General features: G+C 45.4%; 55 protein-coding genes (2 of these 55 cut by a window edge). 32 read left to right on the top strand and 23 right to left on the bottom strand.

Annotation, left to right across the window (positions count from 1 at the left end):
- The 3 genes from hisB to hisF form a co-directional block, all read left to right on the top strand.
- Positions 1-198 carry the final stretch of an imidazoleglycerol-phosphate dehydratase HisB gene (hisB, locus tag QQL66_RS20255; RefSeq protein WP_284383992.1) on the top strand. 396 nt of this gene lie to the left of the window's left edge, so only the last 198 of its 594 coding nucleotides appear in the window; its start codon lies off the left edge, out of view; the stop codon is at positions 196-198.
- 76 nt (positions 199-274) lie between these two features.
- Complete coding sequence (gene hisH / locus QQL66_RS20250) at positions 275-913, top strand: imidazole glycerol phosphate synthase subunit HisH (RefSeq protein WP_284383991.1); 639 nt, start codon at positions 275-277, stop codon at positions 911-913.
- 141 nt (positions 914-1,054) lie between these two features.
- Positions 1,055-1,816: an imidazole glycerol phosphate synthase subunit HisF gene (gene hisF, locus QQL66_RS20245; protein ID WP_284383990.1), complete on the top strand. Its 762-nt coding sequence runs from the start codon at positions 1,055-1,057 to the stop codon at positions 1,814-1,816.
- Positions 1,817-1,828: 12 nt separating this feature from the next.
- Here hisF and QQL66_RS20240 read toward each other — a convergent pair whose 3' ends face one another.
- From QQL66_RS20240 to gpmI, 4 genes are all read right to left on the bottom strand, one after another.
- Positions 1,829-2,710 (bottom strand): divergent polysaccharide deacetylase family protein, encoded by an 882-nt coding sequence (locus QQL66_RS20240; protein WP_284383989.1) that lies wholly within the window; start codon positions 2,708-2,710, stop codon positions 1,829-1,831.
- 21 nt (positions 2,711-2,731) lie between these two features.
- On the bottom strand, positions 2,732-4,162 hold the full coding sequence (locus QQL66_RS20235) for a S41 family peptidase (RefSeq protein WP_284383988.1): 1,431 nt from the start codon (positions 4,160-4,162) through the stop codon (positions 2,732-2,734).
- Positions 4,163-4,326: 164 nt separating this feature from the next.
- The gene (locus tag QQL66_RS20230; RefSeq protein ID WP_284383987.1) at positions 4,327-5,484 is read right to left on the bottom strand and encodes a murein hydrolase activator EnvC family protein; all 1,158 of its coding nucleotides are present in this window, start codon (positions 5,482-5,484) and stop codon (positions 4,327-4,329) included.
- Between the two features lie 247 nt (positions 5,485-5,731).
- Positions 5,732-7,273, bottom strand: coding sequence for a 2,3-bisphosphoglycerate-independent phosphoglycerate mutase (gene gpmI, locus QQL66_RS20225; RefSeq protein WP_284383986.1), 1,542 nt, complete (start codon positions 7,271-7,273; stop codon positions 5,732-5,734).
- 255 nt (positions 7,274-7,528) lie between these two features.
- On the opposite strand from gpmI, the gene QQL66_RS20220 reads away from it, so the two are divergent.
- The 3 genes from QQL66_RS20220 (at position 7,529) to secB (ending at position 9,119) form a co-directional block, all read left to right on the top strand.
- Positions 7,529-7,939: a rhodanese-like domain-containing protein gene (locus tag QQL66_RS20220; RefSeq protein WP_284383984.1), complete on the top strand. Its 411-nt coding sequence runs from the start codon at positions 7,529-7,531 to the stop codon at positions 7,937-7,939.
- Between the two features lie 72 nt (positions 7,940-8,011).
- A complete protein-coding gene (gene grxC, locus QQL66_RS20215; RefSeq protein ID WP_284383982.1) occupies positions 8,012-8,269 on the top strand; it encodes a glutaredoxin 3 in 258 nt (85 codons plus the stop codon).
- 361 nt (positions 8,270-8,630) lie between these two features.
- Positions 8,631-9,119 (top strand): protein-export chaperone SecB, encoded by a 489-nt coding sequence (gene secB, locus QQL66_RS20210; RefSeq protein ID WP_284383981.1) that lies wholly within the window; start codon positions 8,631-8,633, stop codon positions 9,117-9,119.
- A gap of 111 nt (positions 9,120-9,230) precedes the next feature.
- Here secB and QQL66_RS20205 read toward each other — a convergent pair whose 3' ends face one another.
- Together QQL66_RS20205 and trmL are read right to left on the bottom strand one after the other, a co-directional pair.
- Positions 9,231-11,033 carry a PglL family O-oligosaccharyltransferase gene (locus QQL66_RS20205; protein WP_284383980.1) on the bottom strand — a complete coding sequence of 601 codons (1,803 nt, stop codon included), beginning with the start codon at positions 11,031-11,033 and terminating at the stop codon, positions 9,231-9,233.
- 81 nt (positions 11,034-11,114) lie between these two features.
- Entirely contained in the window at positions 11,115-11,585 is a 471-nt protein-coding gene (gene trmL, locus QQL66_RS20200; protein ID WP_284383979.1) for a tRNA (uridine(34)/cytosine(34)/5-carboxymethylaminomethyluridine(34)-2'-O)-methyltransferase TrmL, read from the bottom strand.
- A 130-nt stretch (positions 11,586-11,715) separates the two neighbouring features.
- On the opposite strand from trmL, the gene QQL66_RS20195 reads away from it, so the two are divergent.
- The 17 genes from QQL66_RS20195 to QQL66_RS20115 all read left to right on the top strand — a co-directional run bounded on the left by QQL66_RS20195 (position 11,716) and on the right by QQL66_RS20115 (position 30,161).
- Positions 11,716-12,669, top strand: coding sequence for a type IV pilus biogenesis protein PilM (locus tag QQL66_RS20195; RefSeq protein ID WP_284383978.1), 954 nt, complete (start codon positions 11,716-11,718; stop codon positions 12,667-12,669).
- Positions 12,659-13,297, top strand: a complete 639-nt coding sequence (locus QQL66_RS20190) for a hypothetical protein (RefSeq protein ID WP_284383977.1) — start codon at positions 12,659-12,661, stop codon at positions 13,295-13,297. The genes QQL66_RS20195 and QQL66_RS20190 overlap by 11 nt, the downstream gene beginning before the upstream one ends.
- On the top strand, positions 13,287-13,943 hold the full coding sequence (locus QQL66_RS20185; protein ID WP_284383976.1) for a hypothetical protein: 657 nt from the start codon (positions 13,287-13,289) through the stop codon (positions 13,941-13,943). The genes QQL66_RS20190 and QQL66_RS20185 overlap by 11 nt, the downstream gene beginning before the upstream one ends.
- Positions 13,944-13,998: 55 nt before the next feature.
- Positions 13,999-14,355, top strand: coding sequence for a hypothetical protein (locus QQL66_RS20180; protein ID WP_284383973.1), 357 nt, complete (start codon positions 13,999-14,001; stop codon positions 14,353-14,355).
- 5 nt (positions 14,356-14,360) lie between these two features.
- Positions 14,361-16,007 (top strand): pilus (MSHA type) biogenesis protein MshL, encoded by a 1,647-nt coding sequence (mshL, locus tag QQL66_RS20175; protein WP_284383971.1) that lies wholly within the window; start codon positions 14,361-14,363, stop codon positions 16,005-16,007.
- 49 nt (positions 16,008-16,056) lie between these two features.
- Positions 16,057-16,923, top strand: a complete 867-nt coding sequence (locus QQL66_RS20170) for an ExeA family protein (protein ID WP_284383969.1) — start codon at positions 16,057-16,059, stop codon at positions 16,921-16,923.
- The gene (locus QQL66_RS20165; RefSeq protein ID WP_284383968.1) at positions 16,920-18,140 is read left to right on the top strand and encodes a tetratricopeptide repeat protein; all 1,221 of its coding nucleotides are present in this window, start codon (positions 16,920-16,922) and stop codon (positions 18,138-18,140) included. Before QQL66_RS20170 ends, QQL66_RS20165 begins: the two co-directional genes overlap by 4 nt.
- A 1-nt stretch (position 18,141) precedes the next feature.
- Positions 18,142-20,058 carry a GspE/PulE family protein gene (locus QQL66_RS20160; protein ID WP_284383967.1) on the top strand — a complete coding sequence of 639 codons (1,917 nt, stop codon included), beginning with the start codon at positions 18,142-18,144 and terminating at the stop codon, positions 20,056-20,058.
- A 3-nt stretch (positions 20,059-20,061) separates the two neighbouring features.
- A complete protein-coding gene (locus QQL66_RS20155) occupies positions 20,062-21,285 on the top strand; it encodes a type II secretion system F family protein (RefSeq protein WP_284383963.1) in 1,224 nt (407 codons plus the stop codon).
- A 205-nt stretch (positions 21,286-21,490) separates the two neighbouring features.
- Positions 21,491-22,006, top strand: a complete 516-nt coding sequence (locus QQL66_RS20150; RefSeq protein ID WP_284383962.1) for a prepilin-type N-terminal cleavage/methylation domain-containing protein — start codon at positions 21,491-21,493, stop codon at positions 22,004-22,006.
- A 74-nt stretch (positions 22,007-22,080) separates the two neighbouring features.
- Positions 22,081-22,566 (top strand): type II secretion system protein, encoded by a 486-nt coding sequence (locus QQL66_RS20145; protein ID WP_284383960.1) that lies wholly within the window; start codon positions 22,081-22,083, stop codon positions 22,564-22,566.
- A gap of 13 nt (positions 22,567-22,579) precedes the next feature.
- A complete protein-coding gene (locus tag QQL66_RS20140) occupies positions 22,580-23,056 on the top strand; it encodes a pilus assembly FimT family protein (RefSeq protein ID WP_284383958.1) in 477 nt (158 codons plus the stop codon).
- Positions 23,057-23,061: 5 nt separating this feature from the next.
- Positions 23,062-23,523, top strand: a complete 462-nt coding sequence (locus QQL66_RS20135) for a prepilin-type N-terminal cleavage/methylation domain-containing protein (protein WP_284383956.1) — start codon at positions 23,062-23,064, stop codon at positions 23,521-23,523.
- Positions 23,524-23,537: 14 nt separating this feature from the next.
- On the top strand, positions 23,538-24,449 hold the full coding sequence (locus tag QQL66_RS20130) for a type II secretion system protein (protein ID WP_284383955.1): 912 nt from the start codon (positions 23,538-23,540) through the stop codon (positions 24,447-24,449).
- Positions 24,446-24,865, top strand: coding sequence for a hypothetical protein (locus QQL66_RS20125; protein WP_284383954.1), 420 nt, complete (start codon positions 24,446-24,448; stop codon positions 24,863-24,865). The genes QQL66_RS20130 and QQL66_RS20125 overlap by 4 nt, the downstream gene beginning before the upstream one ends.
- Positions 24,866-29,443, top strand: coding sequence for a LamG domain-containing protein (locus QQL66_RS20120; protein ID WP_284383953.1), 4,578 nt, complete (start codon positions 24,866-24,868; stop codon positions 29,441-29,443).
- 118 nt (positions 29,444-29,561) lie between these two features.
- Positions 29,562-30,161: a TatD family nuclease-associated radical SAM protein gene (locus QQL66_RS20115; RefSeq protein WP_284383951.1), complete on the top strand. Its 600-nt coding sequence runs from the start codon at positions 29,562-29,564 to the stop codon at positions 30,159-30,161.
- Positions 30,162-30,190: 29 nt separating this feature from the next.
- On the opposite strand, the gene ntrC is transcribed toward QQL66_RS20115, so the two are convergent.
- The 4 genes from ntrC to glnA form a co-directional block, all read right to left on the bottom strand.
- Positions 30,191-31,624: a nitrogen regulation protein NR(I) gene (gene ntrC, locus QQL66_RS20110; RefSeq protein ID WP_284383948.1), complete on the bottom strand. Its 1,434-nt coding sequence runs from the start codon at positions 31,622-31,624 to the stop codon at positions 30,191-30,193.
- The gene (gene glnL, locus QQL66_RS20105) at positions 31,621-32,694 is read right to left on the bottom strand and encodes a nitrogen regulation protein NR(II) (RefSeq protein ID WP_284383947.1); all 1,074 of its coding nucleotides are present in this window, start codon (positions 32,692-32,694) and stop codon (positions 31,621-31,623) included. The genes ntrC and glnL overlap by 4 nt, the downstream gene beginning before the upstream one ends.
- Positions 32,695-32,900: 206 nt before the next feature.
- The gene (locus QQL66_RS20100; RefSeq protein WP_284383946.1) at positions 32,901-33,449 is read right to left on the bottom strand and encodes a DUF4124 domain-containing protein; all 549 of its coding nucleotides are present in this window, start codon (positions 33,447-33,449) and stop codon (positions 32,901-32,903) included.
- 123 nt (positions 33,450-33,572) lie between these two features.
- Positions 33,573-34,979, bottom strand: a complete 1,407-nt coding sequence (glnA, locus tag QQL66_RS20095) for a glutamate--ammonia ligase (protein ID WP_284383945.1) — start codon at positions 34,977-34,979, stop codon at positions 33,573-33,575.
- A 391-nt stretch (positions 34,980-35,370) separates the two neighbouring features.
- Here glnA and thiI point away from each other — a divergent pair, with 391 nt between their 5' ends.
- From thiI to QQL66_RS20075, 4 genes are all read left to right on the top strand, one after another.
- Positions 35,371-36,843: a tRNA uracil 4-sulfurtransferase ThiI gene (thiI, locus tag QQL66_RS20090; RefSeq protein ID WP_284383944.1), complete on the top strand. Its 1,473-nt coding sequence runs from the start codon at positions 35,371-35,373 to the stop codon at positions 36,841-36,843.
- A 266-nt stretch (positions 36,844-37,109) separates the two neighbouring features.
- Complete coding sequence (gene typA, locus QQL66_RS20085; protein WP_284383942.1) at positions 37,110-38,927, top strand: translational GTPase TypA; 1,818 nt, start codon at positions 37,110-37,112, stop codon at positions 38,925-38,927.
- 308 nt (positions 38,928-39,235) lie between these two features.
- A complete protein-coding gene (gene pip / locus QQL66_RS20080; RefSeq protein WP_284383941.1) occupies positions 39,236-40,198 on the top strand; it encodes a prolyl aminopeptidase in 963 nt (320 codons plus the stop codon).
- Between the two features lie 133 nt (positions 40,199-40,331).
- Positions 40,332-41,966: a methyl-accepting chemotaxis protein gene (locus tag QQL66_RS20075; RefSeq protein WP_284383939.1), complete on the top strand. Its 1,635-nt coding sequence runs from the start codon at positions 40,332-40,334 to the stop codon at positions 41,964-41,966.
- Positions 41,967-42,090: 124 nt separating this feature from the next.
- Here the strand turns inward: QQL66_RS20075 and QQL66_RS20070 are convergent, their stop codons facing one another.
- Entirely contained in the window at positions 42,091-44,919 is a 2,829-nt protein-coding gene (locus QQL66_RS20070) for a S8 family serine peptidase (protein WP_284383938.1), read from the bottom strand.
- Between the two features lie 142 nt (positions 44,920-45,061).
- Here QQL66_RS20070 and dtd point away from each other — a divergent pair, with 142 nt between their 5' ends.
- Together dtd and QQL66_RS20060 are read left to right on the top strand one after the other, a co-directional pair.
- Positions 45,062-45,499: a D-aminoacyl-tRNA deacylase gene (gene dtd, locus QQL66_RS20065; protein ID WP_284383937.1), complete on the top strand. Its 438-nt coding sequence runs from the start codon at positions 45,062-45,064 to the stop codon at positions 45,497-45,499.
- 180 nt (positions 45,500-45,679) lie between these two features.
- Positions 45,680-45,862, top strand: coding sequence for a hypothetical protein (locus tag QQL66_RS20060; protein ID WP_284383936.1), 183 nt, complete (start codon positions 45,680-45,682; stop codon positions 45,860-45,862).
- Between the two features lie 158 nt (positions 45,863-46,020).
- On the opposite strand, the gene tatC is transcribed toward QQL66_RS20060, so the two are convergent.
- The 7 genes from tatC to ubiE form a co-directional block, all read right to left on the bottom strand.
- The gene (gene tatC / locus QQL66_RS20055) at positions 46,021-46,791 is read right to left on the bottom strand and encodes a twin-arginine translocase subunit TatC (protein ID WP_284383935.1); all 771 of its coding nucleotides are present in this window, start codon (positions 46,789-46,791) and stop codon (positions 46,021-46,023) included.
- Positions 46,788-47,234, bottom strand: coding sequence for a Sec-independent protein translocase protein TatB (gene tatB / locus QQL66_RS20050; RefSeq protein ID WP_284383934.1), 447 nt, complete (start codon positions 47,232-47,234; stop codon positions 46,788-46,790). Before tatB ends, tatC begins: the two co-directional genes overlap by 4 nt.
- Before the next feature lie 41 nt (positions 47,235-47,275).
- Positions 47,276-47,500, bottom strand: a complete 225-nt coding sequence (gene tatA / locus QQL66_RS20045; RefSeq protein WP_284384278.1) for a Sec-independent protein translocase subunit TatA — start codon at positions 47,498-47,500, stop codon at positions 47,276-47,278.
- 14 nt (positions 47,501-47,514) lie between these two features.
- Positions 47,515-47,844: a phosphoribosyl-ATP diphosphatase gene (locus QQL66_RS20040; protein ID WP_284383933.1), complete on the bottom strand. Its 330-nt coding sequence runs from the start codon at positions 47,842-47,844 to the stop codon at positions 47,515-47,517.
- A 124-nt stretch (positions 47,845-47,968) separates the two neighbouring features.
- On the bottom strand, positions 47,969-49,615 hold the full coding sequence (gene ubiB / locus QQL66_RS20035; protein WP_284383932.1) for a ubiquinone biosynthesis regulatory protein kinase UbiB: 1,647 nt from the start codon (positions 49,613-49,615) through the stop codon (positions 47,969-47,971).
- Complete coding sequence (locus tag QQL66_RS20030) at positions 49,602-50,336, bottom strand: ubiquinone biosynthesis accessory factor UbiJ (RefSeq protein ID WP_284383931.1); 735 nt, start codon at positions 50,334-50,336, stop codon at positions 49,602-49,604. Before QQL66_RS20030 ends, ubiB begins: the two co-directional genes overlap by 14 nt.
- Positions 50,337-50,348: 12 nt before the next feature.
- The gene (ubiE, locus tag QQL66_RS20025) at positions 50,349-51,101 is read right to left on the bottom strand and encodes a bifunctional demethylmenaquinone methyltransferase/2-methoxy-6-polyprenyl-1,4-benzoquinol methylase UbiE (RefSeq protein ID WP_284383930.1); all 753 of its coding nucleotides are present in this window, start codon (positions 51,099-51,101) and stop codon (positions 50,349-50,351) included.
- A gap of 162 nt (positions 51,102-51,263) precedes the next feature.
- Between ubiE and QQL66_RS20020 the strand changes: the two genes are divergently transcribed.
- Positions 51,264-51,539 carry a polyhydroxyalkanoic acid system family protein gene (locus tag QQL66_RS20020; protein WP_284383928.1) on the top strand — a complete coding sequence of 92 codons (276 nt, stop codon included), beginning with the start codon at positions 51,264-51,266 and terminating at the stop codon, positions 51,537-51,539.
- Positions 51,540-51,564: 25 nt separating this feature from the next.
- On the opposite strand, the gene QQL66_RS20015 is transcribed toward QQL66_RS20020, so the two are convergent.
- The 3 genes from QQL66_RS20015 to QQL66_RS20005 form a co-directional block, all read right to left on the bottom strand.
- Positions 51,565-52,320, bottom strand: a complete 756-nt coding sequence (locus QQL66_RS20015) for a DUF8198 family protein (protein ID WP_284383926.1) — start codon at positions 52,318-52,320, stop codon at positions 51,565-51,567.
- A 44-nt stretch (positions 52,321-52,364) separates the two neighbouring features.
- Positions 52,365-53,267, bottom strand: coding sequence for an alpha/beta hydrolase (locus QQL66_RS20010; RefSeq protein ID WP_284383924.1), 903 nt, complete (start codon positions 53,265-53,267; stop codon positions 52,365-52,367).
- A 254-nt stretch (positions 53,268-53,521) separates the two neighbouring features.
- Positions 53,522-54,394 (bottom strand): tetratricopeptide repeat protein, encoded by an 873-nt coding sequence (locus tag QQL66_RS20005; protein WP_284383923.1) that lies wholly within the window; start codon positions 54,392-54,394, stop codon positions 53,522-53,524.
- Between the two features lie 312 nt (positions 54,395-54,706).
- Here QQL66_RS20005 and QQL66_RS20000 point away from each other — a divergent pair, with 312 nt between their 5' ends.
- Positions 54,707-55,306, top strand: coding sequence for a phasin family protein (locus QQL66_RS20000; protein WP_284383922.1), 600 nt, complete (start codon positions 54,707-54,709; stop codon positions 55,304-55,306).
- 44 nt (positions 55,307-55,350) lie between these two features.
- Entirely contained in the window at positions 55,351-56,556 is a 1,206-nt protein-coding gene (locus QQL66_RS19995) for a patatin-like phospholipase family protein (protein ID WP_284383921.1), read from the top strand.
- Between the two features lie 10 nt (positions 56,557-56,566).
- Here QQL66_RS19995 and QQL66_RS19990 read toward each other — a convergent pair whose 3' ends face one another.
- Together QQL66_RS19990 and hslU are read right to left on the bottom strand one after the other, a co-directional pair.
- Positions 56,567-56,935: a gamma-butyrobetaine hydroxylase family protein gene (locus QQL66_RS19990; protein ID WP_284383920.1), complete on the bottom strand. Its 369-nt coding sequence runs from the start codon at positions 56,933-56,935 to the stop codon at positions 56,567-56,569.
- Between the two features lie 54 nt (positions 56,936-56,989).
- Positions 56,990-57,671, bottom strand: partial view of an ATP-dependent protease ATPase subunit HslU gene (hslU, locus tag QQL66_RS19985; RefSeq protein WP_284383919.1) — the 3' portion only. 668 nt of this gene lie beyond the right edge of the window; 682 of the gene's 1,350 nt are visible here — the last part of the coding sequence; its start codon lies off the right edge, out of view; the stop codon is at positions 56,990-56,992.

The following is a 57,671-nucleotide window of genomic DNA, read 5'->3' as shown; positions in this document are numbered from 1 at the left end:
GTGGATTTGTTCTCTGAGTTCTTCCACGGTTTTGTTAACCACGCTCAGGTGACGTTGCACATCGATAACCTTCGTGGAAAAAACACCCACCACCAGGCAGAAACCATTTTTAAAGCCTTTGGTCGTGCATTACGCATGGCATTGTCTGTGGATGAGCGTATGGCGGGCATCATGCCTTCCACCAAAGGTTGCTTGTAATCGGCGGCTCTGAAACGAGTTTAAATGAGGGTCAACCCGGTTGGTCCGTTAAAAAATGCGGTAGAGAGACTTATTGATGTCGACCATTGCGATTATTGATTATGGCATGGGTAATCTTCACTCGGTTGCGAGTGCATTTGAACATGTATGTGACAGCAAAATCATTGTGACCTCTGATGTAGCGGAAATTGAAGCAGCCGATCGGGTTGTGTTTCCGGGGGTAGGCGCAATTCGTGATTGTATGGCTGAAATCCGTCGATTGGGGATGGATGAGGTTGTTAAAAAAGCGGTTGCAGAGAAACCCGTGCTGGCCATTTGTGTTGGTATGCAGGCGTTGATGGAACACAGTGAAGAAAACGGCGGTGTTGACTGCATCGGTTTGTTGCCGGGTAAGGTGAAGTTTTTTGGGGATAAGCTGAAAGACGAAGCGGGTGAGAAACTGAAAGTACCTCACATGGGGTGGAATCAGGTGAAACAGCTTGATCACCCGTTATGGAACGGAATTGAAGACAACAGGCGTTTTTATTTTGTTCATAGCTTTTATGTAAAAGCCGAACGTTCAGACGAAGTGAAAGCGACCTGTCATTACGGGCTGGATTTTGATGTGGCTCTTTCACACGGCAACTTGTTTGCGGTGCAGTTCCACCCTGAGAAAAGCCACACGGCTGGCTTGCAGTTGTTGAAGAACTTCGCCTCTTGGGATGGCAAGGCATAGTTTTATCGTGTCTTCTTAGTTATAAGAGGTCTCTTGGTTTTTAGAGAATCTTCTTGGTTAAGTCCTGGCTTCGAGCGAATAAGTAATTGCTTTGGAGCTAATAGAGTTTTAAGTGACTAGGTCACGAAAGAGGAAACAGACATGGCATTGGCCAAACGCATTATTCCTTGTTTAGATGTGGATAACGGGCGCGTAGTGAAAGGCGTTCAGTTTGTGGATATCCGTGATGCGGGTGATCCGGTTGAAGTCGCCAAACGTTATAACGAACAAGGCGCCGATGAAATTACCTTCTTGGACATTACCGCGACTCATGAAGGGCGTGAAACCACTGTGCATACGGTTGAAGCCATTGCCAGTGAAGTGTTTATCCCGTTGACTGTGGGCGGGGGAATTCGCGAATTGTCTGATATCCGAACCATGCTGAATGCAGGTGCAGATAAAGTCAGCATCAACAGTGCGGCGGTGAAGCGTCCCGAGTTTGTTCGTGAAGCGGCTGAACGTTTTGGTTCTCAATGCATCGTGGTCGCCATCGACTGTAAACAAGTGGGTGAAAATAAGTGGGAAATCTTTACCCACGGTGGCCGTAATCCAACAGGCATTGATGCCGTTGAGTGGGCTAAGAAAATGGCTGAATACGGTGCCGGTGAGATTCTGCTGACCAGTATGGATCAGGACGGCGTGAAACAAGGCTTCGACTTGGGGGTTACCCGTGCAATCAGTGAAGCGGTATCGATTCCGGTGATTGCGTCAGGCGGTGTCGGCAATCTTCAACATTTAGTGGACGGCGTAGTAGAAGGCAAAGCGGATGCGGTATTGGCTGCGAGTATTTTCCACTTCGGTGAGTACTCTGTGCCCGAGGCTAAAGAGTATATGGCAAAGCAAGGCGTTGAAGTTCGTCTTTAACACTTCACCCCTCTAAGGGGTATGCTTCGTCTTCATGGAAAGCTCAACACTTGGTGTTGGGCTTTTTTTCGTTCTGGGGTGCGCTTGTCGTGCCAGAGTTTTCTTTTCAATCAGTGCGGATAGAGGCAATTGCTTGAAGCCGCGCTGTTCAAGTTCCGGTAGTACCTTTTCAAGATAATCCAGTGTTTCCGGGTACGGATGACCGATCATCAAGCAGTTGCCTTTCTTTTCCGCAATCGTTAGGCACTTTTCGTATTGCTTGTTAATGAAGGCGGTGGTGCGAACGTGATCCAGAAAAATGTCGCGAGACACGGTAGGCACGTCGTACATTACGGCTACATCATTGGCGACACTCTTGGGGTTGGTTTTACTGTCGACAAATAACAGATTCTTTTCTTTCAGAATCTTCATTGTCCAATTCATTTGTAGATGCTTAGTGGTCAGTAAACTGCCCATATGATTATTAATGCCCATTAAATGGGGGATGGCATCGATGTTTTGTATCAGCTGGTGTTGATACTCGGCCGCATTCATGGCACTGGTCAGAGCTCCAAGCCCTAATGGCATGTCTCGTAGATTTTCCATCGGCGCATGCAATAACAGTTCTTTGCCTAGTTGGTGGCCTTTTTTTGCAAGCGCTTCTGAATAGGGGCGATTAGGTAAAATCGCCAGAGTCACCGGCCCCAGAAGATTGACTGTCCGAAGCCCTCTCGATTCATTATTACCTATGTCATCAATAATAATGGTGACTTTGGGTGTTTGAACCGGCGTGGTTGCAGGAGAGTTAGCAGGAGTAGAATCCGTTGCCGCTGAACTGAACGATGAAAAGCACAAGAGTGAAAAACACAAAAGCCCTGTACGAAACAGGGCTTTTGGAGATGGAGCATCAAACATAGGTAATAACGAAAGAAGCTATTACTGGTTTGCAGAAAGGATGTTGAAACCTTTCAGTACGTTCAATGCTTCGGATAATTGATAGTCGCGTTCAGCCAATTGTTCTTTGGCTTCTTTTACCTTGCCGTCACCGTTTTCATTTTCCAAGTGACCTGCCAGATCCGCTTCTTTGTATTGAACCTGAGGCTTAATGGTTTCTACCTTGGCGCGTTCAATGGTGATGTCTGGTTCAATGCCTTGAGCCTGAATTGAACGACCGTTTGGTGTGTAGTAACGCGCGGTGGTTAACTTAATACCGTTTTCCGCATCCACAGGAATGACGGTTTGAACAGAGCCTTTACCAAAGCTTTGTGTGCCCATGATGATCGCGCGTCGGTGGTCTTGCAGCGCACCCGCTACAATTTCAGAAGCAGAGGCTGAACCGCCATTGATCAAGACCACCAGAGGCGCTCCGTTGATCAAATCTTTTGGCGTTGCATGGAACTGAGATTTAGAGCTGCCAATACGGCCTTCTGTGTACACCACCAAACCATTGGTTAGGAAGGTATCGACAACATCTACAGCGGCTTGTAATACCCCACCAGGGTTGTTGCGTAGATCTAGAACCAAGCCTTTAAGATCCTGGTTATCTGCCTGAAGCTTGCCGATGGCCTTATTTAGATCATCGCCGGTTTGAACCTGGAATTGAGAAATACGAACGTAGCCGTAACCGTCTTCCAACCAGCGGTGACGAACGCTGGTTACTTTAATAACGTCGCGGGTTAGGGTGAACTCAAGCGGTTGCTCTTCACCTTCACGAAGTACGGTTAAGACGATGTCTGATCCTGGCTCACCACGCATTAGATTAATCGCGTTATCCAGAGTCATACCTTTCACTGGCTTGTCGTCCAGCTTCATGATCAGGTCGCCTGCTTTTAAACCAGCGCGTGATGCAGGTGTGTCATCAATTGGGGTGACGACACGGACAAAACCATTATCCATCTGGACTTCAATGCCTAGGCCACCAAATTCACCTGAGGTGTTGATTTGAAGTTCTTCAAAGATTTTTGAATCCAGATACGCAGAATGAGGGTCAAGGCCCGAGAGCATTCCACGAATGGCGTTTTGCAGAAGTGTTTTATCGTCAACATCTTCCACGTATGACGTGCGAATGCTGTTAAAAATTTCAGCAAACAGGCGCAGATCTTTCAGCGGAAGTCTTGCGTCTTCCGGGATCTTATCCGTTTGCTCAGTCGCATCTGTGATCTGGTCGTTAACGTCGGTGTTTGTTTCGTCAGTTGAAGCGTCTTGCATCGCCTCAACTTCATCCGCCGCCATTATATAGGGCGCTATTTCCGAACTGGGTAAAAGGGGAGTGACTGGTTGGGAGGAATCTGCACCGGCTGAGTTCACATTCATCAACAAGGCTGTTGATAATAAAAATGCCAAGCTGCTTTTAGCAGTCAAGTTCATTTATACACCTACAATTCGGAAAATTAATATTCAGGTCAAATTGACCTTAATCGAGTTCTTATTTAATTCGTGCTACCAGAGCATAGCGTATTGAACTGGCTGGCACGCAATTTACACCTATTTACATAGGTTAGTTATTGATAAAACTGATTAATGCTATACCGTTATGGGCGGCCTGTACACCATCTTTTCGGGTTGATTGGTGTACCTTGTTGGCGAATTTCAAAATATATCCCTTCAATGTCCGTATCGGAAGTATTACCTGTATAAGCTATGACATCGCCACGGTTAATCCATTCCCCTGGTTCACGAATTACTGATTCGGCTTGTCCGTAAAGTGACATATAGCCACCACCATGATCAATAATGGTTAATAATCCAAAGCCACTGAACCAATCCGCAAAGACAACCCGACCACTGTGGATGGCGGTTACCGGCTTACCAGACGGAGCGCCAATCAAAATACCGTTGGACTTGAGCTTGCCACCTGCAATGGCACTGCCAAATGAACGCATGATTTTACCGCGTGTTGGCCAGGGCATTTTTCCTTTGTCTGATCCGAATGGTCGGCTGTCCCCCAAAGCATTGATGTCTTCCAGGGCCTTTTTCATTTCTGCCAGTAGTTTGTTGAGTTGCGCCTGATCTTTCTGTTTTTTATTTAATCTTGCTGATTCGGTTTTGAGTGATTGACGTAGTTTGTTCAACTGCTTTTGCTGCGAGGTTTTAGCCGCAGCAAGTTTGTTTTGCTCTTGTTGCTGAGCCTTCTTTAAGTCTTGAAGCGTGACTAATTCAGCGGTCAGTTGTTGCTCGTTTTTCTTGAAGGTCTCTAATGTTTTTAAATGTGACTCAATTTGAGTCATCTGTTCCGCTTGAAAGTGTTCATGGTATTTCAGTAAACGAGCGAATTTCTGAGGAGATTCCTGACTCAACAACAGTTTGAGCTGATTATTATCCTGGTTTTTATAGACGGCAATCAGGAGCTTTCTGATTTGTTGCTTACTTTTATTCAGCTCAAGCTTAATGCTTCTGTTTTGTTCCCGTAACTTTGACAGTTTGTTTTGTGTTGCGTCCAAGTCACGTTTTGTTTGCTGAAGTTTCTTTCGAGCTGAGCTTACTTTTTTACTGGTTGCCTGGAGGTCTTTGTTCTTCTGGTTTTGTTCAACTTTCAGTTGGCTTAATTTTTTCTTGAGTCGTGCAATGTCTGATTTCTGCTGGGAAAGATTCTTCTCAACGTCTGAAATACTTTCAGCGGTGGCTTCTGCGGCAGAGATACCCAGAGCAAGAATCAGCAAACAAGAAAAGAACAATTTAAGTGCAGGCATGAATAGAATCTGATGAGTGTGTTTTGTATAACGGCTAAGCCGTTTCTGGTTGTATTGTTGCTTCCGATTATATTGTTTTTAGCTGTTATGTCGTTTCGGATTTGCATTAACGCAGCAGAGATTCTAGGGGATGTGACGTAAATAAAAAAGCGGCAGTCCAATGGACGCCGCTTTTTCATTTGATCTGGGACCTATTTTATTTGGTCTGTGACCTGTCCAGGATCGGAATAAAATCCAACCGTAGAAATTAACGCTTGATTAGTGAATGCCCGGTCATCTCTTCTGGTTGTTCCTGACCCATAAGGTTCAACAGGCTTGGTGCGATATCACACAGTGCGCCGTCGTTTTCCAGTTGTACGGATGGATCACTGCCAACATACACCAACGGAACCGGGCCGGTTGTATGTTGTGTGTGTGCTTGACCACTGTCGTAGTCCAGCATTTGTTCACAGTTACCGTGGTCGGCTGTGATCAGACAGTGTCCGCCGGTTTCTTTAATGGCATCCGTTACGCGACCCAGGCTTTCGTCCAGCGCTTCCACAGCTTTGATGGCTGCATCGAATTTACCTGTATGGCCGACCATGTCGCCATTTGCGTAGTTACATACAACCAGGTCATATTGACCGCTCTTGATGGCATCAACCAATTTATCGGTTACTTCAGGAGCACTCATTTCTGGCTTCAGGTCGTAAGTAGCAACGTCTGGTGATTGGATCAGGATACGCGTTTCTCCATCAAACTCGGCTTCTTGGCCGCCAGAGAAGAAGAAAGTTACGTGCGCGTATTTCTCGGTTTCTGCGATGCGAAGTTGAGTCATGCCTTGTTTGGCAACGAATTCACCCAGTGAATTTTTTAATTCGGACGGCGGATAGGCACAGCTGGCAGGAATACTTGCAGCGAACTCGGTAAGCATCACAAAGTCAGCCAGAGCTGGACGTTTGTTACGTTCGAAGCCTTTGAAGTCGTCTTCCACAAAAGCACGGGTTAATTCACGGGCACGGTCGGCACGGAAGTTCATGAAAATGATCGCGTCACCGTCGTTGATGGTGGCCGCGCTTTGACCTTCTGAAGCACATACTGTGGTTTTAACGAATTCGTCGTCTTCGCCTCGTTCGTAAGCTGCCGCCAGACCTTCAACACCATTGGTCGCTGTAAAGTCAGATTGGCCTTCGGTCAGCATCTTGTACGCTGATTCGATACGATCCCAGCGGTTGTCACGATCCATTGCATAGTAACGGCCAACTAATGTAGCAACTCGGCCTTTGCCTGTTGCTGCTAGAACTTCATCCATTGCTTTAATTGAAGGCTCAGCACTGCGTGGTGGCATGTCTCGACCATCAAGGAAGGCGTGGACATAGATTTCTTTCACGCCGCGTTGGTCAGCCAGTTCAACCATCGCTTTAATGTGATCTTCGTGGCTGTGAATGCCGCCAGGAGAAAGTAATCCAAGGATGTGAATGGCACCGTCATTGGCTTTCGCTTCGTCTACTGCCTGACAAAGTACCTGATTTTCGAAGAAGGCTTTGTCTTCAATGGCTTTGGTGATCAATGTGAAGTTTTGATAAACAATGCGTCCTGCACCCAGGTTCATGTGGCCAACTTCGGAATTCCCCATTTGACCTTCTGGTAGACCAACGGCCATGCCCGAGGTGTTGATTAAGGTGTGTGGTTGTTCCTCAATCAGACGATCCCAAACCGGAGTTTTAGCATTAAGAATGGCATTTTGATCTTTGTCAGTACGGTGGCCGAAGCCATCAAGGATAATCAGTGCAGTAGTTTGTTTAGTCATGCTTTCTCTGGCTGTTTTGTCAGCGATTAAAAAAGGCTCAATTTTACGCAAATTTCAGAAGTCTGTCATCTGATCATCATGACTGTGTTCTATTGAGGCGTGGGTGCTTCAATCTTTGACTGGAAATCGGCTGAATGTTCATGGGGGACATGCTTTCTGGCACGTTGGTGGTGGAAAAATGTGCTCCTTGATTTTCAAATAAGCCGTGAGGCTGTATCATTACGCGCCACACGATATTGATGATGAGATTTTTTCATGGAACAGTTTTTTGAATTTGCAACGAACAACGCGATGTTGGTAGGTGCTTGGGTTGTTTTGTTGGTGTTGTTTATTATTTCTGAAACTCGCAAGGGTGGGAAAACGTTATCGGCTCAACAGGTCATTATGCGTATGAACAAAGAAGAAGCGCTAATCCTGGATGTTCGTGATAAAGCGGATTACAAAAAAGGCCACATCATCAACTCGATCAATATTCCGTATGCATCGCTTGATTCTCGTGTTACTGAAATCGAGTCGCATAAAGAGAAGCCGGTTGTGGTGGTTTGTAAAATGGGACAAACCTCAAATGCTGCGGGTTCTATTTTGAGAAAACATGGTTTTACTGATGTGACTCGTTTGGCGGGTGGCATGGCTGAGTGGACTAGCCTGAATCTACCGGTTGAGTAATCGGTTACATTATTTATCTAAGTTTGGATGGCCAGACAGTTCTGGTGCGTTTAACTAAATGAGAGGTGGTCTATGGCTGATATTATTATCTACAGCAGCAACTATTGTCCGTATTGTGTTCGAGCAAAACAATTGTTGAAATCTAAGTCTGTGGACTTTGATGAAATTGTTGTGGATGGTCAGCCAGAATTGCGTCGGGAAATGATGCTGAAAAGTAATCAGCGCACAGTGCCTCAGATCTGGATTGGTGAGTCACATGTGGGCGGTTGTGACGACCTTTATGCGCTAGAGCGTGCAGGTAAACTCGATGAGTTACTTGTTACGGCCTAATACGTTCTTGCTGAGTAATTTCTTGTCTGCGTAACGTTCGTCATGTGACTGTTGATAAGTCACTTTCTTATCGGGCGATCCTTGGTCACGCAGTTTCTCTTTCGAATTGTTTTCGATTCTTTGATTTGATCCCTTTGGGGATCAATCTTCTCTTTTCAACGGTTGTTTTTGACAGATTCGTTGTGTAGTGTAAAGGCACTTTCACTTCTGTGCTGTCTCAAGATACTGTCATCAGCAAATAGTTTGTAAGATAGAGTGGCTAATGCCGGGCACCACGATTTTTTCGAGCGCTTTTCTGTTTTCGCATCGATGAATATCTCCGGTAGCAGTACAGAATAATAATAAAATGATAGGTATCGATATGGCTGAAGAAAATCAGGCAGCTCAAAACTCTGAGCAACAAAATGCAGGTTTTGCATTACAAAGAATTTATCTAAAAGACTTCTCTTTTGAATCTCCGCGTTCACCACAGATATTCCAGAGCCAGTGGAAACCTCAAGTTCATATGGACTTGAACACCGGTAATGCAAAAGTGGGCGATGATTTGTATGAAGTGGTATTAACGATCACGCTGACTGCGAAACAAGACGACGAAGTTGCTTTGTTGGTTGAGATCAAACAAGCCGGTATTTTTTCTATCCAAGGTTTGGAAGGTCCTCGTCTTGCTCATGCGTTAGGTGCGTTCTGCCCGAACATTCTTTTCCCGTATGCTCGTGAAACCATCGATAGCATGGTTACTAAGGGCAGCTTGCCACCATTCATGTTGCAGCCTGTTAACTTCGACGCGATTTTCGCTGAAGCGATGCAGCGTAAGCAACAAGAAGCGGGTCAGGCAGAAGCGACTCACTAAGGCCTGTTCTTACGGCCAAAAAAAGCAGCTCATGATCTTTGATCTGAGCTGCTTTTTTTATGCGCATTTTTTTATCTGCTCTTATCGTTTAGCAATCAATTCGTCAGATGGTTAGTGGGGCAGAGGTACTTCACTCATTGCCTGACTACTCTCTTTAGTTTGCTTGATCGCTGTTTTGAGCTTTTTATCGGTGGGATAAAAGTACGCCGCCGTTTCCAGGATCTGAATGGCCTGATCATATTCCTTCAGCGCCCAGTGGGCATTCGCCAGATTGAAGTAAATGGCTAGTCTCGGCGTGTGTTTCAGAAACTCTTCTGCCCAACTTATATAGGCTTTTATCTGATCGGGTTTATTTTGACTCAGACCTTGAGAAAGTCGATAGGTCATCACATCGAAAAAGAAACGTTTCCAGATACCGCTGGGGTGAATAACATCACTCAGGTATTCAATATGTTGTTGCTTAGAGGCGTGGTATTTAGTGACCTGATAGGTCGCCTGAATACAAAGCATCATCACGGGGATGGTGATCAGAGGAATAACTACCGCGAAGCAGCGAGCAAAGAAGTCCAGTTTAAAGCATTTAATGCTAGATGTGCTGGTTATCCAAAGCAGCCAGGCAGTAAGTAAACTGAGTATCAGCCAGTGCACAATGGACTGGTAAAACGGGTATTCTGTATTCGCATGAAAAGATATGGGGACAAGTACCGACAACGCTGCCAGGCCGTAAACGATGCCTAAATGACGTATTGCCCGAAAGATTAAAATGACAGTCAGGGCGAGCAGTAATAATGGCGGTATGACGCCACCTTCTACGGCCCATAACAGAAGTTCATTGTGTGGATGATCGAGATTGGCAATGATCTGGTGAGTGTACTCTCCCGAGTGATATTTCTCTGCATAATAATCCAGAAAATTGCGTTCAAAGTTACCATAACCCCAGCCAGACAAAGGCTTGTCTTTGATCATGTCCAGTGCTTGTAAGTAGATCCCTGTTCGGTTTGCCGTGGACTGAAAGGCTTCCAGGTTACGTCCGCCAGATTCCATTTGTTGAATGCTGATGATTGCGAACAGTACGCCAAACGAGGCTGAAATAAGCCAGCCCCAAAATAATCGAGGTTTGTATGGGGTTGAAAGCTCACTTTGGGTGGTTACATATTTATAAATCAGAGGCAGACATAAAACGATGGCGAGCACGGTGCCAAAGATACCGGTACGTGAACCTAGTAAAATCAGTGCGGCGGAACCCAGTGTCGCGCAAGACAGCAACAACGAGATTTTAGCTTTCGTGGTGTTTTCGTCGTGCGGTTTAAGTATCAAATACAAACTGGTGATAATGCCTGTTGCGATAAAGCTGGCGCTAACATTGGGTTGTTGGAACGATCCGAATGGTCTTCCGTAGTCTTCTTTATAAACCCCAAGAGCAGCGATACTCGGAAAATATTGTTGAACCAAGCACAACAAAGCTTCAATTAGGCTGGCGGCAACTAACAGGTAGAACACGTTTTGCCAACTCTTGTGTGCCTGGATGCTTTGAAAAAAAAGTACCGTCAGCAGCAAACCTGCCAGAATAGCGAGAACCCGAGTGCCCGCTTGTGTGGTTTCTGTAATTTCCTGAAATGCAATTGGGATGACCAGCGCCAGCATAATCAAGCCAAGGAGCTTGAGTGCGGAGTCGTCTATCCACTGTCGTGTCTTGGCAAGGCGAAACAGCATGGAAGAGAAGAGTAAGCTGATGACGCTCCACACGGCAGCGTTATACGGCATTTCCAATCCCGTACCGCCGGTATTCTCAATGTTAAAGTGGACGCTGAACAGCAGACAAAAACCAAGTAGAAATAAGGTTATCTTAGAGTCAGGTACGGGCGACTGGGTGTGATAAGGCTCGTTTAACTCTACTTGGGTTGGCTCATCCATGAGGCTATATCTGTCCTTTCTTATGAATTAAACGCAATGCTGTCTGATCTGGATTCAAGTACTTCCGCGCCATTACCTGAATTAGAGTGCTTCCGCACCTTGGAAATCTAACTGTCGCCATGCTTCGTAAATCATAATCGCTGCGCTGTTGGACAGATTCAGGCTTCGGCTGTCTTTCAGCATAGGAATGCGTAGACGTTGGTTTTCTGGTAGCGATTCGATGAACTCGATAGGAAGCCCTCGGGATTCCGGCCCAAAAATTAACGCGTCACCGGCTTGAAACTCAACGGCTGTGTGTCGCGTTCTGCCCTTGGTGGTGATAGCCATCACACGGTTAGGTTGACGACTAGCCAGATAATCATCCAACGAATCGTGCATCTCCACATTAGCCAGTTCGTGGTAATCCAGACCTGCTCGTCGGAGCTTTTTATCGTCCATAACAAACCCAAAAGGACGAATCAGATGTAAATGGAATCCGGTGTTGGCGCACAAGCGGATGATGTTACCCGTATTGGGTGGAATTTCAGGTTGGTAGAGCACTATATCAAGCATTTTGTCAATAAATTCTGGTGGTTAGAGTTTAATCTTAGTAATAAGGTTTAAAAATGTTGCTAAACTAATACAATCGTTTATTAATGTATTTGATTTTTAGCCCCATTTTATTAGTGAGTAAAGAAACGGAATGATACGCCTGCCGAGATTGAAAAAGAAGCCAAAGACCAGCGTCTTGAATGGTATCTCGATTGAGGCGGATGGTATCGCTTTTGCCAGAGTCTCTACCAAGAACGGCTTACACGTGAAATCGGCCGCGTTCTTTCCTTATGAAGACAATGAATGGCAGAAAGCACTTTCCAAAACCATATCCAAGCAGCGGATGTATGGAAATGTTTATATTTCCTTATCGGAGAAGTTTTATAACTTACTGCTGGTGGATGCCCCAGAAGTTCCCGAGGCTGAGCTCGCTGATGCGATTAAGTGGAAAGTGAAAGACCTGATCAATGAGCCTCTGGATTCCGTTACCATTCAATATTTCAAGTTGCCTGAAGATGCCTACCGTGGCCGCTTGAGCATGGTCTACGTTGCGGTGGTCAATAAGTCTCTGGTTCGAGAGATTATTGAACTGTGTGAAGACAAAGGGCTTGAAATTAAAGGCATCACCATCGAAGAACTTTCCCTGAGTAATTTGTTATTTGCCTCGGGCGTCACAGAGGGCGACAGCACGGGCATGGTGTCGCTGGGTGCCTACGAAGGCCAGATGCGACTGTTGGAAAGTGGCAATTTATATCTGGCGCGGAATTTAGGCATTGGTGTTGACCGACTGAATGGTTTGAACGAAGACGAATTGTCTGAATACGATTTGGCGCAATGTGATGAGTTGATGTTCGATATTAAGCGCTCAATGGATTATTACGAAAGTCAGCTTGGCAAAGGGGTGGTACATAGAGTAATTCTCATGCCGGCCGATACAAACTTAGTGCGTTTAGCCAGTGTGTTAAATGAAAAGATGGAAATCATGGTTCAGCCTTGGCATTGGCAATTCACAGAAAATATTTCTCATGAGTCGGAGTCTCCGGAAGTGCTTGATCGATGCATTTCAGCCATTGGTGCCGTGACGGGAGGTTGGCTTGAGAATTAATCAAAAGATCAATTTCTACAGTGATGAGTTCCGACCACCGGTTATTCAGCTGCCAACTGCCAAGATGGTTCAGTATCTTGGGCTGTCTTTGGGTGTATTAATTGCGGTTGCTTTGATGTTGTATTACCCGATTCCAACTCTGGATGAGGAAATCACTGCGCTGAATACTCGTTTGGCAGATAAACAAGCCGAGTTAAAAGAGGCCAAGCGGAAGTATCCCAAGCTGGTAAAGAGCAAAGCATTGGAAACTCAGCTTGCTGCGCTGAGAGAGCAGAACAACAACAAGATTCGTTTATTAAATTATCTCAAGTCCGATACCTTGAAAGATGCACAAGCCTATTCAGGGGTATTCGAGGATTTAACCCAGTTTGATCATCGTCAGGTTTGGTTAACACGAATTGATGTATTGTCGGAAGGGCAATCAATGCGCTTGACCGGATTAGTGTCTCAACCGGATGTGCTGCCTGGGTATATTGACGGGTTGAAACAAGCCGCTTCATTCAAAGGTCGGGCGTTCAATCTGTTCAACCTTGAGCGGGATGAAGATAACAAAAATTATCTGCACTTTATTTTAAGCACCGACATCAATACGCAGAAGAAAGCAGGAGGGCCGAACAGTGAAGGCTAAATGGCTGCTTCTCTCTGAAAAGTTAAATGCGCTAACTTCCCGTGAACGAGGCATTATTTTTGTTACCTTGTTGATTGCTGTTTATATGTTGTTCCAGTTGTTTGTGTTTGATCCGCTAATGGATAAACGGACACGAATGGTTCAGCAAGAGCGGGACATCAAACAGCAAGTGGATAAGGTACGAGTCGAAATTGCTGAAGTCATTGCTGCTTCTAAATTTGACCCGAATAAAGAAATTCGCAAGAAGATCGAGCAGGCAGAGCAGAGTGCTCTTCAATACCAGCATGATATTCAAACCATTACAGACAAATTGATTGAGCCATCACAAATGTCGGATGTGCTGGCTTCCTTGTTGAATAAGGATTCAGGCCTGAAATTGACTTCGGTGAAAAGTGTTCAAGCGAAGCCGGTAGCCATTGGTTCCGGGAAACCGGGGGAAGCTGATCTTTACCAGCATACGCTGCATCTGGAGATGGAAGGCAAATACAGTCAGGTCAAAGACTATCTAACACGGGTAGAAGCACTGCCGGAAAGAGTGTTTTGGCGAAATCTGGCCTTTCAGATGGATGATTATCCTGTAGGGCGTTTAACGCTGGAAGTGTACACCCTGAGTACCAGTAAGGATTTGATTGGTGTTTATCGATAGAAAATTAGCTCGTAGCGTATTGTTTAACCGCTCGATTATCCGACGGAATCTATTCATGAGATTAAGCACGGCTGCATGTCTGAAGCTGGTTATGAGTGTAAGTCTGCTGTTTTCGGGGCTGGCATTTTCTGATCATGCGGTGTCGGACCCTATGCGTCCGCCAGGGTTTGGAGAGGTATCCACCAAGAGAACGTATCAATCAACGAAATTTACGTTGTCTCAAATATTAGTTTCTGATCAAAGAAAGCGTGCTGTAATTAATGAACAGCTCGTCTCGGTAGGTGACTCAGTGGATGGCGCGAGAGTGCTCTTCATAGACGCTGAGAAAGTAACGTTACGTGTGGATGGCCGAACTAAAACGTTGGCAATCAACACAGCGAAGGGTTTTAAAATTAAGAGAGAGACCGAGTGACAGGTATGAATCCAACGTTGTCGAATCAAACGTTTCTGAGCCAAACGTTAGCGCGGGTGCGTCCATTAGGTGTGTTGGTTGCAGCGCTCATGGTAGGTTGTCAGTCGGTGCCTAGAACGGAATTGCCTCCCATTCCTCCGATGACCTCAGAAGCACAAACGCAGACGAAACAGCATCAAATGCCTGACGCCTTGGCCGATCTGATGTTGCCGGAGTTACAAGTGACCTCTGAGGCGGATGTGCGTTTTGATGTGATCGCCAATGATACGCCGGCTAAGCAATTTTTTATGAGCTTGGTGGATGGCACTTCAAAAAATATGGTGGTGCATCCAGACGTCAAAGGCGATATCTCGATTCGCCTAAAGAACGTGACGCTGGAAGAAACGCTCAAAGCGGTTCGCGATATCTATAACTTTGATTACCTACCGAAAGCCTATGGCTATCAGATTGTTCCGAGAGAGATTCAAACAAAAGTCTTTCCGATTAACTATCCGAACATTGTAAGGATCGGCCAATCTTCCACTTTAATCAGCAGTGGTCAGGTGTCTTCGTCCAGCACTGAGCAAAGCAGCTCGACTTCTTCGACGGCCTCCAGCAGTACTGAGACATTGCAAAGTGCCCGTGTTGAAACTACGACGGAAGCCAACTTCTGGCGGAATCTGCTTAACAGCGTCAGCATGGTGATAGGCACTGAAGGGGGTCGTCGGGTTATTACTGATCCTCACACCGGATTGCTGATCGTGCGCGCTTATCCCTCTGAACTTCGTAATGTTGAAGAGATGTTGGAACGTGCCGAGCTGAGCTTGAAACGTCAGGTGATTATCGAAGCCAAAATTCTGGAAGTGAGTTTGTCCGACGGCTATCAGGCCGGTATTCAGTGGGACACCTTCGGTAATGGTTTTAACTCAAACATAACTGATACGTCTAATGAAGTTGTGGTGGGCTTTGATACCGGCAATTTGAGTACCCTGTTGGATTCATCTGTTGAGGGTGTGTTCAAGTTTGGTCTTAACTTTACTGACTTTAACGCCATCATCAGTCTGATTGAATCTCAGGGCGATGTCAGCGTGTTGTCCAGCCCTCGTATTGCAACGGTCAATAATCAGAAAGCCGTTATTAAAGTCGGATCGGACGAATTCTTTGTCACCGATGTATCCAGCACCACGACCAGCACCTCTTCTTCGACCAGTGATACACCGGACATCACGTTAACCCCGTTTTTCTCGGGTATTGCTTTGGATGTGACTCCCCATATTGGTGGCGATTCTGAAGTTATTCTTCATGTACACCCGACTATTTCTAAAGTGGAAGACCAAACCAAGACGGTCACTTTAGGGGATTCGGGTGATCTTATTTTACCTCTGGCGTTTTCTACTATTCGGGAAACCGACAGTATTGTTCGCGCCAAGAGCGGTCAGGTGATCGTTATTGGTGGTTTGATGGAAGAGCGCAGCCAACAACTGGAAGCAGGCGTGCCTATGTTGAAAGACATTCCGGGGCTTGGAAAACTCTTCACTCAAGAGCGTGACGTTACTGAAAAAGTGGAACTGGTGATTCTGTTGAAACCTAAGATTGTCGAAGGGCAGCTTTGGGAGAAAGAACTTCAACAAGTGCGTCAGCGATTCCCTGACTTTTTCAATAAACCGAATTAAGCATTGTCTAAGGAATAGGTGGATCTTGGCTAAGCATCCTAGAGAAATAATGGATCAGCTTTGTGGGCATTTTGGTTTTTCAAAGCTGCCGTTCACGCTGTCTCCCAACACCCAATTCTTTGTGAATCTTAAAACCCATAAAGAGTGTTTTAATACTCTGGTGTTTGCATTAGGCACGGGCGAAGGCTTCGTTAAGGTTACAGGGGAAGTGGGGACGGGTAAGACCGTTCTGTGCCGTAAACTGCTTAATCAGTTATCGGGTGATGAATACGTTACCGCCTATATCCCAAATCCAGCGATGCCGCCAGAAGTATTGAGGCGGGCGTTGGCTCGGGAGTTGAAAGTCCCTGATGTTGATGTGCTGGATCACTATCAATTAATTGAAGCCATTAATGATCAGCTAATTTCGGTCGCAAAACTGGGTAAACGAACCATTCTTGTGATTGATGAAGCTCAATCCTTACCTGAAGATACTCTCGAAGAAGTGCGCTTGTTGAGTAACCTGGAAACCGAACAACAGAAGCTGATTCAGATGGTTTTGTTCGGCCAGCCGGAATTAAACACGCTGTTGGCTCAGGATCGTTTTCGTCAGTTGAGACAGCGTCTGGCCTATGCCTCGTCGTTGGATAGTTTGGACTTTGAAGATCTGGAACAGTACGTGACTCAACGAGTGCATGTGGCGGGTTACAACGGCGGTAAGCTCTTTGATTATCCTGCGTTGCGTCTTTTGCATAAAGGCACTTCGGGAACCCCTCGCGTCATTAATGTGGTTGCTCAAAAAGCCTTGTTGGTGGCCTTCAGCCAGGGTGAAAACGGCGTGACCAAGCATCATGTGAAGAAAGCCTTGGATGACACCGAAGGCTTGCCAGCCAGAAAGTCATTCTGGCAGCGACTGTTCAGGGCGAAAGTCGCATGAGTTTGATCAATGATGTACTGAAAGATTTGGATAAAAAGCCAGAGAATGCGAATGTCTCTGTGCTAGAACTGATGCAAACGTTACACCCCAGCGCAAAACCCAAGAAATCACGATGGCTGATCTTCAGCTTGTTCTTTGGCATTTTGGTTGTGGCGGGGTTGGCCTGGGGATATCTGAATTATTTTAATGAATCAGCAGCATCTCAACCTGCTCTTGCTAGTAACGGTATGGAAAGTAGCCAACCAGGGGTTACTGATCACGAGACTGTGAATCGAGTCGTCTTGAATCAAGTTGCTCAGCCCCAGGTCGTGAGACAAGAGCCTGAAGTTACAAAGCCAATGAGTGATGCTCAAGACCGAGCCTCATCCGAATTTAAGACGGTAGAGCAGAGTGAACAGCCAACAAGTCTTCAAGCGCAAAAAGTTGAAACTGAAAAGGGCGTTTCTCAAAAGAAAGCTCTTCAAGCGGCAGTTCACAATGTACCCGCTTCGCCTGAGGTGTCTGTTTCAGCGTCACGGGCAACGATGACAGTGGCCGAGGCGACGCCAGTGCAAACCAAGGCTAAACCAACACCCGTTGTGGCAGCATCTGAGCAAGCTCAGGAAACGCCGCCTGCTGACGTGTCTGCAGTGAAAGAAATCGAGACTGCTGAACCGACACAAAAATCAGAGGCAGTAACCTCCGTTTCCAAACAAAAAACACAAGAAGTACGCCTTTATGAGCAAGCGTTGTCCCGTTTTCAACAGGGGCGCTATCAGGAGAGTCAGGTCTTGGTGGACCAATTGCTGAAGCAGGCTGGGGAGGCAACACCGCAAGGTAATGTTTCCAAGTATCAGGCGCTCAAGGCTCGTTTATTATTGAAAGAATCACCGAATGCATTGGTGACATATATTGATCAGCAGAAGGTCGATATCTCTTCTACGGATGAATTGCTTGGCTTGGCGGCCAGTGCTTATCAGCGCACTAACGATCATATTCGAGCGGTCAAAGCCTATGATTTATTGGTTCAACGTCAGCCAACAGAGGGGCGTTGGTGGTTGGCGATGGCGTTTTCCTTAGAAGCAGAAAATGCTTTGGATAAATCATTAAAAGCGTATTCCTTGGCGCTTCAATCGGGCAATTTACCGGCCAATGCACGGGAATTTGCCGCCAGAAAAGCAAATCAAATCAGCAAACAATTAGAAGCCTTGGCGCAGCAAGCTAAGGAGCAGCAGTAACATGGCACAACCCAGAATTCGTATCGGTGACTTGTTAGTCAGTAAAGGCTTGATCAAAGAAGATCAGCTGATGACTGCGTTGGACGAACAAAAGCGCAGCGGAAAAAAAATCGGTAAGGCGCTCACCGATCTTAAATTTGTGACCGAACAGCAAATGTTGGAAGTGATGGCGGATCACTTCTCTTATCCTTATGTGGATTTGGTTCGGTTCCAGCTGAAAACGGATCTGATCACGCGATTACCGGAATCTCAGGCTCGTCGCTTCCGGGCCGTTTTACTGGCCGATCAGCCGGATGGTTATTTAGTGGGAATGCATGACCCGCTGGACTTGATGGCCATCGATGAACTTCAGCGTAACTTAAAGCGTCCGGTCTTACCTGCCTTTGTGAAAGAACAGGATCTGATGAACTCATTGGATCGGGCTTATCGTCGTCGTGATGAAATTGCGTCATTGGCGACGGAGCTGCAAGACGAGCTGGAATCCTCCACCGATTTTGACCTGGAAGCCATTGCCAGCAGTGGTGAAGCCTCCGAAGCGCCGGTTGTGCGGATGCTTCAAAGTATTTTTGAAGATGCCGTGCAGGTGCGAGCCTCTGATATTCATATTGAGCCGGATGAAGGCGTATTACGGGTTCGCTTGAGAATCGATGGTGAGCTTCAAGAACAGGTGATGAAGGAAAAACGCATTGCCAGCGCTCTGGTTTCTCGTTTGAAAATCATGTCCGGCTTGGATATTTCTGAAAAACGCTTACCGCAAGACGGTCGTTTTAATATTCGTATTCTGCATAAAAGTATCGACGTTCGTTTGTCCACTCTGCCAACACCTTATGGTGAAAGCGTTGTAATGCGTTTGCTGGATCAGTCTCAAGGGACGTTAGAACTAAGCCAGTTGGGGATGCCGGATGATATCCGAAAACGTTTCGAAACCTTAATTCATCGTCCTCATGGCATGATACTGGTTACCGGGCCAACGGGAAGTGGTAAAACCACCACCTTGTATTCTGCTCTTAATTTGTTGAATCGACCCGAACAGAAAATTATTACCGCAGAAGATCCGATTGAATACCGTTTGCCCCGAATCACTCAGGTTCAGGTGAATACCAAAGTCGGACTGACTTTCGCATCGGTACTCAGAACGGCGTTGCGTCAGGACCCGGACATCATTCTGGTCGGGGAAATGCGGGATCAGGAAACGGCCGAGATCGGTTTGAGAGCGGCGATGACCGGGCACTTGGTGCTTTCCACGCTGCACACCAATGATTCTATTTCGACGGCCATGCGTTTGATCGATATGGGGTGTGATGCCTATCTTGTTGCCTCTTCATTGCGTGCCGTGATTGCTCAACGCCTGATTCGGAAAGTGTGTGAATACTGTAATCAGGTGGACGAACTTTCGTCGCAAGAACGAGCGTGGATTAAGAACATTAATCCTAAGTACAGAGATACCGTGTTTGTGAAAGGGCGTGGTTGTCATCAGTGTAATAACACCGGCTATTCCGGCCGGATTGGTGTCTACGAGTTGCTTGAAATGGACGATGCCATGCTGGACGCATTACGACGTAACAGTGCGGCGGACTTTGCACAAGCGGCAGAAGAGAATCCGCATTATGTGTCGCTTACGGAATGTGCCATGCGTTATGCCAAAGAGGGCATTACCTCGGTGCATGAGGTCTTCCGTATCAGTGCGTCGTTGGATGAGCGGGCTTCAAACATTCCTGATGATGAAGATCGTGATCCTACCCCTGTACGTAACTCAGAGACAGCAAGTAATTCTGATACAGCAAGTAATTCTGATACAGCAAGTAATTCTGATACAGAGAGTCACTCGAATGCCGGCGTGGCGACCGTTCCTGGCATTTCTGAACAAGAAATTTCGCTGGATCTGGATTTGCCCGATTTACCGGATTTAGGGGACTAACCAATGGCTAAGTTCAGTTATGTCGGTCGGAACGCGCAAGGAGATAAAGTAGAAGGAATACTGGACGCCTCGACGGCCGAAATTGCCGCTGGCATGTTGCAGTCTCAAGAGCTAACGCCGGTTCGAATTGAAGAAGCCATTGAAGAAACCTCATCGGATATTGATCTAAAGCGCTTTCTGCCTAAGCCAAAAGTGACGCTTGATGATCTGAGCATGTTCTGTCGCCAGATGTATGCCTTGGCCCGTTCGGGGATGCCGATCGTTCAAGCCATTCGTGGTCTGGCGGATACCTCAAAGAACGAACGTTTGGCAGAAGTGTTGAATCAAATCTCCTCTGAATTGGTGATCGGTAGTTCATTGGCTGTGGCGATGCGGCAACACAGCGATGTGTTCTCTTCCATCTTTGTCAGCATGATTCATGTGGGGGAAAGTACCGGTAAGTTGGATGATGCGTTTAAAAAGCTGATTGATCATGTTGAGCTTGAGCGGGAAACCCGTGGTCGTGTGAAACAAGCGGTTCGTTACCCTGCCAGTGTGGTGATCGCCATTACCATTGCGATGTTCATCATCAACTTGTTTGTGATTCCTGAGTTTTCGAAAGTCTTCTCCAAATTAGGTGCGGATTTACCTTTGCCTACCCGAATTCTAATGACCACCTCAGAATTCAGTGTTCAGTATTGGTGGTTGATATTACTGATACTGACTGCGAGCTTTTTCGGGTTTCGTTACTACATCAAAACCGATGACGGCGAACTCTGGTGGGATCGGGTGAAGCTGAGACTTCCCCTGATCGGTAATATCTTTGAGAAAGTGGCGCTCAGTCGTTTCGCGCGTTCTTTTGCCATGATGTCGGAATCTGGCGTACCTATTCTGCAGAGTCTCAACATTATCGGCGCGAGCATTGGTAATCGCTATATTTCCAATGCCGTAGCCGATATGAGACGAGGCATTGAACGAGGTGACTCGTTAGCGAGAACATCCGCAGCGACGGGCATGTTTACGCCTCTGATTCTCCAAATGATTGCGGTGGGTGAAGAGACGGGCTCCGTCGATAAACTATTACACGATGTGGCCGACTTTTATGAAGAAGAAGTGGACTATGATTTAAAGATGCTCTCACAAGCCATTGAACCCATTTTATTGGTGTTTATGGGGATTATGGTAGTTGTGTTGGCGTTGGGTGTGTTCTTGCCTATGTGGGAACTTAGCTCGGCGATGAAGCATTAATGGTGAGAAAATTATCTTTTTACTGATTGGAAGCAAAAATGAAACTAAGTTTTTGTAGGATATTGTCTATACTTTATTAAATTTATTGTTTAATAATATCGTATAACCTACTGAACACTCGGTTTTATTTTGATTTAGGCGTTTCATTGTTATTTAAATAAAGTTGGCATCTATGCGATTAACAGAATTAGGCACAGGTACGCAGATGATAAATCAGAGTAAAGGGTTTACGTTGATCGAATTTGTTGTGGTTACCGCGATCATAGCTATCTTGGCAGCCGTTGCGTTACCCAGAATGATGGATGCTCAGGACAACGCTCATCAATCTTCAGTTGAAGGGGTGGGTGGAGCGTTAGCGTCGGCTGTGATTCTGGTTCGTAGCCAATGGGTTGCAAACGGTTACAGCGGTGCAGTGGACGAAGTCATTGGATTTGGTAATGATGATATAGCGACCAGCTCTGATGGTTGGCCGACAGATGCAGGCCAAGGCACTGGCTCCAATAACAGTGAAGTTATGGACAGTGCAGAACGTTGCAAACGCTTGTGGGATGCCTTGCTAGTGGATAATGCCCCATCGGCCGATAACGATTTATTGAACGACCCGGATTATCAGGTAGATACCATCAGTGGTAATTGCCGGTTTACCTATCGAAGAACGGATGATGGCTTCGATATTGAATACAACGCCCGGAACGGTGCAGTAGTTACAGATTTGGATTAGTTGATGTTGCACATCAGTTAATCTTGAACATAGGTTGTAGCCCGGACGCAGTGACCTGAATTGGAAATACATTAATGGATGAACCAACCGACTTTTTCAGGGGAAAGTTAGATATGACAAAACAACAAACAGGTTTTACGTTGATCGAATTGGTCATGGTGATTGTAATCTTGGGGATTCTATCTGCGTTTGCATTGCCACGATTTGCAAATTTGAGTTCGGATGCGAATGAGGCGGTCTTACAAGCAGGTTTCGGAGCTGCTAAGTCTGCTTCTGCGATCGTTCATTCAGCTGCTTTGGCTGGAAATCAGACTGGCTCAACAGGGTCTGTAGATCTTGAAGGCGAAACGATCGATTTGGTATTTGGTTATGCAGAAGCCGAAGATATTGCTTTAGCTGCTGGTTTGGTAGAGGATTTTGATGTGACTGCAAGTTCTGCAACATCGACTACTTTCGCTCCTTCAGGTGCTGCAAGTTCAGGCACTTGTTCATTTACTTATACAGAAGCTACTTCTTCAGCAGCTTCAACAGTTGTCGTTGTAGCTTCGCCTAGTTGCTAATTAGTTCTACATCATGACCCAATCTAAAGGCTTTACTCTGATTGAATTGGTTATGGTGATCATCATCTTGGGGATTCTTGCTGCGACAGCGATTCCCAGATTTTTCTCTAAAAGCGCTTATGATGAGCGCTTTTTTTATGAAGATGTCATGGCCGGTTTACGGCATTCTCATAAGCTTGCGATGAGCACTGGCTGTGGTGTGCAGTTTGATGTTGAGGCCAATGGATTTGTACTTCAGCAGGATGAGAATTGTTTTAATTCTGCTTCAGCGGCCAATTACTCTGCTTCTGTCATTCGTCCCGGTGAAGGGGATGCTTACACCATTAATACCCGACCTTCAGGCAGTAATTGGTCTTCGAATAATGACCCTTTGATCTTTAACGCACGCGGACAAGTGACCAACTTGGGCGGAACGGTTCTCAGCTCCACGACACTCAACGTCGCAGGAAGAACGATCACCGTAGATGGTCATACTGGGTATATCCGGTGACTAGTATGAAGGTTCGTTCTCACGGCATGACTCTGGTCGAAATGGTTATTGCCATTGCAGTGGCAGGCATTGCTGTGGCTGCTTTGGCGGCTGCGTTTTCATCGATAGTCACTCGTACCGCTGACCCTATGATTCAAACACAAGCCCAAGTTGCCGCTGAATCTTTGATGGAAGAAATTCTGCTCAAGCCGTTTTCTGATCCCTCTTCAGGCACGACTTGCCCGTCAGCCCCGGCGAACAGACAAGACTTTGACAATGTCTGCGACTATAACGGGTATTCTTCTGTTGGCATTGTTGATCAGACAGGCACGAGTGTTTCAGGGTTAGAGAATTACAGTGTCAGCGTCTCTACCACTCTATCTGCTTTCTCATCTATACCGAGTGCTGACGCTTTGTTAGTAACCGTGACAGTCACCAGTCCGTTGGGTGCTGATGTTGTTCTTTCGGCTTATCGAACGAATTATTAGGGGCGATAAGTAGGATGAGAACCAAACCAGTTAACGGCTTCACCTTAATTGAATTAGTCATAGTGATTACCATCGCTGGCATTGTGGCGGTGTTAGCGGCGACGATGATTGGTAATCAAATGACGGCGTTTGTCGATTTAAGCCGTAGGGCGGTATTGGTGGATCAAGCCGAAACGGCCGTTCGTCAAATGACTCGGGATATACGAGCTGCTTTACCCAATAGCCTCAGAGTCACCACCAATTCCGGTAATGCCTATCTTGAATTGGTCCCGATCAAAGATGCGGGTCGTTATCGGCTCTCAGCAGGGGATGGGACTGTTACTGATGATGATAAGACTTTGGATTTCTCTGTTGAAGATACGGACTTTCAAGTGCTTGGTCGTTTACCGACTGTTGAAGCAAATGACCGATTGGTGATCTACAACATTGGGCAGGTAAATGCATCAGATAATCCGGTTAATGGTGCCAATGTTTATGCAGATCCAGCTAACAATTCTGCTTCTTCAGCAGTCCCGGTATTGGGTAGCCATGTGATTTCAGACGCAGGTGATGCCTTGTCTTATACCGGTACGAATAGCAATGTAATGACTCTGAACTCGGGTCATCAATTTGCCTTTCAATCACCTCAACAACGGTTTTATGTGGTTAATCAGGCACTCTCCTATGTCTGTGATTTAACCAATCAGCGCATTCGGAGATATGAAGGCTATGACCTTCAGGCCGCTCAGCCTAACAACTTATTAGGTAGCCCTCTGAGTGGCGCTTCGATTCGGTCTACGCTTATAGAGAACGTGACGGATTGTGAGTTTAGCTACAACGCGGGCAATGCTCAGCGCTCTGGTTTATTAACCATTACTTTAACTGTCGCTGAAGATGGTGAGCGAGTTCGTTTGGTTCATCAAGTGCATGTGGATAATGCGCCATGAGGTACTGGGGTGTCGTGAGAAGAGAGAAGGGCTTTGCACTGCCTGCCGTGGCGTTTTTGATTGTGATCGTTGCTTTGATCATTGCTGCACTGCAACGTATCAACAGTAATCAAACGGCAACGTCGTCAATGGGGCTCCAAAGTTCAAGAGCTTATTATGCAGCATACAGCGGTGTGGAATGGGCTGCGTATCAGGTCAGAACTACCAATATTTGTCCCACAGGGACTCTGGCAGATAGGATCCAAGGGTTTGAAATTTCCATCGAAGATTGTGGTAAGACCGATTATCTAGAAGGTACGAAGACCGTTTCAATGTATGAAATTCGAGTGCTAGCGGCTTATGGTGGAAAAGATCAGTATGGAAGTAACCCTGATTTTGCGTCGCGTGAAATAACCGTGTCGATGGTGATCGAATAAATGAGACAAGTACGGCTGTTAATAATTTTGATGATGTCTTTGTTTGCTTCGTTGGTTGAAGCAGATTATTGCCTGGATGTGTTTCCTGACAGCGTCACCAGTAACAGCAGCGCAACATTAAATGTGCCGACTTGGTCGTCGAATGATCATCTTCAGGCTACGTCGGGTACGGACAGTTTTGACCCAGGTGATACCTTTAAAGCGTCAGGTCAGATATCAGGAGATTACAGTATCGTTAGTACTGGCACGTCAGTCAGACTTTACTTCACATCACTTACTATCTCAGGAAATGTAGAACTGAATGCTGGTGGTAACCCTAAAGACCTGATTATTGTGGTAGATGGAAGTATTCAAATTAATGGTAACCCCACAATAAACGCCATTTTATATGCGACGGGTAGTATTAGTTATAACGGCAATGGTGATAATACAGCATCAATTACAGGGGCCGTCACATCAGAAAACACGGTTTCTATTGATAACGTGAATCAGGTGTCGTATGACTCCAGTTATATTCTTGATGCTGACTTTGGCAGTTTATGTTCTCCCTTTCCGCAGCCAACGGCTTACTGGTCATTTAATTCGATCACCGGGCTGAATGTGTCGGATGATTCAGGCAATGGTCATGACGGTATACTGGGGGCTAATTCAACGGGCGATGGTGACGAACCCGTAGGGCAATGTGGCGTCTATCTGGAATACGACGGCGCTGATGATTTTGTGAATGTTGCGGATGATGCAGCGCTCGATATTGAAGATGAGCTTACGGTGGCGGTCTGGATTCGGCCTGATCGATACCCCTCTTCCGGTTTAATGACCATTCTCTCGAAAGATGAAAACTATGAGTTTCACCTTAACCCTGACGGCACCATAAACTGGTGGTGGAATAACAGTTCTGGTTTCACCAGAGAATTTGATTCGAACACCAGTGTGCCTCTGAATCAGTGGACCCACGTTGCCATTGTCTATTCCAGGTCACAGGGGACACAAACCATTTATATTAATGGTGTGGCTGATGCGTCCCGAAGTTACACCAATCAGAGTTTAAGAACCAATAATGATCCGCTTCAAATAGGTAATGATCAGTATTTTAGTGGTCGTTATTTCTCTGGCGATATTGATGAAGTCTATGTGTTTGAGGCGGCGTTAAGTCAAACTCTGGTTCAGAATTTAATGGAAACCGAGCCTGAGTTTTGTGGCGATGATGATGCCTTGGCATTCTACATTTTTGATCAGGAAACCTGGAATGGTACAGCAGGCGAAGTCTCTGACGGCAGTGGTAACGGTGCTGATGGCAGGGCTGTTAATGGTGCCCAAAACAGGGAGTCTGATCCTGCGAGAACCGGTTCTCCCGGTACATGCCAATACGGTGATTTTGATGGTCAGGACGATTACCTGACCACAGACGATTCAACGACCCTTCTTCAGATCTCAAATGATTACTCTACCGCTGTGTGGGTAAAAGGTGCGGTGGTTAGTGATCAAAACCAGTGGGCGGGAATTTATACCAAATCAAACCCTTCAGGTGGCACCAATCATTGGAACCTTCAACGTGAAAACTTTAATGATGCCTTGGTGGTGTTTCATGGGAGTAATAGCTGGGATACAGGCATCTCTTTAACGCAAGTGAGTGAAAGTTGGCATCACGTGGGCCTCGTTTATTCGGGTACTACCATGACGTCCTATTTAGATGGTGTCCAGGTTTCATCCAGTACTTTCTCTTCAAGCCCTGGTAATGGCGATGGGCATTTAAATATTGGGGCGGATCGAACCCAAAGCGGAGATTTTGTATGGAATGGTTCCATTGATGAACTGTACATTTTTAATGAGGCCATCAGTTCGGATGATATGGCTCAGCTCTATAACCAAACTCGGCCTTGTGAGTCGACTCCAAGTTGTCGAATTGATTACGTAGATCAATTCTCGTCAACCTCTTATTCTAATTCCGATGGCAGCAGTGACTGGACCACCAATAATTGGGTAGAAGAAAACGATGATGGGAGCCCGACAGGTGATCAGGTTCAGATAGTCTCAGGGGAATTGAGAATTTCTGGAGGCGGTATTTCTCAAAGAAGAATCTATCGAGCTGTTAATCTGGGTAATGCCATCAGTGCTGAACTTAGCTTTGATATTCGAGAGTCGGGAGCAGAGCCTACCGATAGTATTTCTGTTGAAGTTTATGATGGTTCTAGCTGGACTACTTTAGAAACGTTTAATGGTAGTTTAGGCAGTGGTGGTAGTCGTAACTATGACCTATCTTCATATTTGAGTAGTGATTTCAGGGTTCGATTTGTAGAAAACGCCAGTTGGTACAATGACTATTTTTACATTGATAATTTGGTGATTTCAGGCGTTTGCCAAAATCTGGATCATTTAGAAATCTCGGTTTCCGAGAATGCCAGTACTTGCTCCCCTGTTGCGGTGACTATTAAAGCCTGTGAAGACTCTGCCGTTCCTTGTGTTACGCCTGTTTCTGACTATGCCGAAGAGATTAATTTGACCGTGTCCAGTAATCGCGGAGATTGGAGCACAAACAGTGCGCAGGGAAGTATTGATAATGGAACTGCTGACGATGGCGCTGCAACCTATCAATTTGTCGCCTCGGATGGTGGCAGTGCTGTTTTGAATTTAACGTATATCTATGCAGATAAAGTTACGATTACGGCCTCCGATCTGGTTAATAATTTAAGTGTGACATCCGGTGTTGTGACGTTTTCTGATAATGCATTCTTGGTGAAGTGGGATGATTCCATTCACTCCGGGAGCGAGACAGATCCTACGGTTGCCGTAGCAGGTCGAGATCATAGCGCTACCATTACTTATATTGCTAAGGATTCTGTTACTAACGAGTGCCAGGTTGTTGGATCATACACTGGTGCTGATAAACCTGTTTTTGTATGGATGACACCTGCGACAGGTGTATTTACCGGAGCTCAAACTCAACCAAGTCTAAAGGATATGGCAGATAGTGATGACGTTGTGCTTCCTTTTGATCAGCCAGCGGTTTCAAACTTGAATTTAGATTTTACCAATGGTGTGGCTAATGTTGACCTTGTTACCTCTGATGTAGGTCAGTTTTCTTTTAGCATCCTGGATGATTCTGGCTTTGTTCAGGATGAACAAGGAAATGCTATCGATGTATTGGGGACAAGTTCCCAAGTAACGGTTCGGCCCTTTGGCTTTGCGTTGGATATTGGTGGAACCTGTACAATTCCTTCGGGAGACCGAGGTTCAAATAGCAATGCCACCTTAGCTACTGATCACACTAAGACACCCGGCTTCAAAGCTGCCGGTGAAAACTTTGATCTCAGTGTTAAAGGGGTTTTGTGGGCTTCTGAAGATGATGGTGATTCAGATGGCATTCCTGATGATTTCTCAAACCTGTATAACAATGCCTGCGTACCCTCTCTAGGTAATGAATCGTCTGCTGTTAGTCTGGGTCTTCAGGTAAGTGGGTTTATTCCTTCCGGCGGCACGCAAGGGGACTTGTCGGTCAATGCGGTCAGTGGGTTTTCTAATGGCTTGGCTTCTCAAACCTTATCCTATGATGAAGTGGGGAGTGTTGATATCACCGCTACGCTCGATGATTATTTAGGTGCCTCTGGTGCCGATGCGTCTGGTCAAATACTAAATCTTGGTCGGTTTTATCCTCACCACTTTTCTGTCACTTCGAATACTCCAGTGCTGAATGATGCCACAGGATGGGGTTGTGACTTCACTTATCAAAGCCAGCTTTTTAACTTTGAAACGGATATTAAACTGACGGTTACAGCGAAAGAACTTGGTGGTGAGACCACTAACAATTACGGCAATGATTACTACAAACTGGGTACACCTAGCGCTATAGCTAGTTTTACAAACGGGGCGTCTTCCGCAGCGTCGCTTAAGGATTATACCGTAGCTGCTAGTGCTGCCGTGTCGGGTTTGAACGATTATGATGGAGAAGTAGAAATTCTCTTTTCTGGTTATCAACTGGCTTATGATAAAGCAGGTAAGCCTGTGGCTGAGGACAAACCCTTTGAGGCCATAATTAATTGGATCTTACCCAAAGAAGCGCTTACCGACAGTGATGGCGCATGCGTCGATGATCCTGCGAACTGTGCTTCAGTGACTGTGGCAGATATTCAAGGGACTGAAATCCGCTATGGGCGAGCAGTCGTTGGTAATAACAATGGCTCTGAATTGATGCCGTTAGAGTTACCTCTTCGTGTAGAGCTGTGGATGGATGTGTCGGCATCAGGCGCTGCAAGCCAATACAGTTTTGTAACGAATACTAATGATACGTGTTCGGGAGATACCTGGACTGACAGCAACATTACTTTGTCGGAGTACAAAGGAAAAATTGTCAGTGGTGATACTACTGGGAGCTTTAATGGGTTTGCTAATGGCGTAGGAGTATTGGAGCTATCTGCCCCGGGTGTAAATAACCAGGGCAGTGTCAATGTCACGTTTGATGTAGATGAATGGTTACACTTTGACTTTTATAATCGTGGTGATGAAGATCCAACCGGCACTGGAACTTTTGGTGTCTATTCCGGGCGTCCACCGATTTTCTATATGAGAGAAAGTTATCGGTAGTACCTTTTACGGTAAGCCGTGATCGACTTTTGTTTTTTAACTCCGTTCCAGTGATGTGTATCAAAACCTTCCTAACCGTTGTGACTTAACCTGACTCTATTCTGTCAGGAGGTGGTCGATGGCTTTAACACTGGTCTATGACATCGGTAAAAAACGTTATATCAATCTGACCAACGCGTGCACGTTGGAATGCCAGTTCTGCCCGAAACATAATGGCTCGACTCAGGTTCATGAGTTTGATCTCTATATGAAAAAACAGCCAAGTGCTTCCGACATCATCATTGAATTGGGTGATTTGTCGGAGGTTGAAGAGGTCGTCTTCTGCGGCTTTGGTGAATCGACGCTACGCTTGTTGCCTTTGCTTGAGATCGCCACGTATGTGAAAGCTCAAGGCGTTCCAGTGAGAGTGAATACTGATGGCTTAGGGAATCTGGTTCACAAACGAAACATTCTGCCCGACTTGGCCTCTGTTGTGGATGCGTTATCGATCTCTCTGAATGCACAGAATGAAGCGGTCTATAACCAACATTGTCATCCTAAGAAGCAAGGTGCTTATCAAGCGGTGCGAGATTTCATCGAGCTTGCCCCCAGGTATATTCAGAAGGTGGAAGTATCGGCCATCGATGGTTTAGCCGATGTAGATGTTGCCGAGTGTCAGCGTATTGCTGAAGCATCGGGGGCGATGTTTAAGAGACGGGTATTGGATCAGGTAGGATAAAAAAGGCCAGCTAAAGCTGGCCACACTGTTTAATGATCATCATCGTCATCGGGATGATCTTTGGTCTCTAATTCCAACTCTTTGATCTTACGAGTGAGCGTGTTGCGGCCCCAGCCAAGTAGGATCGATGCATCACGTTTACGACCCGCCGTGTGCTTCAGAGCGGTTTCAATCATGATGCGTTCAAACGTAGGAACCGCATCGTCCAAAACGCCTTTTTTACCTTTCGCCAGTTCCTGGTCTGCCCAGTTTCTTAGAGCAGCTTCCCAGTTGCTGGTGGAGGTTTGAACTTCCTGTTCATCAAGTAATTCTGGCGGTAGATCGCCGATATGCACTTCACGACCAGACGCCATAACCGTTAGCCAGCGACAGGTGTTCTCCAGCTGGCGAACGTTACCATTCCAAGGCAAACCGGCCATATATTCAACGGCTTCTTCGGTCAGGACTTTGGCTTCGACATTCAATTCGGTTGCTGCTTTTGCAAGGAAGAAGTCCGCAAGCTTTGGAATATCTTCACGACGATCGGCCAGTTTCGGAATATGAATACGGATGACATTTAAACGGTGGAATAAATCCTCACGGAATTTCCCTTCTTCCACCAAACGCTCCAGATTTTGGTGGGTTGCCGCAATAATACGCACATCCACTTTTACTGGCGTGTGACCACCAACGCGATAGAATTCACCATCGGCCAAAACACGCAATAAACGCGTTTGTGTCTCTGCTGGCATGTCTCCGATTTCGTCTAGAAACAGTGTGCCGCCATCGGCTTGTTCAAAACGTCCACGACGTTGACCCGCAGCTCCGGTAAATGCGCCTTTTTCATGGCCGAACAGTTCGGACTCGATCAAGTCTTTTGGAATCGCCGCCATGTTCAGCGGGATAAATTCTTTACTGCGGCGAGGGCTGTGCTTATGCAGGGCATGAGCAACCAATTCTTTACCCGTTCCAGATTCACCGTTAATTAGTACAGTGATATTGGATTGAGATAAACGACCAATCGCGCGAAACACTTCCTGCATTGCAGGTGCTTCACCAATGATTTCAGTGCTGGCCTCTTCTACTGATTTCAGTTCTTCTTCTTTTTGCTCTTGGGCGTGAGTGAGTGCACGCTTAACCAAGGTGACGGCATCGTCAATATCAAACGGTTTAGGAAGATATTCAAACGCACCACGTTGGTAAGATTTCACCGCACTGTCTAAATCAGAGTGGGCTGTCATGATGATGACAGGAATTTCAGGGTGCTCTGATTGGATCTGGTCTAATAGATCTAAGCCATCGATGCCCGGCATACGGATATCACTGATGATCACTTCAGGTTGGCTGTACTGGAGTTTCTTTAAGATCTCATCCCCGGATTCAAAACTGCTGGTGGGCACATTGGCTTGAGACAGGGCCTTCTCCAATACCCAACGAATTGAACGGTCGTCGTCGACGATCCAGACATTATTCGTTTTGTTCATGATGATAACTCCAAAGGTAGATAAATAGTGAATGCTGTTTTACCAGGCTCACTCTTACATTCGATCAGTCCTTCGTGTTGAGTAATGATGGACTGAGAAATGGAGAGCCCTAAACCAGTGCCTTCTGCTCGGCCACTGATCATGGGGTAGAAAATGTTTTCGAGAATGTCTTCGGGAATGCCCGGACCGTTATCAATAATATCCAACTGACACACCAAACGATGACGCTGTGCACCAATGGTGAACTGGCGCAGTGCTCGTGTTTTAAAACAGATAGATGGAGAGTCGATGTGGTTTTCTTGTAATGCCTGCATGGCATTTCGGCTGATGTTCAGAATGGCTTGTATAAGCTGGGACGGGTCTGCTAAAAACTCCGGAATACTGGGGTCGTAGTCCCGAATGAGTTTAACCGAGCCTTTTGTTTCCACTTCTATCAAAGTACAGACTCGTTCTATGATCTCGTGGATATTGGTCTCGATTCGCTCTGGCAACTTTCTGGGGCCGAGCATTTTGTCGACCAGATTTCTTAACCGGTCGGTTTCTTCAATGATGACATTAGTGAACTCGGCCAATTGTGGGTCGTTTAATTCACGTTCCAGCAATTGGGCTGCACCACGAATTCCCCCGAGCGGGTTCTTCACCTCGTGTGCAAGGCCACGAACAAGCACTTGAGTGGTAGCTTGTTTCGCCATAATTTCTTCTTCGCGCGAGATTCGAATCAAGCGATCTCTCGGTTGAAGCTCCATAATCAGGAACGTCTGGCTGTGAAGCTCAGTGATCGGAGTAACGATGTAATCGAGTGTGATTGGTTCCCGAGTTGGGAGGTGTAGAGTGGTTTCACGCTTGGTGAATGGGTGTCCGCGTTTAACGGCGAGTTCCAGCAGTTCTAAGTTATCTTCATCTTCGAGGAAGAGACTACTGATGTGCACGTTATCCATGCGATTTGCACTCACCTGCAACAACATCTCTGCTGCTGGGTTCATATAGCTGATCGTCAGATCGGCCGTCAGTTCCAGAACAGAGGTATTCAGGTTGTCGAGTATTCGTTTATATGACGATTGATTTTCCATAATAGTGCACAGTAATTACCAATACTAAGCAAAAGCAAGAAGCAAGCCAGCTTCTGTGATTGCTTTTAGGCCCTATAAATAACAAGTCTGGTGCGCTTTTACTGGTATGGGAGCCAATAACTTGTTCGTGTATATGTTTATTTTAGGGCGATAATAATCATTGTGCACTAAAATGGTGCTATTAAGTTTTGTTATGATCGGATTGTCTATTTGGGGGTTTTACGTTTAACGGTTGGGCGATGAATAAATACGGTAATTGAAGGGCTGGTGATTACGTTCTCACCCTGCTTGTCCAGAATTTGAACTGCGATGGAGTGTTCGCCACGATTGATGTTTTGAACATTGAACTGCGTTAGGTTGGTAGGGGCGCCCAGAGCTTTACCATCAATGAGTAGTTGGTATTTGTCGCCTTTTTTAAGGGCCGGATTTGAGCTTACTGCTACGGTGAAACTGCCTGCGCTGCCTTGTATGTTGGCTTCATGTTCAGGGGAGTCAATGGTAACGCTGCTGTATCGCGAGGTGGCGTTGACCTGAGCTTTTTCACTCTCGATCGTGGTTTCTTGGGGTTGGTTGTAGCTTGGTGCTTTGTAAGGGTGAAGGGGCTCAATATTAAGAACTTCGGCTTCAGGATGGGGCTGGTCTGAATAAACCACAGTCCCGTCTTCGGTAACCCATTTGTAGACTTTGGCGTGCACTGTATTGGTGCACGTTAATGCCAGTGCCAATACTGATGTAAAAATAACGGAATTTTTCATGGCAAATCAACTGTCTACTCAAAAATGGGAAAGGCTATCATCTTATAAAAACTGATTTTAGCATAGCAAATAAAAAGCCTCCCAGTGGGAGGCTTTTTTAGCTCAATCTATCGTAAGGACAGATTAAACAGAGTAGTACATGTCAAACTCAATTGGGTGAGTAGTCATGTTCAAACGCTCAACGTCTTGTTTCTTAAGCTCAATGTACGCATCGATCATGTCATCGGAGAATACACCGCCTTCTTTCAAGAAGTCGCGATCTTCGCTAAGAGCTGTAAGTGCTTGCTCGAAGCTTTCAGCAACAGTAGGAATAGCTGCTGCTTCTTCTGCTGGAAGATCGTACAAGTCTTTATCCGCTGGGTCACCAGGGTGGATCTTGTTCTTAACACCGTCAAGGCCAGCCATAAGCATAGCTGCGAATGCCAAGTATGGGTTAGCGGTTGGATCAGGGAAGCGAGCTTCAATACGCTTACCTTTTGGAGATGCAACATATGGAATACGGATAGAAGCAGAACGGTTACGCGCTGAGTAAGCTAGCATAACTGGAGCTTCGAAACCTGGAACAAGACGCTTGTAAGAGTTAGTAGAAGCGTTAGTGAAAGCGTTAAGTGCGCGAGCGTGCTTGATAATACCACCGATGTAGTAAAGAGCAGTTTCGCTTAGGCCTGCATACGCGTCACCAGCGAATTGGTTTTCGCCGTCTTTCCAGAAAGATTGGTGAACGTGCATACCAGAACCGTTATCACCTACTAGTGGCTTAGGCATGAAGGTAGCAGTTTTGCCATACATGTGAGCAACGTTGTGTACGCAGTACTTAAGAATCTGAACTTCGTCAGCTTTCTTAACTAGTGTGTTGAAACGAACACCGATTTCGTTCTGACCAGCAGTCGCAACTTCATGGTGGTGTACTTCAACGTCTTGGCCCATTGCTTCAAGAGCAGCACACATTGCAGTACGGATTTCGTAGCAAGAGTCGATTGGTGGAACTGGGAAGTAACCGCCTTTAACGCGTGGACGGTGACCTGTGTTACCGCCTTCGAAATCTGCGTGAGTAGACCAGTCAGCTTCTTCAGATTCGATAGAGTAGCTTGCACCAGAGATGTCAGCTTTCCACTTAACGCTGTCGAAGATGAAGAATTCAGGCTCAGGACCGAAGAACGCAGTGTCACCTAGGCCAGTAGACTGTAGGTATGCTTCAGCGCGCTTAGCAACAGAACGTGGGTCACGCTCGTAACCTTGCATAGTAGAAGGCTCGATGATGTCACAACGCAAGTTAACAGTTACTTCTTCAGTAAAAGGATCAAGTACAGGCGTTTCGTCGTCTGGCATAAGAATCATGTCTGATTCGTTGATGCCTTTCCAACCAGAAATAGAAGAACCATCGAACATTTGACCGTTTTCGAAGAACTCTTCGCCAACTTCGGTCGCAGGAATCGTAACGTGCTGCTCTTTACCGTGCGTGTCAGTAAAACGAAGGTCAACCCACTTCGCATTATGCTCTTTCATTAGCTCAATTGTATTGCTAGACATTTGTCTCTCCGCTACACATAAATTTAACCGGTGCGTTCTTAATGAGCGGAGGCTCATATAAGAAGCGAACCAGCATTAATCCTTTAGATTTCGGGAGTACCCGTATCTTGTGTTTCTTCTAAAGCAAATGGTGTGCCATTAACTTTAATTGCGCTAAACCGCAAGATTACTGCATTCGCCCGATGAAGCTACTATAGCTATGCTTTTTATTAGTGCAAGCTGTTTTTATCGTGCACTAATATGGTGCTTATGCTGTTATTTGGTGCATGCTTGTGTTCCTTGAAAAAAGCCTTTTAGACGAGTGGCTGTCTGGCTTGCGGAGGTGGTTTTGTGCCTCTCGAATCGCTCAGGTATAATCGCCGCTTCTTTTTTCTTCGGTATAAGCCTTCTCATGAAGTACATCATTAAACTGTTCCCTGAAATTACTATTAAAAGTCGTCCGGTTCGCAAGCAATTAATTAAGCAATTGAAGGCGAATTTACGGAACGTTTTAAAACGTATTGATCCTGATTTGAAAGTGTCAGGGCAGTGGGACAGTGTGGAGGTTGAAACGGGTACTGATCAGCAAGATGTTATAGATCAGGTAACCGAGTCGCTTGGCCATATTCCGGGGATTGCTCACTTTCTGAGTGTTCAGAAATACGCTTATGAAAGCTTTGATGACACGCTTGAGAAGGCAAAAACGCTCTACGGTGCATCCATTGAAGGAAAGACGCTCTGTGTGCGGGTAAAGCGAGCAGGTCAGCACGATTTTAAATCCATTGATGCTGAGCGATACATTGGTGGGGGCTTACGCCAGCATTGTAATGCGAAAGGAATTGATCTGAAAAATCCTGAGGTTCAGGTAAATATCGAGATCCGGGATAAGCATCTTTATTTAGTGGATCAAAAGTATGCTGGATTGGGTGGCTTTCCTATCGGCTCTCAAGAGTCAGTATTGTCATTGATGTCGGGTGGTTTCGATTCTACGGTTGCCAGCTATTTAACTATGCGTCGTGGTATTAAAACGCACTTCTGTTTCTTCAATCTAGGCGGGAAGGCACACGAGTTGGGTGTGAAAGAAGTCTCGCACTATATTTGGGAGAAGTTCGGGAGCTCGCATGGTGTTAAGTTTGTCAGTGTTCCTTTTGAGGGCGTTGTTGCTGAGATTCTTCAAAATGTAGACAACTCCTATATGGGCGTAGTGTTGAAGCGCATGATGTATAGAGCTGCAAGTGCAGTCGCTGAGAAGATGGAGTTGGATACGATTGTGACGGGCGAAAGTGTCGCTCAGGTGTCCAGTCAAACGCTAAAGAACTTGTCAGTGATTGATCGTGTAACAGATACCTTGGTGTTAAGACCGTTGGTGACGACTCACAAGCAGGAAATTGTTGATATTGCGACTCAAATTGGCACTTATGAGTTTGCTGCTAATATGCCGGAATATTGCGGTGTGATTTCTGACAGGCCTACAACGAAAGCTTCGATGAAGCGTGTACTGGAAGTGGAAGAGAAGTTTGACTTCACTGTTTTGGACAAGGCGCTTGATGAGATGGTGATTCAGCACATTAAGAATGTGGTGGAAGACTTCAATCAAGATGTAAAAGTGGAAGAGGTCTCTGTTCTTTCTGATCAATTAGCGTCTGGTGAGACGGTGGTTATTGATATTCGTCATCCGGATGAAGAGGAGAAATCTCCATTAGAGCTTGATGGAATGACCGTTGAGAAAATTCCTTTTTATAAATTGCATACCACTTTCAAGGAAAAGAGCTTAACGACAGAATATCTATTGTATTGTGATCGTGGAGTGATGAGTCAGTTGCACGCGCAGCAATTACAAGCCGATGGTTATACCAATGTGAAAGTATTTAAAAAAGAAAAGTAGCGTGTATATAAGTGCGTGATCCAAAAGACGGCCCAACTGAGGCCGTTTTTTATTGGCTGGAATACAGCCTGGACCACTTTATTTTGTTGACTTTTATCGACTAAAAATCGGCTGTGTTTATATTAACCAATCCCCTATGTTAATAGCCTTCAAAAGCATGTAAAATGCGCGCGAAATGACCGCTTTAGGCCTAAAAATCTGAAGTCTTACAAGCAATCCTGCCCCATAAACTAGATCGGGGTAACGATATTGTTCTGGAGATTCCTTTGATACAGAGATTAAGAAACGTTGCTATTATCGCGCACGTTGACCACGGTAAAACGACGCTTGTTGATAAATTGCTTCAGCAATCAGGGACGTTGGACCGCAAAGACCAAGGTGCAGAGCGCATCATGGACTCAAACGACCAAGAAAAAGAGCGTGGCATCACGATTCTTGCGAAAAACACGGCTATCGAATGGAATGATTACCACATCAATATCGTAGACACACCGGGACACGCCGACTTTGGTGGTGAAGTAGAACGTGTTCTTTCTATGGTGGATTGCGTATGTCTATTGGTTGATGCTGTAGACGGTCCTATGCCTCAAACACGTTTCGTTACGCAAAAGGCGTTTGAGCAAGGCTTGAAGCCAATCGTTGTTATTAACAAAATCGACCGTCCAGGTTCTCGTCCTGATTGGGTAATGGATCAGGTGTTTGATTTGTTTGATAGCTTGGGTGCAACTGATGAGCAGTTGGACTTCCCAGTGATTTATGCGTCTGCATTAAATGGTTTTGCTGGTCTTGATCCAGACGATCTTGCAGATGACATGACACCATTATTTGAAATGATTGTTGATAAAGTACCTGCACCAGATGTGGACATTGATGGCCCACTTCAAATGCAAGTATCAGCGCTAGATTACTCTAACTACCTAGGTGTTATCGGTGTTGGCCGTATCACTCGCGGTACTATGAAGCCAGGTTCACAAGTAACGGTTGTGGATCGTGAAGGTAAGACTCGTAACGGTAAGATCTTGAAGCTTATGGGCTACATGGGTCTTGAGCGTGTTGAAGTTGAAAAGGCGACGGCAGGTGACATTGTTTGTATCACTGGTATCGACGGTTTAGGTATTTCAGATACTATCTGTGATCCTTCTACACCAGAAGCATTGCCTGCGTTGTCTGTTGATGAACCAACAGTAAGCATGACGTTCCAGGTGAACGACTCTCCGTTTGCTGGTTTGGACGGTAAGTTGCTAACCAGTCGTAACATTGCAGAGCGTCTTGAGAAAGAATTGATTCACAACGTTGCGCTTCGTGTAGAGCAAGGTGATACGCCAGAGAAATTCAGAGTGTCTGGTCGTGGTGAACTTCACTTGTCTGTATTGATTGAAACCATGCGTCGTGAAGGCTTTGAGATGGGTATTTCTCGTCCTGAAGTTGTTCAGCGTGAAGTGAATGGTCAAATTGAAGAGCCGTTTGAGGCTGTGGTTGTTGACGTTGAAGATCAGCACCAAGGTTCAATCATGGAAGAGTTCGGTTACCGTAAAGCAGAAATGACCAACATGGTTCCAGACGGTAAAGGTCGTGTTCGTATGGAATTCATCATGCCGTCTCGCGGTTTGATTGGCTTCCGTAACCAGTTCATGACGTTGACCTCTGGTAGCGGTATCTTGACCAGTATCTTTGATCACTGGGGCCCAGTGAAACAAGGTGATGTGACCAGTCGTATCAATGGTGTATTGGTGTCTATGGTACAAGGTAAGGCACTTGGTTATGCATTGTTTACGCTTCAAGAGCGTGGTCGTCTATTTATCGATCCAAACATTGAAGTGTACGAAGGTATGATCATTGGTCTTCACAGTCGTGACAACGATCTAGTGGTTAACCCGACTAAAGGCAAGCAGCTAACCAACGTTCGTGCGTCTGGTACGGATGAAAACATCCAGCTAACGCCGCCAGTTAAGATGACTCTGGAACAAGCGCTTGAGTTTATTGAAGATGATGAGTTGGTAGAAGTAACTCCAAACAGCATCCGTCTTCGTAAAAAGTTCTTGAAAGAACATGAACGTAAGCGTGAAAGCCGCAGCAAGAAGTAAGTTATAGCTTCTTGAGTGAGAGTATGACGTTCAAAAAGTAGTCATAATCTCCTGTTATAAAGAGCCGTATGACCGTCCAGGTTATGCGGCTTTTTTATGCGTTGCGTTCAGAAACGGGAATAAAACTGCTTCAGTTCAAAACAGTGTGTCAGATTTGCTCTAAACTTATGTCTTTAGGCTTTCGGTGTAAGCCTTATGTCTGCTTTTAGTCTGCCCTGTATATTCCTGCTGAGTGACAGGTTCTGATTGCGTTGCGGTAATAATTGCGTTGCGGTAATAAATGTAACTATTGATCAAGGAATGAGTTAATGCACACCCTCTACCCGGAAATAAAGCCCTATGCAGAGCATGCACTTCAGGTTTCTGAATTACATACTCTGCATGTAGAAGAATGTGGAAACCGAGATGGAATACCTGTGTTGGTTGTTCACGGTGGGCCAGGTGCGGGTTGTGAACCTTTTCAACGTCAATTTTTCGATCCTGAGCACTATCGCATTGTACTTTTTGATCAGCGAGGTGCCGGTCGTTCTACGCCGCATGCGGAAATTAAAGAGAATACCATTGAGCTTTTGATTCAGGATATTGAGCACATACGTGAAACTTTGGGTGTGGAGCAATGGGTGTTGTTTGGTGGTTCCTGGGGATCTACGTTAAGCCTGGCTTATGCCCAGGTGTATCCAAAGCGAGTACAGGCCATGATCCTTCGTGGTATTTTCTTGTGTCGTGATGAGGATATTGATTGGCTGTATCAGCAGGGTGCTAGCCGAATTTTTCCAGATCATTGGAAAGGGTTTCTTGAAGCTGTTCCTGAGGAACAACGTGATGACATGTTGAGTGCTTATTACGATATGATCACTGGCGGTAATGAACTGGCGCGTATGGCTGCGGCAAAAGCCTGGTGTAAATGGGAAGGCAGCTGCTCTACATTAAAGCCAAACCAAAGTGTTGTGGATCATTTCATTGATCCTCATTTCGCATTATCCATGGCAACGATGTGTGTTCATTACTTCAAACATCGAGGTTTTCTTGAGCAGAACCAGTTAATTGATAACTGCGATAAAATTCAGGATATGCCAATCACGATCATACATGGTCGGTACGATATTGTGTGTTGTATGGACAACGCGCAAGCCTTACATGATGCATTGCCTAACTCCACGTTGTTGATTGTTCGTGAAGCCGGTCATTCTGCGATGGATGCGCCACTTACCGATGCCTTGGTTCGTGCTACCGATGAAATGTACCGCCGCTTGAAAGAAGATAAAGAATAGACCAATAGTGAGGGTCTATCTGTAAGGCTGTTTTAAAGTATTGAACTAAGTCAATAAAATCTGAACTTTTGAGTATCCTGCTGAAAAAAATTGGCTAGTCTTAATGGAAAGCTGAGGGTAGAGGTAGCTTTCTATGCACTTTTTAAGACAATTTAAAATCTCTCATCGACTGTGGGCACTCCCAGTCATTATAACCATAGGGTTTATCTTCTATACCCTATCGGTTTCCAGTCAATACAAAAGCCAGTTACTGGAAGATCGCTATGAAAAGACAAGGCATGTTGTTGAGTCAGCATGGCATGTGATCGATCACTTCTATAAAGATGCCCAGTCTGGTCGGATCAGTGAGTCAGATGCTAAAGAGTTGGCTATGGCGACGATTCGGGATTTAAGATACGAAGAAAATGACTATTTTTGGATTCATAGCATGGATCTAAAGATGGTCATGCATCCTATTAAGCCAGCCTTGGATGGAAAAGATGTTTCTGGTTTCAAAGATCCTGAAGGCACCTTTCTATTTGTGGATATGGTCAATGTGGTGAAAAAGTCGGGTAGCGGCTTTGTACCATATCTTTGGCCAAAACCAGGCAAAGATGAGCCGGTAGAAAAAATTTCCTATGTTAAAGGCTTTCCTGCCTGGGGATGGGTGATTGGCTCCGGTATTTATCTGGATGATGTAGAAGAGATTTTTGGTGTTGCATTCGTCCAGATGCTAATGATTGCTGCCATTGTGGTTATTTTGGCTGTTGCGATTGTGATTATGGTTACTCGGAGTATCACCAATCCTTTGGCTACCACTGCGGCGGCTTTTAAAGATATTGCCGAAGGAGAGGGGGATCTGACCAAGAGATTATCACTTGCTGGCAAAGATGAAATTACGGAATTAAGGATTTACTTCAATTCATTTGTGACCAAGATCCATGAACTGGTTGCTGATGTAAAACAGGGAGTAATTGAGCTTACGCAAGCGACCGGAAACTTGGGAGAGAACAGCACTCGATCAATAGAATGTGTTTCCCGGCAAAAGAGCGATACAGAACTGGTTGCGACGGCCGCTCAGGAGATGCATCAAGTATCTGTCAGTATGGCTGAAAATGCTTCGGATGCGGCAGAGCGAGCGCAGGCAGCAAATGACCGAACCAAGGCGGGACAGGGGGTGTTGAATGCATCCATTACCGATATAGAACAGTTAACCGATCAAATTGGTTCCGCTGTGCAAGTCATTGATAATCTGGCTAACAGTACCGATGAAATCGGCTCCGTGGTGGAAGTGATTCGTGGAATCGCTGAACAAACGAATCTGTTAGCGTTGAACGCCGCGATTGAGGCAGCTCGTGCTGGAGAACAAGGTCGAGGTTTTGCGGTAGTGGCTGATGAGGTGAGGACTTTGGCTGGACGAACACAGCAGTCTACTGAAGAAATCAATGAAATGATTAGCCGTCTTCAAGTCGGCGCTAAAGATGCGGTCAGTGCTATTGAAAGCAGTCAGAAATACACCTCGTCGACCTCTGAAAAGGCCATGGAGGCGGGAAATGCGTTAGAGGAAATTGCTCAAATGGTGGATGCAATTTTTGCTGTAAACACTCAGATCGCAAGTGCTATTGAAGAGCAAAGCAGTGTGGCGCAGGAGATTGAAGGGAGTATTACCAATATCGCTGAAACTGCTGCCAGTGCTGAAGAGATTGTTCATGAGACGGATGAGGCCGCGCACTCGATGCAGGATTTATCTGAGCGCCTGAACTCACAAGTTGGGAATTTCAAAGTCTAAACTAAAGTGCGTTACCACTTCTTGGTCTGAACCAATACATCTGCACTCAGATGTATTGGTTCAGTTGGGTACTCCAGGAAGTGATAAAGCGTTTATTGTTGCCTGTGCTCTTAGTCTAAATTGTTTATTGCTTTACAACGGATGGAGTGGAAACGGTTGTTGTGTTGATATTTCTGGGTATATGAAACAGTGGAGTCGCGGCATCACTATCTCTTGTGTTAGAACTAGCGCTAGCCGAAATCGAATTCTCGAAACTGACCGTAAAATCAATACCGGCCCGATCTGATGAGTCAATGCTTACCATAGATTTTTGCCCTAGTGTTGGGTAAGCGCCACAACTGTCACCTTGATCACAAATAAAGTTGTCGGCATTAAAATCGCTACCAGCTATCACGTGATATTCCCCAGGTTCGAGGTTTTCAATGGTGTAGCTATAGACACCGTTGTCACTGCTGGCCTCGGTAAAACCTAGAGTTTCATCGTTTTCAGGGTTGATGGCCAGTATGTAGATATACCCTGCATCGGCTGTATTAGGTGTAGTCGTAACTTGCATGGATACATTCAGGGTTTCTTGGAGACTGGTCATATCTTCAGTGTTGGTTGCATCAAAGACAATGGATGCGTTATATAAGCCATCTGCCAGAGAGTTGCGGTCAATGGATACCTGATAACTACCAAACCCTTTCCCATCAATAGTATCTTCTGTGATGTTTAACCAGCTTTCTGAAGGGATAGTACTGTTAATGGTTAAGTCTCCGCCAGAGCTGTCAGTTACAGTTATGTTCAAGTTATCACTGAAGCTGCCAAAGTTTAGTGAGTTACTTGAAAGAACTATGTTCGCAGAAGCGTTTAACGCACCTGTAGCTGCAAGCATGGCTTTTCGGGCGTTAATCAATCCGTAGCCAAAAACGTCGTCTTTGCCGGGTGTGCCTAAATCATCGGTTAAATCGCCACTTTGAAGTAAGGTGTTAAATTGGGCGACTGTTAGGTTGCTGTTGGCTGATTTCATGAGGGCAGCAACGCCAGCTACATGAGGAGAAGCCATAGAAGTGCCCTCAGAATAACCATAACGGTATTGGATTCCTCCACTTGAATCATCCCCAATGGTACTAAGGACACCATCCGGATAGCCATCCCTGTTCAAATCAGAGGTAAAGTCCCCACCTGGTGCAGCTATATCTACTGTGCTACCAAAATTTGAGTAGGGCGCTTTCTGATTATTGATAGTAGTGGCGCTCACCGAAATTACATTGTTGTAGGCGGCTGGGTAGTCCGGAGTGGATGTATTGTCATTTCCTGCGGCAGCAACGACCAATATGTCCATCGCAGCAAGTGTGTCGTATATTTCTTGTTCAGCCAGAGAGGAGCTTGGAGATCCAAGGCTAAGGTTAATAATGTTTGCCGGTTGTGCTGGAGTGGTTCCTGAATTGTTAGATAAGCCTGCCGCATAACGTAGACTCTGAATAATGTCTGCAGATGTACCCGCTCCATTTCTGCCTAGAACACGTAAGGGCATAATTCTTACACCGCCTGCAACTCCTGCTACACCTGTAGCGTTATTGGTTGCTGCTGCGATAGTTCCTGCAACGTGAGTGCCGTGGAAGTTACTGCTATTATCGGGATTGGATTTATCTCCAGGGTCGTTCGGATCGTTATCTATACCATTACCATCCAAAGAAAAAGCTGGGTCACTTATAAAGTCATAACCAGAAACAAGTTGCCCTTGTAGATCAGGGTGATCCAGAAGGACACCAGTATCAATAACAGCAACAATGACAGAGTTGCTGCCTGTTTCTAGATCCAGAGCTTCTTCTAGTTTTATGTTGTTGTAGTGCCATTGTGCGTTAAAGAGCTCATCATTTGGTGTGAAAAATGCCTTTCGGTAGTAGTTGGGCTCGGCGTATTGGTAATTACCTGAGTTATTCAGTGCTTTAATCCACAATAATGTGTCAATTTTGATTTTTTGTTCTGTTGTCCAGTTACCAGTAAGTGTGTTCGGGTGTTGAGTGTTGTTAGACGATGCAGATACTTCACCAAAAGTCGACGGCATTTTTAACGTACCAATGTCGGGAATGGAAACGGAAGAAGCTGTAACTACATTTTTCTTATTCCGGTAAAGGGCTTCGCCTGGCACGAACTCTGAGGATAGGGTTTTCGATACTTGGGATGCAGTGCTACCACCAGCTTTCAATAGATAGTTGGCGCTGTTGCTGGCTGCTCTAACCTCTATGTAGTAGGTGCCTGATTGGGTAACGGTTAAACTTTCAGAGGCTTCATTACCAAGGGCTGAGTCAACTCCGTTCTCATTTTCATCGTAAAGGTAGAGATCTAAATCTGGATTCTGATTTTCGTTATTTTGATATTCATAAGTTGTCAGGTTGATGGTTTCGTTTGCTGAGAGTTCTATACGATAGAAGTCACTGATATCAGTTGAACCTACATTCGAATCTGCATTTACATAACCACCGACATTTGTTGGCGTTGGTAATAATTGTGCGGTAGCAAAGTTATTGTTGCTGGTGTTCATATTCGGATCAGCGGTATCCGAATCTGCCACTGATGTTTGTGGTGCGCTAATAGTGCCTGAAATTGAATGGACAAGGGATGGATCAAGAGCTGTAACCTGTTCCGTCGAAATATCGATATTTGAAGCTTTTGATGCCACTAATCGAATAGTGTACTTGCCGGGTTCAGTATAGGTTTTCGATACTCTGGCACCTAATCCTGTTGTGCCATCACCGAAGGTCCAGCTATAACTAGTAGCCCCGGTAGATGAGGAAGCATCGACAGTTACGGTAAAAGGAACCGTACCTCTGTAGGAGGAAACGCTAAATGAAGCACTCAGTTCTTCTGATGTGATTGATGGTGTGGAGCTGGAGTTACTACTGCCACCGCCTCCGCCACAGCTGATAAGTGATAGGGATGTTATTATTATAATTAGTAAACGAATCAAAGGAATACCTCACAAAAGAATTGAATCCATCCAAAACACTCTTATTGTTACCTATTCTGTATGAAGTATAAAAGACCTATCTGCATAAATTGTGTAAAAATAGTGGCTTTTAAGACGTTATTAGTAAGGTTTTGAGTCATTCATGAAAGGATTAATACAGCGAGTTAGTAAGGCCAGTGTGACTGTTGATGGAGTCGTGACTGGGGCAATTGATCATGGAATTCTATTGTTGCTGGGTGTGGAAAAGGATGATGATCAAGCGTCTGCTGAGAAATTACTGAAGAAGGTACTGGGCTATCGTATCTTTTCTGACTCGGAAGGAAAGATGAATTTGAACCTGCAACAGGTCGGTGGTGGTTTGTTGGTGGTTTCTCAGTTTACGTTGGTCGCTGATACCAAAAAAGGGACTCGCCCTGGTTTCAGTAAAGGAGCTACACCTGAGCAAGGGGAAGCCTTATATGACTATTTTGTGAAGCAAGCTCATATACAGCATCCGCTCGTTGAGATCGGCCGGTTTGGTGCAGATATGAAAGTTGAACTGTTGAATGATGGGCCTGTTACTTTCCTCCTTGAAGTTTAATCCCTACTTTTTGGATGTATTTATTGATCTATGCCGTTAAATAAAGCAATACAACTGGTCATTGGCTAAGCTTTTTGGGTACAATGCCCAGCAAATTTTTAATGTACTTGGTTTGAACGTGCAGTGATGGCAGGTTTCAAAGGTACTTGGTTTAACTGCACTCAGTAGAGGATATCGTCAATGGACGCTAAATTGTTGGCTGAACTCAAAGAAAATGCCGAAGCAATCAAGTTTGGTCTTTTCCGTATGGGTAAAAATCGTGTTGCTGCAATGTCAACTCACGTTCACAAAGAAGTGGTTGAGGATCTTGAGCAGCGTGCAGCTAAGCTTCTTGCTGACATCGAGAAACTATCTGCTGAGTAATCTACTCTCCAGAGTAAAAAAAGCGCCTTGAGGCGCTTTTTTTATGTCTGTTATTTCTGCATTTACTTGTCGTGAGTGACTATCAGGAGTTCAGGGATTTCATCTGTATAGCGGTTCTGATTCGTGCTCTGCTTAATGCCCTGATGTGAGTACTCTGATTATTGCTCTGCGGTTTTTTCATCAGGTTGGTCGACTAAGCGTCCGAATAATAAACCAACTTCAAAGAGCAGCCACATAGGAACGGCCAGTAAGGTTTGAGAGATAACATCCGGCGGGGTAATTAACATGCCTACGGTAAAGCACCCTACGATCACATATGGTCTTTTCTCGCTGATGCTTTTTACATTGCTTAAACCGGCTGCAATCAATAAGAAGGTCGCAATGGGAATTTCAAAGGCGACACCAAAGGCAAAGAACAGTTTAAGGACGAAGTCCAGATAGCGGTTGATGTCTGTCATCACTGCAACGCCTTCAGGCCCTACACTGGTAAAGAAACCGAAGATAATAGGGAACACAACATAGTAGGCAAATGCCATACCGCTGTAGAACAGAAAGACACTGGAAACTAACAGCGGAACAGCAAATTTCTTTTCATGTTTATATAGCCCGGGTGCTATGAAGCTCCACGCCTGGTGCAAAATGAAAGGCACTGATAAGAAGATGGCGCTCATCAGAGTTAACTTAAACGGCGTTAAAAACGGAGAGGCGACTTCCGTGGCGATCATGCTGGTGCCTTCGGGAAGGAAACGTCTCAATGGTTCTGAAATAAATAGATAGAGTTCATTAGACCACGAATAGAGTCCAACAAAGATCACTAGAATGATAAGCACAGAGCGTAGTAGGCGGTCACGTAGCTCGGTCAAATGAGAAATCAACGGCTGGCTGTTATCGCTCACCTGAGTGTCATTCGGAAGGTTTTGATCGGTCATGATTTATTAGGATCTTGAACTAAAGCACCGTCGGAAGAGGGTGTGGCTTCGATATTGTTGTCTGATGAAGTTAGGTCAGCGTTTTCATTGTTAGCCTGATCTGTTGACTCAGGTGTTGCTGGTTGACTCGGATCGATGGCTTCACGTTGGATGCCTTCTCTGATCTTACGTTCTTGCTCCAGAATGCGTTCGTTATACGCATCAATATCAAAGCTGTTGTTTAGTGTTTGTTGAACGCTATTGGTTTCGTCCTGAATGCGTTTTCGTAATTCTTCCGCTTCCAGCTCGCGATTAATTTCAGTCTGAATACCATTCCAGCTGGCCCGGATTTTACCAAGTATAAAGCCGACTTTCTGAACAGCACCGGGCAAACGCTCAGGTCCAAGAACCAGTAGTGCGATGACTAAAACAATAAATAGCTCGGAGAAACCAATATCAAACATAGAGGCTAACTACCTTCATTTAAGTGCAGAGCAGCCAAGTATTAGTGCTTGGTTTCTTCTTTCTGAGTTGTTGCGTTGACGGTTGTTTCAGCGTCTTTCTTTTCGATGCTCTTTGCTTCGTCTTCGCCATCTTTCATTGCGCCTTTGAAGCCTTTGATCGCACCGCCTAAATCAGAACCGATGTTACGAAGTTTTTTCGTTCCAAACAGTAAAACCACAATGCCCAGGATGATGACTAATTGCCAAATGCTAATGCCAGCCATAATAATTTACCTCTAACTTATTTGTTTCTGTTCGCTTTTTCTTCCAAACCGGAAAGACCAAAGCGACGTTCTAATTCGTTTAATACTTCATTCACATCAATATTCAAGTGACTGAGCATGACCATCGAATGAAACCAAAGATCAGCCGTTTCATATACCAGGTCTGAATGATCTTTGCCTGGTTCTACATCTTTTGCAGCAAGGATGGTTTCAGTGGCTTCTTCACCTATTTTTTCAAGGATTTTGTTAAGCCCTTTACTATGTAGTTTAGCTACATAAGAAGAATCGGGAGAGGCTGATTTGCGCTCCTCTAGTACCTGCTGTAGAGATGTTAATACGTCGCTCATAGAGAATAAGTTACTTCAAGAATATGAAAGAATGGAGTTGGTTATTTATGGTGACCACTTTAATGGGTTTATCTAGGGATGTCTATCATGGAGCTGAGGATAACATCCCTGTTGTTGATGCATATCAGTAGCGTTTAAGTGCTAATAAATAAACACCACTGATCAACAATGCAGCGGTCGGGAAATTGATGTTTTGAATCAACAGGCTGGCCTCAGGTACGTTTAATGCGCCGGCAGTGGCCAGAAGCACTCCACCCAAAACACGATAGCGCTTGGCGCTTTCCTGATTTCGTAGTTCGGATTGCAGTTGTTGGATGTGTTGACTTTGTTCAACCCGGTGTTGTTCAACTGACTGCAATTGTGTGATTGCATGGAACATCAGTTGCGGTAATTGTCGTGTCTGCTCGGCCCAATCAGCGGCATGCAGCTGAATGTTTTTCAAAACATTCGGTGGAGCAACTCGATTTTTCATCCAGCCTTCCAGGTAAGGAAGGGCGGTTTGCCATAAGTCCAGTTCTGGATACAGCTGCCGGCCCAGGCCTTCAATGTTTAGCAATGTTTTCTGAAGCAGAACCAGTTGAGGCTGAACTTCCATATCAAAACGTCGAGCTACCTGGAAAAGGCGCAGTAAGAAGTGACCGAAGCTGATCTCACTAAGGGGCTTTTCAAAAATCGGTTCACAAACACTTCGAATGGCAGCTTCAAACTCGTTGACTCGGGTGTGCTTAGGAATCCAGCCTGAATCAATGTGGAGTTGAGCGACTTGTCGATAATCCCGATTAAAGAAAGCCAGTAAATTACGCGCCAAATAGATCTGATCATTTTCAGTTAATGAGCCAACGATGCCGAAATCAACCGCAATGTACTGTGGTGATTGTGGATGCTGACGGGATACGAAAATGTTTCCTGGATGCATATCCGCATGAAAGAAGCTGTCACGGAAGACCTGAGTGAAGAAAATTTCAACACCGCGTTCCGCCAGAATTTTCATGTTGGTTTTTTGCGCGGCTAGTTGTTCTACGTCGGCTACAGGGATACCTGAAATTCGTTCCATCACCAGAACGCTGGTGCGGGTGTAATCCCAATATATTTTAGGAACGTAAAGAAGGTCTGAGTTCTCAAAATTACGACGCAACTGGGAACCGTTGGCAGCTTCTTTCTGCAGATCCAACTCATCGTAAATGGTGTGTTCGTAATCGTCGACGATTTGTTTTGGGTGAAGTCGCTTGCCTTCCGACCAGTATTTTTCAAGTAATTCGGCCAGCAGTTTCATAACTGCAATGTCTTTGCGAATCGTCGGCGCTAAATTAGGACGAATAACTTTCACAACAACGTCTTCGCCGGTTTTTAACTTGGCGGTATGTACTTGTGCTACTGAGGCCGAGGCCAGGGTGTCTTCACTGAATTCATCAAAAATACTTTCGATCTTGGTCTTTAAAGATCTCTCAATGATGGATTTGGCCGTTGTAGATGAAAACGGAGGGACTCTGTCTTGCAGGAGTTTTAATTCTTCTGCAATGTCATCGGGAAGAAGATCGCGTCGAGTGGATAGAATTTGTCCGAACTTAATGAAAATAGGACCAAGTTCTTGAAGCGCCAAACGTATACGTTCACCTCTGGAGAGCTTCTTCGGAACAGGACGCAAATGCCAAGGGGCCAAAACCAATAAGATTTGAAGATACCAAGGCAGTAAGGTGAGGGGTATAAGCTGATCTAAACGATATTTGCTGATAACCCAGATGATCACCAAAATTCGTTTAAGACTGGTCACCTATATCTCCTTGATTATTTGAATGTTCTTGTGAAGGTTTTTGTGGTCGGTGTTGACCTGTATCGTTTTGATCAGGACAGCTTTGATTCGGACTGCTTTGATTTGTATCGCGAACCTTTTCCAAGGCTTGGAGTTTTGCGGCTAGACGATCCGCAGCCAATCGAACTTCAGTGACTTGTTCACAGTAATAATCTACTTCACTGGCGTGAGGTAAAGTTCTGAGTTCGTGATGAATATATTCTTCGAGATTGGCTGTCATGCTTTGATGTGTTGCTTTTAGCCATTTTCCAGAGGAGCGTACGCCTTGACCAATCTGGTGAGCGATGATGTCCCCTGTAAGTTTCGATAATAAGTATTCCCAATCGATGGATAGGCCCATTGCTATCGTCATCAATTTCTGAGCGAGATGCTCATCACCATCCATTCGGATACGGCTACTGAAGAGAGCACTATTGTGATCATCGGCTAAGGCTAGCTGCAAAAAGTCGAAGCTGGCTCCGGTAATGGTCAACTCAGGCACGCACTCGTATTGATTCATCAGACGAATGCTGTCTTCCTGAAATAACCCATAAATCGTGATCTTGGGCTGTTTCAGGCAAAAGGCAATAACCTTTCCTTCGAGCTTGGAAAGTCTGCCTTGAGTAATAGGATCTTGTTTGATGGCTTGGTTAATAAGCCCTTCCATCAATGCAAGTGTCGCCGTAGAGACCATTTGGAACATAGATGTGAAGACCTACGGTTTGATTCCTTTGTGAAGCGCAACGATACCACCTGTCATGTTGTGGTAATCGCAACGCACAAAGCCCGCGTCTTTCATCATGTCTTTCAGTGTTTCCTGATCTGGATGCATGCGAATGGATTCAGCTAAATATTGATAGCTTTCTGCGTCGCCAGCAACCAACTGACCCATTTTAGGCAGTAGGCTGAAAGAGTAGGTATCGTACATTTTTTCCAACAACGGATTGGTAGGCTTCGAGAACTCGAGCACTAATAGACGTCCACCTGGCTTAAGTACTCGCAACATTGAACGAAGCGCTTTGTCTTTATCCGTAACATTTCGAAGGCCAAAGGCGATCGTGATCAGGTCAAACGAATTGTCTTCAAAAGGTAAACATTCGGCATTAGCCTGAACGTATTCTATGTTGTTGGTCAGGCCCAGGTTGGTTAGACGCTCGCGACCTACTTCCAACATTGAACTGTTGATGTCAGCCAGGATAACTTGTCCTTCGCTGCCAACTAATTTGGAAAACTGCTTGGTAAGGTCGCCAGTACCGCCAGCAATGTCCAACACGCGTTGACCTTTGCGTACCGCACTTAGGTCGATGGTGAAGCGTTTCCATAACCTGTGGACACCACCTGACATTAAGTCGTTCATAATGTCGTATTTACTGGCCACTGAATGGAATACGTCGGCTACTTTGCTTGCTTTTTCATTAACGGGCACTTGCTGAAAGCCAAAGTGCGTAGTTTTATCGTGTTCAGTCATAGATCGTTGCTTTCGTTGTCCGAAAGTTATCCTGTGGAAACGTTAAATTCGGGCTATTCTAACCTTGATTGGAGGGGTTTGTCTTTTGATAAAGGTCAATTTGTTGAAAACCCCTGCTTTAGGGTAGAATGCTCCGCCTTTAATCCTCGTTGGTTTAGTGGTATGGCTAAAATAAGTGTAAAGAAAGATCATAACTTGGGCCTTGAGCAAGCGCTTAAAGATGCTGAACAACTTGCGTTGATGCTGGCAGATCGCTTTGATGCCAAGTATGAATGGAAAGGCAATAAGCTCGTATTTCATCGTACCGGCGTGAAAGGTTTTCTGGATGTGACAGAAACTACGTTGGAAATTCACGTTGAATTAGCGTTACTTATGAGACCGTTTAAAGCCGTCGTAGAACGTGAAATTCATAACTATCTAGAGAAAGAGCTTCGTTAGACGCTCTTTTCTTGGGCTCTCTGTGTTAGTCAATTTTTATATCGAACGGGTTACTTTTTCCCTGATTTAAGTTGTCTAGCACTTGTCCTTCCCGCTGCACAATTATCTCCATAAACTCTTCAGCGCCTCCCAGTGCTTTGAATGTATTGAATCCTCGCTCCAGAAAATCATGAAGGTTTCCAAGACCTTTTTTGTGTGCGGGCTTTCGAATGAGTTTTAAAGTTAGGGAAATAAATGGGAAGCGTACCAAGTGATCGAGGTCGTGACCAATTTGTTCAATCAAATTGAGTTGTCGATGCCTCAGCTCTGTGGCATTGGCTTTCAGATACGCAGTAACGTAACTTTCTTCTGTAATCAGAGATGCGCAAATGGCTTTTTCTGGGTGATCAATAAATAGAAAGTTAGCCAGCTGTTGGTCTAATTCCGCTGAGAGAATATTCAATTCGATGGCATTGGCTACCGTTTCTAGTGTGTCATCGGGCAGTAGTTTTACTAAGGTTGGAAACACACGTTCCAGGTCTCTGTCTCTTTGAATGGCTGTAGGGGATAGATAGAGCTCATCCACAAAGTAGTGGGCTGCTGCTTGATAGCGGTCGGAAAGAAAGAGATCTTGGTGAGTATTTCGAAGGCGATCTGTTTGCCACACCATTAAATGCTGTAATGCCAGCTGTTGATGTTTTGGTGGTTCTTGGTTGTGACGTGACCGGTTTTGAATCAAAAGCTGGCGAAGGTTTTCTCCGTGCTTTCCGGATACTGGTTTCGCCAACTTGTCCTTAATCATACTGCTCAATCACTCAATAGGGCTGCTAAATGTGTGAGCTAACCCTACTGAAGTGAGAGTGGAATCGTCAAGGGGGGAAGCCATGAAGAGTTATCCAAACTAATAAAATGGCTTGTGTCTTTGGTTTCCACGATTCGTATGTTGTTGGGAGATTTTAACGCACTGGCCAGCATATGCTCTTTACAAAGAATGCGGTCTCTTTCCGGAATCAGAATGGTGCCGCGTTTGATGTGCTGGTAAATGTCTGTTGGTGCGTTATCCATCCAGGTTTCAATGGAATGGATATTGTTAATGATCGTCATCGCATTTTGAGGGTTCTTAAACAAATGCTCTAGCAGTTGTTTTTTGCGACCATGAGTTTCACCAAAGAACGTTTGGGAGTACGTCGATAATGGGGTCTTCTCCAATAGTCGTAGCGCCCAGGGCCACATTCTTGGTGACATGTTGTCGATCAGTGCCTTTGGAATTGGATGAATTTTTCCCTGAGGAAGAACGGGCGCTTCAAGAAGAATTTCCGCGTCCTTAAATAATTCCGGTTTTTGGCGAACCGCTTCTAGGATAACGCCGCCGCCTCGAGAGTGACCGTGAATACGAACATTTTTTGAACTGGCAAGACGTTCCATTGCTTGAACCAGGATGGAAGCGTCATATTCAATCGATGACTCAGGGTATTCCGGATGATCAAACCAGTCTGCGTGGGTGTGCTCTGGTCCTGTCACTGGAATGTGGTAGTTGCTGCATGTGAGCAAAATGAGTTCAATGTCTGATTGAGAGTATGTTTCCGTAAAATAACAGTGATTCTCTAGAAAACCGTGTACACCGATGACGGTGTGTTTGGCGATGCCACTGTGGTTTCTAACCGAGACAGCTGCCTTTCCGCACAGATAAACATCTCCGCTGAAAAGCTCCTGATAACTTTGTTGAATTGGCTCAATAAGTTTATGCATATGGCTCATATCCACCATAAAACGGACACCTTCACTGACTTTTGTTAGGCTGAGCTATTGGTGCTCAATTGTATTTATCATTTTAGTCAGTACTTTATGCCACAATATTAGAATTCGTCCTAGGTGCTAGAAACGCATTGTTGTAAATCTTAGCACAATGTTACATATGCGAGATTTAAAAGCATCCCTGTGACGCGTGATGGCAGGTTAATGTCACGTTTCCATAATCATGGAGTCAGGCCGAGGTGCAACCTCTAACTGGCAATGGCTTCAAGCTCATCCAGAGCATTTTGTTGATCAAGACGTTCCATGGCATCTGCGATGTCACTGTTTGCTGCTTTTTCGTAGAGCTGTTTGGCGTCTTTTAATTTGGATGGCCCAAACATCATAAGTAAGCCGTCCGCATATTGAGTGTAGGCAATAGGAAAGTCTGGGGCCACTCGAATTGCATGTCTAAAGTGTTTTAAGCCTGAATCTTTGTTGGCTCCGTAGGAAACACTGGCAACCAATTTACCCACCTGATTGATGATTTCTGCATGGTAAGTGCCAAAAGCAATGTGTGCTTCAGCATGATCCGGTGCGAGCTCAATGGTTTTTTCCAGGCTCTTCCTGACTTCTTTTCCGTAGCCTTTTGCCAATGCCTTGGTGATCGATATGCCTTGACTGTATCGACCTAACGCATAAGCCCGGTTGTAGTGTGCATCCGGGTGATTTGGCATAACTTCGATGGCGTGATCCGCAAGCTTAATGGCTTCCTGGAAGATTTGAAGTTTGGTTTCATGGTCTGTTTCTAGATGTGTGGCGTAGATAGCCATGGACTTCGATGCGAGGTTGAGTCCTAGTAATCCAGAGGCGAGAGCTAACTGGGTTGCCTGCTGATAATTTCCTTGATGGAAATGTAGCCAGCCCTGGATTAGCATGCCTGAAAGCTCGGTCAGGGAGTTGTTACCCAGAGAGGCAGCGATGATCGGGTATTCTGCAATGATCTCTTCTAAAGCCTGAAGCGAGGGAAAAACCTCTGAATTGCCTATGTGTAATCTTGTCCATTGTGAGTTTAATGTTTGAGCGGTTAACTCGAGGGGAGTCAGATGGTAAGAAATCCAGGTGCTTTTAAGTAATTCGTTCATCAGAAGTATCAGTGCTACGTATTTTTATTATGTAAGTAGTCATCAATAGGCCATTGTGAGTAATTAATGCGAGTAACCTGTGGCCTTTATTGATGGTTTCAAGAATAGATGTTTGTCTTTATGAAGGGAATACCTTCCCTTGAATACTTTAATACATTCAGATCTTTAGTATGCATATTCTAATTGGCATTGATAGCTTTAGCGTAGGATTGGCGGTGCTCGTTTCTAGCAGTGGTAAAAACCATGTGTTTCGGGTTCTGCATTTGAACTGCTGTAAGGCAGTAAGTATTGAATCGCAAAGGGTTTATGACTATGGGTAAGCTAAAAGACGCTGCTGAAGCAACAGACAATCGTATGAAGGCGCTTTCTGAAACTAAAATCGCGCAAGATATTAAAAAATACACGAACCAAATTTGGTTAGCTGGTCTTGGTGCGTTCAGTAAGGCTGATGGCGAAGGCAATAAGTATTTTGATGCCTTGGTGACAGCGGGTAAAGAAATCGAAGAGCGCGGTCGTGAAGGTGTTATGCGTCAGGTCGAGTACGCAAACACACGCGTAGAAGGTGTTAAAAACGACGTTATTCAGCGCGCGGAAGATGTGCGTGAGCGTGCAAACAATACCTGGGATAAAGTTGAGCGTGTATTCGATGAGCGTGTTCAACGTGCATTGACTCGTCTAGGTATCCCATCAAAAGCAGATATTGATGCTCTTAAAGCTGAAGTTGAGTCTTTGAAAAAGAACATTGAGACGTTGAAGAAGGCGAAAGCACCGACACGCTCTACAGCGGCTAAGAAAACAACTGCTGATGCAGAGAAACCTGCTGCAAAGAAGGCGACAACCGCTGCGGCTAAAAAGCCGGCCACTCGTAAGCGCACAACGTCTGCTAAAACCACTGCAACAAAAGCAGAATAATGCTTTAATTACAGCTTGTTAACTTAGTATTAGAGAGATAACGAGTGATTAAACCAACCCCTGCTAATCAGAAAGAGTTTAAGATTGGTCTGGCTTTGGGAGGGGGTGGTCCTCTCAGTGGTATCTATGAAATTGGTGCTTTGCGAGCCTTGGATGAGTGTCTCGATGGCATCAATTTCAACGATATTGATGTGTATGTCGGTGTAAGTAGCGGCGCTTTAATTGCTGCTAACCTGGCAAATCAAATCACTACGGCCCAAATGTGTCGTATCTTTATTATTAACGAGCCTCATGGGCATCCGTTTCATCCTCAAGTTTTCTTCCAGCCTGCTTTCAAAGAATACGCTAAAGGCTTACTGAAAATCCCTTCGATCATTAGTAAAAAAGTGGCTCATATGTTGTCCCGTCCTGGGGATCAATCCATTCTTGAGGCGTTTACTGCGTTGATTGAAGCCTTACCAAATGGCGTGTTCTCCAATGAGGTGTTGGCTGAGTATCTGAGTGTGCTGTACGACGGGCATGGTCGCACGGACGATTTTCGTGAATTACGACGAAAGCTATTTTTAGTGGCTGCTGATCTGGATTCCGGTGATGCCGTTCGGTTTGGTGAAGAAGGATATGATCACATTCCTATCTCCAAGGCGGTGCAGGCCAGTGTTGCTTGTCCGGGGTTTTATACGCCGGTAGAAATCGAAGGTCATTACTACGCTGATGGTACTTTGCTTAAAGCGATGCATGCCTCTGTTGCTTTGGATCAGGGCGCGGACTTGGTGATTGGTTTGAATCCACTGGTGCCAATTGATACTGAAGCAGCTTCTGATTGTGGCAGTATGGAATCCAAATCGCTCCGTGATGGTGGTTTGACGGCAGTGTTGGGGCAGACCTTAAGAACCTTTATCCATTCACGGGTTGAGCTGGGGATGTCTGCGTATGAAGAGCAGTATCCATCGTCGGACATTGTGTTGGTTCAGCCTCGCCGTGATGACGCAACTATGTTGTTATCGAGTGTGTTCAGTTTTGAGGGGCGACAAAAAGTCTGTGAGCATGCCTATCAGATGACACGACAAGACTTGCTTGAGCGTTATGATGAGTTGGCGCCAATTTTTGAGCGTTATGGCATTAAGCTAAATAAATCGGTGTTAGAAGATGCGGGTCGTAGCTTCCAGGATAAACTTTACGGCACGTTTGGGTACCATTCTTCCGAGCAAATGGGAATGATTCGCCAACTCTATAACTGGATTGCTGGTTAAACAGACGTTCTTAGCCTTTAAAAAAGACCTTGGGTTCTCGTTGGGCTCCGGCCGCTTCTAGATCGGATAAGTACTTATGCCAGTAGCTTGCCTGATTTTCTGCGAGATCTCTAAGGTAATCCCAGGTGTAAAGCCCTGAATCGTGTCCGTCATCAAATGTGAACTTCAGTGCGTAGTTGCCTGTAGGCTCGATGCCTTCTATAGAAACGTCTTTCTTTTCCACCTGTAAAATGGCTTCTTGAGGTCCATGACCTCGAACTTCGGCGGACGGGGAGTGAACTCTCAGATATTCGGCGGACAGTTCAAATTCCTGATCGGGGTATTTCAGGATTAGGGTCTTACTGTTCTTTTTGTACTGGATATTGGTAGGGCGTTGCATGAGCTGCTCCATCCCCTCATTAATCCCTTTGGATTAATGAGGGAGGATGTATGGTTATAGGATGTAACGGCTTAGATCTTCATCTTGAGCTAATTCACCCAGCGAGTTATTAACGTACGTGGCGTCGATCTTAAGAGGGCTGTCGCTGTGTTTATCGCTTAAATCGGTCGCGTCGAACGAGATTTCTTCAAGCAGTCTTTCCATTACAGTATGCAGGCGGCGAGCACCGATGTTTTCAGTTTTCTCATTAACCTGCCATGCCACTTCAGCAATACGGTGAATCCCATCGTCAGTGAACTCAATGTTCAGACCTTCAGTTTTGAGAAGCTCTTTGTATTGAGTCGTGATAGCTGCGTTCGGCTCGACTAAGATGCGTTTGAAGTCCTCGGTTGAAAGTGCTTCCAGCTCTACACGGATAGGAAGTCGACCTTGTAACTCAGGAATCAGATCGGATGGCTTGGCTAAATGGAAAGCACCTGATGCAATGAACAGGATGTGATCGGTTTTGATCATGCCGTATTTGGTGTTGATGGTGCTGCCTTCAATCAATGGAAGAAGGTCGCGTTGAACACCTTCGCGTGATACATCGGCATTGGAGCCTTCTGAACGCTTGGCAACTTTGTCAATTTCGTCGAGGAAGACGATACCGTTTTGCTCAACTGCTTTAATGGCTTCCAGCTTTAATTCATCTTCATTGATCAGCTTGCCGGCTTCTTCATCAACCAGCATTTTGTAA

The organism is Litoribrevibacter albus, from assembly GCF_030159995.1.
Classification (GTDB): domain Bacteria; phylum Pseudomonadota; class Gammaproteobacteria; order Pseudomonadales; family Litoribrevibacteraceae; genus Litoribrevibacter; species Litoribrevibacter albus.
Note: the sequence above shows the minus strand (reverse complement) of the source record. Positions and strands in the feature narration are given on the sequence as shown.

Coding starts and splice junctions, on each gene's coding strand:
- hisH (WP_284383991.1), top strand. CDS start 275: ATGTCGACCATTGCGATTATTGATTATGGCATGGGTAATCTTCACTCG.
- hisF (WP_284383990.1), top strand. CDS start 1,055: ATGGCATTGGCCAAACGCATTATTCCTTGTTTAGATGTGGATAACGGG.
- QQL66_RS20240 (WP_284383989.1), bottom strand. CDS start 2,710: ATGTTTGATGCTCCATCTCCAAAAGCCCTGTTTCGTACAGGGCTTTTG.
- QQL66_RS20235 (WP_284383988.1), bottom strand. CDS start 4,162: ATGAACTTGACTGCTAAAAGCAGCTTGGCATTTTTATTATCAACAGCC.
- QQL66_RS20230 (WP_284383987.1), bottom strand. CDS start 5,484: ATGCCTGCACTTAAATTGTTCTTTTCTTGTTTGCTGATTCTTGCTCTG.
- gpmI (WP_284383986.1), bottom strand. CDS start 7,273: ATGACTAAACAAACTACTGCACTGATTATCCTTGATGGCTTCGGCCAC.
- QQL66_RS20220 (WP_284383984.1), top strand. CDS start 7,529: ATGGAACAGTTTTTTGAATTTGCAACGAACAACGCGATGTTGGTAGGT.
- grxC (WP_284383982.1), top strand. CDS start 8,012: ATGGCTGATATTATTATCTACAGCAGCAACTATTGTCCGTATTGTGTT.
- secB (WP_284383981.1), top strand. CDS start 8,631: ATGGCTGAAGAAAATCAGGCAGCTCAAAACTCTGAGCAACAAAATGCA.
- QQL66_RS20205 (WP_284383980.1), bottom strand. CDS start 11,033: ATGGATGAGCCAACCCAAGTAGAGTTAAACGAGCCTTATCACACCCAG.
- trmL (WP_284383979.1), bottom strand. CDS start 11,585: ATGCTTGATATAGTGCTCTACCAACCTGAAATTCCACCCAATACGGGT.
- QQL66_RS20195 (WP_284383978.1), top strand. CDS start 11,716: ATGATACGCCTGCCGAGATTGAAAAAGAAGCCAAAGACCAGCGTCTTG.
- QQL66_RS20180 (WP_284383973.1), top strand. CDS start 13,999: ATGAGATTAAGCACGGCTGCATGTCTGAAGCTGGTTATGAGTGTAAGT.
- mshL (WP_284383971.1), top strand. CDS start 14,361: ATGAATCCAACGTTGTCGAATCAAACGTTTCTGAGCCAAACGTTAGCG.
- QQL66_RS20170 (WP_284383969.1), top strand. CDS start 16,057: ATGGATCAGCTTTGTGGGCATTTTGGTTTTTCAAAGCTGCCGTTCACG.
- QQL66_RS20165 (WP_284383968.1), top strand. CDS start 16,920: ATGAGTTTGATCAATGATGTACTGAAAGATTTGGATAAAAAGCCAGAG.
- QQL66_RS20160 (WP_284383967.1), top strand. CDS start 18,142: ATGGCACAACCCAGAATTCGTATCGGTGACTTGTTAGTCAGTAAAGGC.
- QQL66_RS20155 (WP_284383963.1), top strand. CDS start 20,062: ATGGCTAAGTTCAGTTATGTCGGTCGGAACGCGCAAGGAGATAAAGTA.
- QQL66_RS20150 (WP_284383962.1), top strand. CDS start 21,491: ATGATAAATCAGAGTAAAGGGTTTACGTTGATCGAATTTGTTGTGGTT.
- QQL66_RS20145 (WP_284383960.1), top strand. CDS start 22,081: ATGGATGAACCAACCGACTTTTTCAGGGGAAAGTTAGATATGACAAAA.
- QQL66_RS20140 (WP_284383958.1), top strand. CDS start 22,580: ATGACCCAATCTAAAGGCTTTACTCTGATTGAATTGGTTATGGTGATC.
- QQL66_RS20135 (WP_284383956.1), top strand. CDS start 23,062: ATGAAGGTTCGTTCTCACGGCATGACTCTGGTCGAAATGGTTATTGCC.
- QQL66_RS20130 (WP_284383955.1), top strand. CDS start 23,538: ATGAGAACCAAACCAGTTAACGGCTTCACCTTAATTGAATTAGTCATA.
- QQL66_RS20125 (WP_284383954.1), top strand. CDS start 24,446: ATGAGGTACTGGGGTGTCGTGAGAAGAGAGAAGGGCTTTGCACTGCCT.
- QQL66_RS20120 (WP_284383953.1), top strand. CDS start 24,866: ATGAGACAAGTACGGCTGTTAATAATTTTGATGATGTCTTTGTTTGCT.
- QQL66_RS20115 (WP_284383951.1), top strand. CDS start 29,562: ATGGCTTTAACACTGGTCTATGACATCGGTAAAAAACGTTATATCAAT.
- ntrC (WP_284383948.1), bottom strand. CDS start 31,624: ATGAACAAAACGAATAATGTCTGGATCGTCGACGACGACCGTTCAATT.
- glnL (WP_284383947.1), bottom strand. CDS start 32,694: ATGGAAAATCAATCGTCATATAAACGAATACTCGACAACCTGAATACC.
- QQL66_RS20100 (WP_284383946.1), bottom strand. CDS start 33,449: ATGAAAAATTCCGTTATTTTTACATCAGTATTGGCACTGGCATTAACG.
- glnA (WP_284383945.1), bottom strand. CDS start 34,979: ATGTCTAGCAATACAATTGAGCTAATGAAAGAGCATAATGCGAAGTGG.
- thiI (WP_284383944.1), top strand. CDS start 35,371: ATGAAGTACATCATTAAACTGTTCCCTGAAATTACTATTAAAAGTCGT.
- pip (WP_284383941.1), top strand. CDS start 39,236: ATGCACACCCTCTACCCGGAAATAAAGCCCTATGCAGAGCATGCACTT.
- QQL66_RS20075 (WP_284383939.1), top strand. CDS start 40,332: ATGCACTTTTTAAGACAATTTAAAATCTCTCATCGACTGTGGGCACTC.
- dtd (WP_284383937.1), top strand. CDS start 45,062: ATGAAAGGATTAATACAGCGAGTTAGTAAGGCCAGTGTGACTGTTGAT.
- QQL66_RS20060 (WP_284383936.1), top strand. CDS start 45,680: ATGGACGCTAAATTGTTGGCTGAACTCAAAGAAAATGCCGAAGCAATC.
- tatC (WP_284383935.1), bottom strand. CDS start 46,791: ATGACCGATCAAAACCTTCCGAATGACACTCAGGTGAGCGATAACAGC.
- tatB (WP_284383934.1), bottom strand. CDS start 47,234: ATGTTTGATATTGGTTTCTCCGAGCTATTTATTGTTTTAGTCATCGCA.
- QQL66_RS20040 (WP_284383933.1), bottom strand. CDS start 47,844: ATGAGCGACGTATTAACATCTCTACAGCAGGTACTAGAGGAGCGCAAA.
- QQL66_RS20030 (WP_284383931.1), bottom strand. CDS start 50,336: ATGTTCCAAATGGTCTCTACGGCGACACTTGCATTGATGGAAGGGCTT.
- ubiE (WP_284383930.1), bottom strand. CDS start 51,101: ATGACTGAACACGATAAAACTACGCACTTTGGCTTTCAGCAAGTGCCC.
- QQL66_RS20020 (WP_284383928.1), top strand. CDS start 51,264: ATGGCTAAAATAAGTGTAAAGAAAGATCATAACTTGGGCCTTGAGCAA.
- QQL66_RS20015 (WP_284383926.1), bottom strand. CDS start 52,320: ATGATTAAGGACAAGTTGGCGAAACCAGTATCCGGAAAGCACGGAGAA.
- QQL66_RS20010 (WP_284383924.1), bottom strand. CDS start 53,267: ATGCATAAACTTATTGAGCCAATTCAACAAAGTTATCAGGAGCTTTTC.
- QQL66_RS20005 (WP_284383923.1), bottom strand. CDS start 54,394: ATGAACGAATTACTTAAAAGCACCTGGATTTCTTACCATCTGACTCCC.
- QQL66_RS20000 (WP_284383922.1), top strand. CDS start 54,707: ATGGGTAAGCTAAAAGACGCTGCTGAAGCAACAGACAATCGTATGAAG.
- QQL66_RS19990 (WP_284383920.1), bottom strand. CDS start 56,935: ATGCAACGCCCTACCAATATCCAGTACAAAAAGAACAGTAAGACCCTA.